At 73.7% G+C, this 55,803-nt stretch carries 52 protein-coding genes and 1 pseudogene (1 of these 53 only partly in view); 33 read left to right on the forward strand and 20 right to left on the reverse strand.

Translation table 11 applies throughout. The annotated features are described in order from the left end of the window. On the forward strand, nucleotides 1-412 hold a 412-nt coding region (locus IEZ07_RS36025; protein ID WP_301549361.1), incomplete at its 5' end, for an ATP-binding protein. A 20-nt stretch (nucleotides 413-432) separates the two neighbouring features. Then, nucleotides 433-564: pseudogene (locus tag IEZ07_RS29720) on the forward strand (hypothetical protein); the annotation flags it as partial. A gap of 135 nt (nucleotides 565-699) precedes the next feature. Here IEZ07_RS29720 and IEZ07_RS29725 read toward each other — a convergent pair. Further along, nucleotides 700-1,680, reverse strand: coding sequence for an aldo/keto reductase (locus tag IEZ07_RS29725; RefSeq protein WP_191897815.1), 981 nt, complete (start codon nucleotides 1,678-1,680; stop codon nucleotides 700-702). 62 nt (nucleotides 1,681-1,742) lie between these two features. Between IEZ07_RS29725 and IEZ07_RS29730 the strand changes: the two genes are divergently transcribed. The 3 genes from IEZ07_RS29730 (at nucleotide 1,743) to IEZ07_RS29740 (ending at nucleotide 4,762) form a co-directional block, all read left to right on the forward strand. Next, entirely contained in the window at nucleotides 1,743-2,252 is a 510-nt protein-coding gene (locus IEZ07_RS29730) for a LysR family transcriptional regulator (protein ID WP_191897816.1), read from the forward strand. A 147-nt stretch (nucleotides 2,253-2,399) separates the two neighbouring features. Then, nucleotides 2,400-3,230: an NmrA family NAD(P)-binding protein gene (locus tag IEZ07_RS29735; RefSeq protein ID WP_191897817.1), complete on the forward strand. Its 831-nt coding sequence runs from the start codon at nucleotides 2,400-2,402 to the stop codon at nucleotides 3,228-3,230. A gap of 161 nt (nucleotides 3,231-3,391) precedes the next feature. Beyond that, nucleotides 3,392-4,762, forward strand: coding sequence for an MFS transporter (locus IEZ07_RS29740; protein ID WP_191897818.1), 1,371 nt, complete (start codon nucleotides 3,392-3,394; stop codon nucleotides 4,760-4,762). Here IEZ07_RS29740 and IEZ07_RS29745 read toward each other — a convergent pair. Further along, complete coding sequence (locus IEZ07_RS29745; protein WP_191897819.1) at nucleotides 4,731-5,660, reverse strand: 3-oxoacyl-ACP reductase; 930 nt, start codon at nucleotides 5,658-5,660, stop codon at nucleotides 4,731-4,733. The two genes, IEZ07_RS29740 and IEZ07_RS29745, sit on opposite strands and share 32 nt — an antisense overlap. Before the next feature lie 227 nt (nucleotides 5,661-5,887). On the opposite strand from IEZ07_RS29745, the gene IEZ07_RS29750 reads away from it, so the two are divergent. After that, nucleotides 5,888-7,048, forward strand: coding sequence for a steroid 3-ketoacyl-CoA thiolase (locus tag IEZ07_RS29750; protein WP_191897820.1), 1,161 nt, complete (start codon nucleotides 5,888-5,890; stop codon nucleotides 7,046-7,048). Here the strand turns inward: IEZ07_RS29750 and casG are convergent. Beyond that, a complete protein-coding gene (gene casG / locus IEZ07_RS29755) occupies nucleotides 7,032-8,834 on the reverse strand; it encodes a steroid-24-oyl-CoA synthetase (RefSeq protein WP_191897821.1) in 1,803 nt (600 codons plus the stop codon). The genes IEZ07_RS29750 and casG overlap by 17 nt on opposite strands. 226 nt (nucleotides 8,835-9,060) lie before the next feature. Between casG and IEZ07_RS29760 the strand changes: the two genes are divergently transcribed. From IEZ07_RS29760 to IEZ07_RS29790, 7 genes are all read left to right on the forward strand, one after another. Next, the gene (locus IEZ07_RS29760; RefSeq protein ID WP_301549362.1) at nucleotides 9,061-9,906 is read left to right on the forward strand and encodes an SDR family NAD(P)-dependent oxidoreductase; all 846 of its coding nucleotides are present in this window, start codon (nucleotides 9,061-9,063) and stop codon (nucleotides 9,904-9,906) included. A gap of 126 nt (nucleotides 9,907-10,032) precedes the next feature. Next, a complete protein-coding gene (locus IEZ07_RS29765) occupies nucleotides 10,033-11,280 on the forward strand; it encodes an NADH:flavin oxidoreductase (protein ID WP_191897822.1) in 1,248 nt (415 codons plus the stop codon). A 38-nt stretch (nucleotides 11,281-11,318) separates the two neighbouring features. Beyond that, nucleotides 11,319-12,485, forward strand: coding sequence for an acyl-CoA dehydrogenase family protein (locus tag IEZ07_RS29770; protein WP_191897823.1), 1,167 nt, complete (start codon nucleotides 11,319-11,321; stop codon nucleotides 12,483-12,485). Next, nucleotides 12,482-13,618 carry a bifunctional MaoC family dehydratase N-terminal/OB-fold nucleic acid binding domain-containing protein gene (locus IEZ07_RS29775; RefSeq protein ID WP_191897824.1) on the forward strand — a complete coding sequence of 379 codons (1,137 nt, stop codon included), beginning with the start codon at nucleotides 12,482-12,484 and terminating at the stop codon, nucleotides 13,616-13,618. Before IEZ07_RS29770 ends, IEZ07_RS29775 begins: the two co-directional genes overlap by 4 nt. Next, entirely contained in the window at nucleotides 13,618-14,982 is a 1,365-nt protein-coding gene (locus IEZ07_RS29780) for an acyl-CoA dehydrogenase family protein (protein WP_301549363.1), read from the forward strand. Before IEZ07_RS29775 ends, IEZ07_RS29780 begins: the two co-directional genes overlap by 1 nt. Further along, entirely contained in the window at nucleotides 14,979-15,536 is a 558-nt protein-coding gene (locus IEZ07_RS29785; protein ID WP_239320937.1) for a MaoC family dehydratase, read from the forward strand. Before IEZ07_RS29780 ends, IEZ07_RS29785 begins: the two co-directional genes overlap by 4 nt. Next, nucleotides 15,533-16,726, forward strand: coding sequence for a lipid-transfer protein (locus IEZ07_RS29790; protein WP_191897826.1), 1,194 nt, complete (start codon nucleotides 15,533-15,535; stop codon nucleotides 16,724-16,726). Before IEZ07_RS29785 ends, IEZ07_RS29790 begins: the two co-directional genes overlap by 4 nt. Before the next feature lie 66 nt (nucleotides 16,727-16,792). Here IEZ07_RS29790 and IEZ07_RS29795 read toward each other — a convergent pair whose 3' ends face one another. Beyond that, entirely contained in the window at nucleotides 16,793-17,233 is a 441-nt protein-coding gene (locus tag IEZ07_RS29795; RefSeq protein ID WP_191897827.1) for a MarR family winged helix-turn-helix transcriptional regulator, read from the reverse strand. A gap of 262 nt (nucleotides 17,234-17,495) precedes the next feature. Between IEZ07_RS29795 and IEZ07_RS29800 the strand changes: the two genes are divergently transcribed. Next, on the forward strand, nucleotides 17,496-18,584 hold the full coding sequence (locus IEZ07_RS29800; protein ID WP_191897828.1) for an epoxide hydrolase family protein: 1,089 nt from the start codon (nucleotides 17,496-17,498) through the stop codon (nucleotides 18,582-18,584). Nucleotides 18,585-18,626: 42 nt separating this feature from the next. Here the strand turns inward: IEZ07_RS29800 and IEZ07_RS29805 are convergent, their stop codons facing one another. Together IEZ07_RS29805 and IEZ07_RS29810 are read right to left on the reverse strand one after the other, a co-directional pair. Next, on the reverse strand, nucleotides 18,627-19,292 hold the full coding sequence (locus tag IEZ07_RS29805; protein ID WP_191897829.1) for a M15 family metallopeptidase: 666 nt from the start codon (nucleotides 19,290-19,292) through the stop codon (nucleotides 18,627-18,629). A 71-nt stretch (nucleotides 19,293-19,363) separates the two neighbouring features. Next, a complete protein-coding gene (locus IEZ07_RS29810) occupies nucleotides 19,364-22,414 on the reverse strand; it encodes an AfsR/SARP family transcriptional regulator (protein ID WP_191897830.1) in 3,051 nt (1,016 codons plus the stop codon). A 142-nt stretch (nucleotides 22,415-22,556) separates the two neighbouring features. On the opposite strand from IEZ07_RS29810, the gene IEZ07_RS29815 reads away from it, so the two are divergent. The 4 genes from IEZ07_RS29815 to IEZ07_RS29830 all read left to right on the forward strand — a co-directional run bounded on the left by IEZ07_RS29815 (nucleotide 22,557) and on the right by IEZ07_RS29830 (nucleotide 27,996). Next, nucleotides 22,557-23,975, forward strand: a complete 1,419-nt coding sequence (locus IEZ07_RS29815) for a C40 family peptidase (RefSeq protein ID WP_191897831.1) — start codon at nucleotides 22,557-22,559, stop codon at nucleotides 23,973-23,975. A gap of 38 nt (nucleotides 23,976-24,013) precedes the next feature. Next, nucleotides 24,014-25,489 carry an FG-GAP repeat domain-containing protein gene (locus tag IEZ07_RS29820; RefSeq protein ID WP_191897832.1) on the forward strand — a complete coding sequence of 492 codons (1,476 nt, stop codon included), beginning with the start codon at nucleotides 24,014-24,016 and terminating at the stop codon, nucleotides 25,487-25,489. A gap of 409 nt (nucleotides 25,490-25,898) precedes the next feature. Beyond that, the gene (locus tag IEZ07_RS36230) at nucleotides 25,899-27,131 is read left to right on the forward strand and encodes a pectate lyase (RefSeq protein WP_204054696.1); all 1,233 of its coding nucleotides are present in this window, start codon (nucleotides 25,899-25,901) and stop codon (nucleotides 27,129-27,131) included. Between the two features lie 214 nt (nucleotides 27,132-27,345). Further along, nucleotides 27,346-27,996: a TetR/AcrR family transcriptional regulator gene (locus tag IEZ07_RS29830; RefSeq protein WP_191897833.1), complete on the forward strand. Its 651-nt coding sequence runs from the start codon at nucleotides 27,346-27,348 to the stop codon at nucleotides 27,994-27,996. 90 nt (nucleotides 27,997-28,086) lie between these two features. Here the strand turns inward: IEZ07_RS29830 and IEZ07_RS29835 are convergent, their stop codons facing one another. Beyond that, the gene (locus tag IEZ07_RS29835) at nucleotides 28,087-28,620 is read right to left on the reverse strand and encodes a calcium-binding protein (protein WP_191897834.1); all 534 of its coding nucleotides are present in this window, start codon (nucleotides 28,618-28,620) and stop codon (nucleotides 28,087-28,089) included. Nucleotides 28,621-28,981: 361 nt separating this feature from the next. On the opposite strand from IEZ07_RS29835, the gene IEZ07_RS29840 reads away from it, so the two are divergent. Further along, a complete protein-coding gene (locus IEZ07_RS29840) occupies nucleotides 28,982-29,713 on the forward strand; it encodes a class I SAM-dependent methyltransferase (protein ID WP_191897835.1) in 732 nt (243 codons plus the stop codon). Between the two features lie 37 nt (nucleotides 29,714-29,750). On the opposite strand, the gene IEZ07_RS29845 is transcribed toward IEZ07_RS29840, so the two are convergent. Continuing rightward, entirely contained in the window at nucleotides 29,751-30,569 is an 819-nt protein-coding gene (locus IEZ07_RS29845) for an SDR family oxidoreductase (RefSeq protein ID WP_239320940.1), read from the reverse strand. A 258-nt stretch (nucleotides 30,570-30,827) separates the two neighbouring features. Between IEZ07_RS29845 and IEZ07_RS29850 the strand changes: the two genes are divergently transcribed. The 3 genes from IEZ07_RS29850 to IEZ07_RS29860 all read left to right on the forward strand — a co-directional run bounded on the left by IEZ07_RS29850 (nucleotide 30,828) and on the right by IEZ07_RS29860 (nucleotide 33,942). Beyond that, entirely contained in the window at nucleotides 30,828-32,528 is a 1,701-nt protein-coding gene (locus IEZ07_RS29850) for an AMP-binding protein (RefSeq protein WP_191897836.1), read from the forward strand. A gap of 137 nt (nucleotides 32,529-32,665) precedes the next feature. Then, entirely contained in the window at nucleotides 32,666-33,103 is a 438-nt protein-coding gene (locus IEZ07_RS29855) for a MarR family winged helix-turn-helix transcriptional regulator (protein ID WP_191897837.1), read from the forward strand. Continuing rightward, the gene (locus tag IEZ07_RS29860; RefSeq protein WP_191897838.1) at nucleotides 33,100-33,942 is read left to right on the forward strand and encodes an alpha/beta fold hydrolase; all 843 of its coding nucleotides are present in this window, start codon (nucleotides 33,100-33,102) and stop codon (nucleotides 33,940-33,942) included. The genes IEZ07_RS29855 and IEZ07_RS29860 overlap by 4 nt, the downstream gene beginning before the upstream one ends. Nucleotides 33,943-34,329: 387 nt before the next feature. Here IEZ07_RS29860 and IEZ07_RS29865 read toward each other — a convergent pair whose 3' ends face one another. Further along, nucleotides 34,330-35,232: an SDR family oxidoreductase gene (locus tag IEZ07_RS29865; RefSeq protein ID WP_191897839.1), complete on the reverse strand. Its 903-nt coding sequence runs from the start codon at nucleotides 35,230-35,232 to the stop codon at nucleotides 34,330-34,332. 139 nt (nucleotides 35,233-35,371) lie between these two features. Between IEZ07_RS29865 and IEZ07_RS29870 the strand changes: the two genes are divergently transcribed. From IEZ07_RS29870 to IEZ07_RS29885, 4 genes are all read left to right on the forward strand, one after another. Continuing rightward, nucleotides 35,372-36,124: an enoyl-CoA hydratase family protein gene (locus IEZ07_RS29870; RefSeq protein ID WP_191897840.1), complete on the forward strand. Its 753-nt coding sequence runs from the start codon at nucleotides 35,372-35,374 to the stop codon at nucleotides 36,122-36,124. Between the two features lie 106 nt (nucleotides 36,125-36,230). Continuing rightward, entirely contained in the window at nucleotides 36,231-37,190 is a 960-nt protein-coding gene (locus IEZ07_RS29875; protein WP_191897867.1) for a CoA transferase subunit A, read from the forward strand. Beyond that, a complete protein-coding gene (locus IEZ07_RS29880) occupies nucleotides 37,187-37,939 on the forward strand; it encodes a CoA-transferase subunit beta (protein WP_191897841.1) in 753 nt (250 codons plus the stop codon). Before IEZ07_RS29875 ends, IEZ07_RS29880 begins: the two co-directional genes overlap by 4 nt. Beyond that, complete coding sequence (locus tag IEZ07_RS29885; protein WP_239320955.1) at nucleotides 37,939-39,012, forward strand: NAD(P)H-dependent flavin oxidoreductase; 1,074 nt, start codon at nucleotides 37,939-37,941, stop codon at nucleotides 39,010-39,012. Before IEZ07_RS29880 ends, IEZ07_RS29885 begins: the two co-directional genes overlap by 1 nt. A 61-nt stretch (nucleotides 39,013-39,073) precedes the next feature. Here the strand turns inward: IEZ07_RS29885 and IEZ07_RS29890 are convergent, their stop codons facing one another. From IEZ07_RS29890 to IEZ07_RS29910, 5 genes are all read right to left on the reverse strand, one after another. After that, the gene (locus tag IEZ07_RS29890) at nucleotides 39,074-39,517 is read right to left on the reverse strand and encodes a hypothetical protein (protein ID WP_191897842.1); all 444 of its coding nucleotides are present in this window, start codon (nucleotides 39,515-39,517) and stop codon (nucleotides 39,074-39,076) included. A gap of 184 nt (nucleotides 39,518-39,701) precedes the next feature. Then, nucleotides 39,702-40,130: an SSI family serine proteinase inhibitor gene (locus IEZ07_RS29895; RefSeq protein ID WP_191897843.1), complete on the reverse strand. Its 429-nt coding sequence runs from the start codon at nucleotides 40,128-40,130 to the stop codon at nucleotides 39,702-39,704. 396 nt (nucleotides 40,131-40,526) lie between these two features. Next, complete coding sequence (locus tag IEZ07_RS29900) at nucleotides 40,527-41,654, reverse strand: acyl-CoA dehydrogenase family protein (protein ID WP_191897844.1); 1,128 nt, start codon at nucleotides 41,652-41,654, stop codon at nucleotides 40,527-40,529. After that, a complete protein-coding gene (locus IEZ07_RS29905) occupies nucleotides 41,651-42,778 on the reverse strand; it encodes an acyl-CoA dehydrogenase family protein (protein ID WP_191897845.1) in 1,128 nt (375 codons plus the stop codon). The genes IEZ07_RS29900 and IEZ07_RS29905 overlap by 4 nt, the downstream gene beginning before the upstream one ends. After that, nucleotides 42,768-43,733, reverse strand: a complete 966-nt coding sequence (locus IEZ07_RS29910) for an enoyl-CoA hydratase (RefSeq protein WP_191897846.1) — start codon at nucleotides 43,731-43,733, stop codon at nucleotides 42,768-42,770. The genes IEZ07_RS29905 and IEZ07_RS29910 overlap by 11 nt, the downstream gene beginning before the upstream one ends. 82 nt (nucleotides 43,734-43,815) lie before the next feature. Here IEZ07_RS29910 and IEZ07_RS29915 point away from each other — a divergent pair, with 82 nt between their 5' ends. From IEZ07_RS29915 to IEZ07_RS29930, 4 genes are all read left to right on the forward strand, one after another. Beyond that, the gene (locus IEZ07_RS29915) at nucleotides 43,816-44,652 is read left to right on the forward strand and encodes an SDR family oxidoreductase (RefSeq protein WP_191897847.1); all 837 of its coding nucleotides are present in this window, start codon (nucleotides 43,816-43,818) and stop codon (nucleotides 44,650-44,652) included. A 14-nt stretch (nucleotides 44,653-44,666) separates the two neighbouring features. Continuing rightward, nucleotides 44,667-45,284: a TetR/AcrR family transcriptional regulator gene (locus tag IEZ07_RS29920; protein ID WP_191897848.1), complete on the forward strand. Its 618-nt coding sequence runs from the start codon at nucleotides 44,667-44,669 to the stop codon at nucleotides 45,282-45,284. A 10-nt stretch (nucleotides 45,285-45,294) separates the two neighbouring features. Next, nucleotides 45,295-46,494 carry an acetyl-CoA C-acetyltransferase gene (locus IEZ07_RS29925; protein WP_191897849.1) on the forward strand — a complete coding sequence of 400 codons (1,200 nt, stop codon included), beginning with the start codon at nucleotides 45,295-45,297 and terminating at the stop codon, nucleotides 46,492-46,494. A 352-nt stretch (nucleotides 46,495-46,846) separates the two neighbouring features. Further along, nucleotides 46,847-48,538, forward strand: a complete 1,692-nt coding sequence (locus IEZ07_RS29930; protein ID WP_191897850.1) for a penicillin-binding transpeptidase domain-containing protein — start codon at nucleotides 46,847-46,849, stop codon at nucleotides 48,536-48,538. A 35-nt stretch (nucleotides 48,539-48,573) separates the two neighbouring features. Here IEZ07_RS29930 and IEZ07_RS29935 read toward each other — a convergent pair whose 3' ends face one another. The 4 genes from IEZ07_RS29935 to IEZ07_RS29950 form a co-directional block, all read right to left on the reverse strand. After that, entirely contained in the window at nucleotides 48,574-49,566 is a 993-nt protein-coding gene (locus tag IEZ07_RS29935; protein ID WP_191897851.1) for an adenylate/guanylate cyclase domain-containing protein, read from the reverse strand. Between the two features lie 107 nt (nucleotides 49,567-49,673). Continuing rightward, nucleotides 49,674-50,153: a VOC family protein gene (locus IEZ07_RS29940; protein ID WP_239320943.1), complete on the reverse strand. Its 480-nt coding sequence runs from the start codon at nucleotides 50,151-50,153 to the stop codon at nucleotides 49,674-49,676. Further along, nucleotides 50,150-50,659, reverse strand: a complete 510-nt coding sequence (locus tag IEZ07_RS29945) for an SRPBCC family protein (protein ID WP_239320946.1) — start codon at nucleotides 50,657-50,659, stop codon at nucleotides 50,150-50,152. The genes IEZ07_RS29940 and IEZ07_RS29945 overlap by 4 nt, the downstream gene beginning before the upstream one ends. Further along, the gene (locus IEZ07_RS29950) at nucleotides 50,656-51,012 is read right to left on the reverse strand and encodes an ArsR/SmtB family transcription factor (protein ID WP_191897852.1); all 357 of its coding nucleotides are present in this window, start codon (nucleotides 51,010-51,012) and stop codon (nucleotides 50,656-50,658) included. The genes IEZ07_RS29945 and IEZ07_RS29950 overlap by 4 nt, the downstream gene beginning before the upstream one ends. Before the next feature lie 222 nt (nucleotides 51,013-51,234). Between IEZ07_RS29950 and IEZ07_RS29955 the strand changes: the two genes are divergently transcribed. Then, entirely contained in the window at nucleotides 51,235-51,837 is a 603-nt protein-coding gene (locus IEZ07_RS29955; protein WP_191897853.1) for a phosphoribosylanthranilate isomerase, read from the forward strand. Between the two features lie 140 nt (nucleotides 51,838-51,977). Here the strand turns inward: IEZ07_RS29955 and IEZ07_RS29960 are convergent, their stop codons facing one another. Together IEZ07_RS29960 and IEZ07_RS29965 are read right to left on the reverse strand one after the other, a co-directional pair. After that, complete coding sequence (locus tag IEZ07_RS29960; protein WP_191897854.1) at nucleotides 51,978-52,619, reverse strand: FMN reductase; 642 nt, start codon at nucleotides 52,617-52,619, stop codon at nucleotides 51,978-51,980. A gap of 76 nt (nucleotides 52,620-52,695) precedes the next feature. Continuing rightward, nucleotides 52,696-53,814 (reverse strand): LLM class flavin-dependent oxidoreductase, encoded by a 1,119-nt coding sequence (locus IEZ07_RS29965; protein ID WP_068901940.1) that lies wholly within the window; start codon nucleotides 53,812-53,814, stop codon nucleotides 52,696-52,698. A gap of 220 nt (nucleotides 53,815-54,034) precedes the next feature. Between IEZ07_RS29965 and IEZ07_RS29970 the strand changes: the two genes are divergently transcribed. Next, nucleotides 54,035-55,003 carry a CapA family protein gene (locus tag IEZ07_RS29970; protein WP_239320949.1) on the forward strand — a complete coding sequence of 323 codons (969 nt, stop codon included), beginning with the start codon at nucleotides 54,035-54,037 and terminating at the stop codon, nucleotides 55,001-55,003. A gap of 328 nt (nucleotides 55,004-55,331) precedes the next feature. Next, nucleotides 55,332-55,803, forward strand: partial view of a hypothetical protein gene (locus IEZ07_RS29975; RefSeq protein WP_191897856.1) — the 5' portion only. Its footprint extends 287 nt past the window's final position; only the first 472 of its 759 coding nucleotides appear in the window; it begins with the start codon at nucleotides 55,332-55,334; its stop codon lies beyond the right edge, outside the window.

Raw genomic sequence — 55,803 nt, forward strand, 5'->3', positions numbered from 1 at the left:
GGTCAAGTACACGCCCGGCGGCGGCACGGTCACCGTCACCGCCGGCCACGACACCGGCACCAGCACCGGCACCGGCACCGGCCACGACACCGGCACCAGCACCGGCACCGGCACCGGCGCAGGGGAGGACGGGCAGGACGGGCAGGACGGGCAGGAGCGGGCCGCAGCGGTCGTGGTGACGGTGGCCGACACCGGCATCGGCATCCCGGCCGAGCAGTACGACCAGCTGTTCACCCGGTTCTTCCGCGCCTCCACCGCGCGGGCGGCCGGGATCAAGGGCACCGGGCTGGGCCTGGCCATCACCAGGGCCATCGTCGAGGCGCACGCCGGCGCCATCACCGCGGCCCCGCGCGAGGGCGGCGGCACCGTCTTCACCGTCCGGCTGCCGGCAGACCCGCTGGCCCCACAGTGAACCAGGCCGACGCCGAGGCGATGGTGAAGCTGATCGATGCTGAGAGCGCCGTCGCCAGCTGGCCGGTGCTGCAGTGCTGGTACGGCGTGCTGCAGTTCAGCCTCAACGGGTGGGCCTCCATCACCGACACCGAGAGCGACATCCGGCTCGCCTGCCGGCTCCTGCCGGCCCCGCGCTCGAACGCCCCGCAGGACTGGGGCGGGGCCGCCGGCGCGGCGCGCCCGATTCTCGCGGCCGGGTCCGGATCCCGGTCACCGCCGCGGCGCCGCGGCGGCGACCGGAGTCCGTCACAGCAGCGTCCCCCCGGTGACCTCGAAGCCGGCCAGGGCCTCGTCGATCCGGGAGAGGGTGTCGGCGTGCAGGGTGAACCCGGCCGCCGCGACGTTCTCCTCGATGTGGGCGGGGGTGCGGCTGCCGGGGATCGCCACGACGTGCTCGTCCTGGTGGAGCAGCCAGGCCAGCGCGAGCTGGGCCGGAGTGACGCCCAGGTCGACCGCCAGATCGCGGACCGGGGCGTACCGGTCGTTGTTGGCCGCGAGGTTCTCGGCGGAGAAGCGCGGCGCGTGGCGCCGGAAGTCGTCCTCGCCCAGGGCCCGCACGGAACCGGTGAGGAACCCGTTGCCCAGCGGGCTCCAGGCGACGATCCCGACGCCCAGCTCACGTGCGGCGGCGAGCAGTCCGGCGTCGATCGGCCGCCACATCGACCACTCGCTCTGCACCGCCGCGATCGGGTGCACCGCGTGTGCCCTTCTGAGCTGCTCGGCGGTCACATTGGACAGCCCGAGGTGCCTGACCAGGCCGTCGCGGACCAGTTCGCCCATCGCTCCGGCCGTCTCCTCGATCGGCACGCCGGGGTCCGGATAGTGCGCGTAGTACAGGTCGATCGTGTCGATCCCCAGGTTCGCCAGGCTCCGTTCCGCGTAGCGGCGCACCAGCCGCGCCTCGCCGTTCACCCTCAGCTCGCCGAAGGAGTAGCCCACGGGGAAGGCCCGGGCGCTCTCGCCCTCCGGTACGGCCAGGCCGAACTTCGTCGCGACGACCACCTCCTCGCGCCGCCCCCTGAGGGCCCGGCCGACGAGCCGCTCGTTCTGCCCGTCCGCTCCGTAGGCGTCGCTGGTGTCCACGTGGGTCGCGCCCGCGTCGAGCGCCGCCCTGATCGCCTTGTCCGCGCGGTCGTCGTCGATGTCGCCGTAGACGCCCGGGGAGAGCACCATGGCGCCGAATCCGATCGCCGGGACCCGCAGGCCCCCGAGTTCGCGTGTCCTCATGCCGACGATCCTGCGGCCCGCCGCGGCTTGCCGTCCAAGATCTCCTGCGATAACCAGAGGGCATGGACGTGCACCTGCGCGAGCTGCGCTACTTCGTCGCCGTGGCCGAGGAACTCAACGTCACCCGCGCCTCGGGCCGGCTGTTCGTGTCGCATCCCGCGCTGTCCAAGCAGCTCAGGACGCTGGAACGGCAGCTCGGCTTCCCGCTCTTCGACCGGGTGCACGGCGGGATGGCGCTCACCCGGCAGGGCCGGGCCCTGCTGCCCTTCGCCCGCGAGCTGCTCGGGCGGTGGAACGCGGGGGTCGAGGCCGCGCGGGCGGCCGCGCCCAGCGGCACCCTGGTCGTCGGCATGCAGACCGCCGTGGGCCGGGGGATCCAGCAGGAGACCCTGCGGGGGTTCCGGGCGGCCATGCCGGGCTGGGAGCTCTCCCTGCGGCTGGTCAACTGGACCGATCCGAGCGCGGGGCTGGCCGACGGCGGCTCCGACGTGGCCTTCGTCCGGCCGGCCGTCGCCTGGCGCCGGGGCGACCACCGTCCGCAGGTCCGCGCCTTCCTCGGCGCGCTGCCATGACCGGCGGCCATGTACGCCGCCCGTGGCCCACCGCGCACCGGTGGGCCGCTTCACCGAAGAGGCCGACGCGGGTGACGCCGGGCGGGACTTGTTGACCTCAAGTCAAGTCGAGCTTCTAGGGTCGTCGGCGACGGAAGGAGTTCGACCATGACGACACTGGTGACGGGCGCCACCGGGAACACCGGCCGGCACGTGGTGGCGGAGCTGATCCGCCGGGGAGAGCGCGTCCGGGCGCTGACGCGTGATCCGGCCGCGGCCGCGGGCCGGTTCCCGGCCGGCGTCGAGGTGGTTCCCGGCACGCACACCGCGCCGGAGGAACTGGGCGCCGCCCTCGACGGCGTCGGCCGGTTGCACGTCACGGTGACGGCGGGGCTCGCCGAGGCCGGGCCCGAGCTGGTGCGGCGGGCGGTGGACGCGGGGGTGCGGCGCATCACCGTGGTGTGGGGAGGTTTCGTGGGGCCGGTCGAGCAGGCCGTGGCCGACTCGGGTGTGGAGTGGACGCGCCTGGAACCGCAGGAGTTCATGTCCAACACGCTGACCTGGACCGAATCGATCCGCACGGAGGGGGTCGTGCGCGAGCCGTACGACCATCCCAGCGCGCTCGTCCACGAGGCCGACATAGGGGCGGTGGCGGCGGTCGCGCTGCTCGACGGCGGCCACGCGGGGCGGGCCTACAACCTCACCGGGCCCGAATCCCTGACCCCCCGGGAAAGGATCGCGATCCTTTCCCGGGCGATCGGCCGGGACATCGCCTTCGTGCCGATCACGCACGAGCAGGCCGTCGACAGGCTGACGGCCACCGGTGTGTCCCGGGCGGACGCCGAATACGTCATCGGCTGGTACGCCGCCGCCGGTGCCGACTCCAGGACCGTCGTCGACACCGTCGAACGGGTGACCGGCCGCCCGGCGCGCACGTTCGCGCAGTGGGCGGCCGAGCACGCGGAGCGCTTCCGGGCGCCCCGGGTCACGGCGGGCTGAGCCGGTGGCTCCGGCTGGAGGATTCGCCGGGCAGGTTCTAGAATCACGGGCGTGACATGGCGACATTAACCCACCGCTAGAGGTCGACGCGGGGCGCGCTGCCGCGGACCTCCGGGAGCACCGGCTTCCGGACGTCCGAATCGCCCCCAGGGAAAGACCTCATGATCATTTCTTCTTCCCGTGCGCCCGGAACGCGCGCGGGCCGCTTGGCAGCCGCGGTCTACGTCTACACGTTCCTCGACGACTTCATCCTGCTGTACCCGGTGTACGCCCTGCTGTTCGCCGACACCGGGCTGTCCGTCGCCGAGATCTCCTCGCTGTTCGTCATCTGGTCGGTGACCGGCATCGTGCTGGAGGTCCCCTCCGGCGTGTGGGCCGACGCGGTCTCGCGCCGGCTGCTGCTGGTCCTGGCCCCGCTCCCGGCGGCCGCCGGTTACGCCCTCTGGGTCGCCGCCCCCTCCTACTGGGCGTTCGCCCTCGGCTTCGTGCTGTGGGGGATCCGGGGGGCGATGGCCTCGGGAGCCTTCGAGGCGCTCGTGTACGAGGAGCTCGACCGCCTCGGCGAGGCCGGCCGGTACGCCCGGGTCGTCGGCCGCGCCGAGGTGGCCGGCATGTGCGGGGTCGCCGCGGCCACCGCGGCCGCGGGCCCGGTGCTCGCCGTCGGCGGCCACGGGGCGCTGGGTGCGGCGAGCGTGCTCGCCTGCCTGCTCTGCGCGGCCGCGGGGCTGGCGTTCCCCGAGCACCGCGCGCGGTGTTCCCCGGTCCGGGCCGGGGATCCGAACGTCCAGGGCGCTCCGGGCGTCCAGGGCGCTCCGGCAGGCCGGACCGATCCGGCCTGTCCGGGTGATTCGGTCGATTCGCCGGAACCGACCGGTCCGACCGGTCCGGATGAGGAGGACGGCCCGGATGAGGACGGCCCGGACGGCCTCCGCCGGTACGCCGCGGTCCTGCGCGCGGGCCTGGCCGAGGTGCGGGGCGACCGCTCCGTACGGCGGGCGCTGCTGCTCGTCCCCGCGACGGCGGCCGTCTGGGGCGCGCTGGAGGAGTACGTCGCCCTGCTCGCGCAGGAGACCGGCGTCCCCGAGCCCGCCGTACCGCTCTGGGTGCTGCTGGTCTGGTCGGGCGTGACGGCCGGCGCCCTGCTCGCCGGGGCCGGGCAACGGCTGGGCGCCCGGGGGTTCGCGGCGCTGCTCGGGTTCGGCGCGCTCGCCCTGGCCGGCGGCGCGCTGAGCGGGCGCCCCGGAGGGCTCGCCGCGGTCGCCGTGGCCTTCTGCGTCTTCCAGCTGGCGAGCGTGACGGCCGACGCGCGGCTGCAGGACGGGATCACCGGACCGAGCCGCGCGACGGTGACCTCCCTGGCGAGCCTGGGCACGGGACTGGCGACGGTCCTCGTCTACGGGCTCTACGCCGCCGCCTCCGCGTTCGCCGGGCACGGCGTCGTCTTCGCGCTGTTCGCCGTGCCGTACGGGCTCCTCGCGCTCGTGCCGGTACGGGGCGCGCTCAGGAGGAGGGGGCGCTCCCCGCTCCCGTAGCGTCGAGCAGCGCCACATCGTGGGCGGCGAAGGTCTCCTGCGGCCCGCGTCCGCCGAAGTAGGGCGTGAGCAGCCCGTCGAGCTCCTCGACCGAGAACGCGCCGCCGGCGGCGGTGAACCTCCGCTCCACCGTCGGCGGCGCCAGGAGGGCGACCATGTCGCCGTAGACGACGAACACCTGGCCGTTGATCCCGTCCGCCGCGGGGGAGGCCAGGTAGCTCACGAAGGTCCCCACCCGGTCCGGGTCCAGGGGGTCGGGCCCGCCGGCGGGCGCGCTCTCACCGAACACGCCCGCCGTCATGGCGGTGCGGGCCCGGGGGCAGATCGCGTTGGCGCGCACGCCGTACCGGGCCAGGCCCTGGGCGGTCGCGAGGGTCAGCGCGGTGATGCCGGCCTTGGCGGCGGCGTAGTTCGGCTGGCCCGGGGAGCCGAAGAGGAACGCCTCGGAGGAGGTGTTGACGACGCGCCCGTAGACCGGCCCGCCGGCGGCCTTGCTCGCCGCGCGCCAGTGCGCGGCCGCCGCGCGCGACACCGCGGCGTGGCCCTTGAGGTGGACGCGGACGACCTCGTCCCAGTCGGACTCGGTGAGGTTGAACAACATCCGGTCGCGGAGCACGCCCGCGTTGTTCACCACGATGTCCAGGCCGCCGAAGGCCTCCACGGCGGTCCGCACGAGAAGCCCGCCGGTGGACCACTCGCCGACGTCGCCGGTCACCGCGACGGCCCTGCGGCCGAGCACCTCGATCTCGGCGGCGACGTCGCCGGCGCCCGGCCCGACGTCGTTGACGACGACGTTCGCGCCGCGCCGGGCCAGCGCCAGCGCCTCGCTGCGGCCGAGTCCGGCGCCCGCGCCGGTGACGACGGCGGTCCTGCCCTCCAGGGTGACGTCCACGCTCATGTCCTCGGCTCCCGTCGTGCGCGGTCACGGTGGAGGGAAAACTAGTACGCGTTCCCGTCCGATCGGCGGTACCGCACCACTCAGTGGGACCCGGGTCGTGTGGAAAGGGAATCCGTTCTAGCCTCGCGCCGTGGAGCCGGGCCCGGCGGGCCGGTCCGCGGGCCGGTCCCGGCCTCCTGCCCGCCCGTGCGTCCCTCCGGCGGGACCGACCGAAACGAGGAGAAGCCATGGCCGAAGCCGTCATCGTCGACGTCGCGCGCACGCCGGTCGGCCGCCGCAGGGGCGCGCTGTCCGGGCTGCACCCGGCCGAGCTGCTCGGGCTCGTCCAGAAGGGCCTGCTGGAGCGCGCCGGAGTGGATCCGGCCGGGATCGGTCAGGTCGTCGGCGGCTGCGTCACCCAGGCGGGGGAGCAGTCGAACAACGTCACCCGCCAGGCCTGGCTGCACGCCGGCCTGCCGTACGGCACGGCCTGCACGACGATCGACTGCGCGTGCGGCTCCTCCCAGCAGGCCGTCCACCTCGTCGCCGGGCTGATCGCGTCCGGTGCCATCGACGCCGGGATCGGCTGCGGGGTCGAGTCCATGAGCCGCGTCTTCCTCGGACAGGCGATCACCCCCGAGACCGGCAGCCCCCGCCCGGAGGGCTGGTCGGTGGACATGCCCGACCAGTTCACCGCCGCCGAGCGCATCGCGAAGAGACGGGGGATCACCCGCGCCGACACCGACGCCCTCGGCCTGGCCTCGCAGCGCCGCGCCGCCGCCGCGTGGGCCGAAGGGCGGTTCGACGGCCAGATCGTCCCGGTCGAGGCGCCCGTCGTGGGCCCGGAGGGGCCGACGGGTGAGACCGCCGTCGTCACCCGCGACCAGGGGCTGCGCGAGACGAGCGCCGAGGCCCTGGCGAAGCTGAAGCCCGTCCTGCCCGGCGGCGTGCACACGGCCGGCACCACCTCGCAGATCAGCGACGGTGCGGCGGCCGTGCTCCTGACGAGCGCGGACAGGGCCCGCGCCCTCGGACTCCGGCCCCGGGCCCGCATCGTGGCCTCGGGCATGGTCGGCTCCGACCCCTATTACCACCTGGACGGGCCGGTGCAGGCCACCGAGCACGTGCTCCGCGCGGCCGGGATGACGCTGTCCGACATCGACCTGGTGGAGATCAACGAGGCGTTCGCCTCGGTGGTGCTCTCCTGGGCCCGGGTCCACAAGGCCGACCTGGACCGGGTCAACGTGAACGGCGGCGCGATCGCCCTCGGGCACGCGGTCGGCGCCACCGGCGCCCGGCTGGTCACCCAGGCCCTGCACGAGCTGGAGCGGTCGGACCGGTCGACCGCCCTGGTCACCATGTGCGCCGGCGGCGCCCACGCCACGGCCACCGTCATCGAGCGGATCTGACGGCCCCACCGGCTCCCGCGATCCGGCCTCCCGGGCTTCCCGGGCCTCCGGCGTCTCCTGGATCTCCGGCGCTCCCGGTGCTCCCGGCCGTTCCGGCGGCGGAGCGCTCGACCTCGGGGCGGACCACCTTGCCGGTCGCGTTGCGGGGGAGGGGGGCGGCGGTGATCCGCCACCTGGCCGGGACCTTGAAGTAGGCCAGCCGCTCCGCGGCGTACGCCCGCAGCTCGTCCTCGCCGATCGGCCGCCCGCCACCGGTGACGACCACCGCCACGACCTCTTGGCCCAGGTCCGGATGGGGCACGCCGACGACGGCGCACTCGCGGACGCCGGGGTGCTCCGCCAGGACGCCCTCCACCTCGGCGGGGTAGACGTTCTCCCCGCCGCGGATGATCAGGTCGGAGCGCCTGCCGGTGAGGCGGAGCCGTCCCCCCTCGACCGTGCCGATGTCACCGGTGTGCAGCCACCGGTCCTCGCGGAGCGCGCTCCGGGTGGCCTCCGGGTCCCGCCAGTAGCCGAGCATGTTGAACGGACTGCGCACGCAGACCTCGCCCTCCTCGCCCTCGGGCAGCGCTCCGCCGTCCGGGCCGCGGATCTCCAGCTGCACGGTCGCGACGGGACGGCCCAGCGTGCCGGGCGCCTCCGCGAGGTCCGCGGGCGTGGCCACCGAGACGGCGGTCGAGGACTCGGTCAGCCCGTAGCTGTCGACCAGGGCGTGCCGCGCGACCGGCAGGGCCGCCCTCAGCCGCTCCTTGAACGCGGGCGAGGACGGCGCGGAGGCCAGGGCGAAGGCGGTCAGCGACGAAAGGTCGTACCCCGACAGGTCACCGTGCTCGACCAGCCGGTGCGCCATGGTGGGCACCGCGCCCCAGTTGGTGACCCGCTCCCGCTCGATCAGCCGCAGCACCCGCTCCACGTCGAAGGCGCCCAGGTGCATGACGACGGCGCTGCCGGTCGCCAGGCGCGGCACGGCCAGGTTGTGCAGGCCGGCGATGTGGAACAGCGGCAGCGCCAGCAGGTGACGTTTGTCGGCCGGATCGGCCGGGTCGCCGAACGCGCGGGCCACGGCGTCGTTGAGCCGGTGGTACTCGATGACCGAGGTGAGGTTCCGGTGCGAGTGCACCGCCCCCTTCGGCCGCCCGGACGTCCCGCTGGTGTACAGGATGACCGCCGGATCGTCCTCGGCGGCGCCGCACTCCGGCGGGACCGCGTCCGGGAACAGGGCGGCCAGGCGGGGGACGTCCTCCTCGATGCTCAGGACGGCCGGACCGCCCCGGGCGCCGTTGCCGCCGCCCCCGACGATGTCCCGCAGGCCGTCCCCGACCGCCGCCGCCCGCCCGGCGTCCGCGACGACCACCTTCGGCCCGGCGTGCTCCAGCGCGTACGCGATCTCGCGCCGCGTCCACCAGGCGTTGCAGCCCACGGCGACGGCGCCCAGCGCGACCGTGGCCCAGAACGCGACGATCCAGGCGGGGGAGTTGGCCGCGACGATCGCGACGCGGTCGCCCGCGCGCACGCCGTACTCCTGGCGGAGCGCCCGCGCCAGCGACGCGGCCCGTACGGCGTGCGCGGCGAAGCTCAGCCGCTCGTGCTCGGTCACCACGTAGTCGCGGTCGCCGAACCGGGCCGACGCGGCGAGCACCTCGCCGAGGTTCCCGTGCCGGTGGGCGAACACCCGCATCCGCGAGCCGAGCACCTCCTCCTCGACCAGCTCGAACTCGCCGCCGGGGCCGGTCAGCCGCGCCATGATCTCCACCGCGGCGGCTCTCGGGTCCGCAGGTACGGTCACCGTCTCCCCTTCCTCCCGCCGGACCGGGAAGGCCCCGCCCGGAACTCGGTCATGGGCGCCGACCGGTACGGGGTCGTGTCCGTGGCCCGGTACGGGGTCGTGCGCGCGGCCCGGTACGCGCTTCCGGCCGCCCATTGTGACCGCCGGCGGCGGTGCGGGACGAGGAGTCCCGGTCACCGGGACCGCCGCGCGGCGCCGTCCGCCGTGCGCCGGGAGGGGGCTCCCGGTGAGCGGGACCTCCCACCACCGGGGGAGTGCCGCCGCCCCACCATTGCGGGTCGGCGGCGGCTGCAGCGAGATGGGAGACCGGGTGGGAAGCCTCGACGGGAAGACCGCGATCGTGACCGGAGCCGGGCAGGGGGTGGGGCGGGGCATCGCGCTCGCCCTCGCCTCGGAGGGCGCGTCCGTCGCGGTGCTCGGCCGGACCCCGGCCAAGCTGGAGAAGACCTGCGGGCTGATCCGCGAACGCGGGGCGGAGGCGGAGCCGTTCCCGTGCGACGTGAGCGACACCGATGCCGTCCCGGACGTCGTGGCGCGGGTGGCGGCGCGGTTCGGCGGGATCGACATCCTGGTCAACAACGCCTACTCGGGTGCGTTCGGCCCGCTGCTCGCGATGGGCGACGACGACTTCCAGCGGGGCTTCCGCAGCGGTCCCTTCGCCGCCTTCGCCTTCATGCGGGCCTGCCACCCGCACCTGAAACGGCGGGGCGGCGGCAGCATCGTCAACCTGGTCAGCTCGGCCATGGTCCGCTGGGACCCGAGCACCTACGGCGCCTACGCCGCCGCCAAGCAGGCCATCCGGTCGCTGACCCGGACGGCCGCGGCGGAGTGGGGCGCCGACGGCATCCGCGCCAACTCCATCGCCCCGCACGCGCTCTCCCCGGGACTGCGGTGGTGGATGGAGGCCAACCCCGCGGAGGCGGAGGAGTTCCGCAGGACGATCCCGCTCGGCTACGTCGGGGACTGCGAGGAGGACATCGGGCGGGCGGTGGTGGCGCTCGTCGGCCCCGGCATGCGCTACCTCACCGGCGCCACCGTCCCGCTCGACGGTGGGCAGGCCAACTTCGGCTGACGACCGTCTCCGGCGGATCCCTGTACCGGCGGCGCTCCCGGTCAGCGGGACCGGTCCGGGAGCCGGGCGGTCCTGCCGGTTAACGTCGACGGCGCCGCCCGACCGGGTGCGCGGACGGAGGACCCCTTGACCGGCACAGCACCCCCCGGCGGTGACGTCCCGGACGTGCTCGCCCCGGCGAGGCTCGGGCCGGTGGCCCTGCGCAACCGCGTCATCAAGGCGGCCACCTACGAAGGGCTCACCAGGAAGGGCCTGGTCACCGACGAGCTCATCGCGTTCCACGTCCGGCACGCGGCCGGCGGCGTCGGGATGACCACGGTCGCCTACTGCGCGGTCGCTCCCGAGGGCCGGACGGACCGGCGGCAGATCGTGTGGCGCCCCGAGGCGCTGCCCGGCCTGCGCAGGCTGACCGAGGCCGTGCACGCCGAGGGGGCGGCGGTATCCGCGCAGATCGGCCACGCCGGACCGGTCGCCGACCCCCGCTCCAACCGCGCGCCCGCCCTCGCGCCGAGCAGGCGCTTCCACGCCGCCACCGCGACCTTCACCAGGGCGGCGACCCGCGACGACCTCACCCGGATCGTGCGCGCCCACGCCGGTGCGGCGGCGATGGCCGCCGAGGCGGGATTCGACGCCGTCGAGATCCACCTCGGGCACAACTACCTGGCCAGTTCCTTCCTGAGCCCGCGGCTCAACCGCCGCACCGACTCCTACGGCGGCGACCTGGCGGGCCGGGCCCGCCTCTGCCTGGAGACCGCCCGCGCGGTCCGCGACGCGACCGGCGGCCGGATGGCGGTCCTGGCGAAGCTGAACATGGACGACGGGGTGCGCGGCGGCCTCCGGATCGACGAGGCGGCCGAGGTCGCCCGCCTGCTGGAGCGGGACGGCTCCCTGGACGCCCTCGAACTCACCGCCGGCAGCTCGCTGCTCAACCCCATGTACGTGTTCCGGGGCGAGGCGCCGCTGAAGGAGTTCGCCGCGGCCATGCGCCCGCCGCTGCGGCTCGGCGTCCGGCTGTTCGGCGGGCTGCTCCTGCGCGACTACCCCTACCGGGACGCCTACCTGCTCGAGGACGCGCGGCGGATCCGCGCGGCGGTGGACCTGCCGCTGGTCCTGGTCGGCGGGATCACGAACCGGCGGACCATGGACCGGGCGATGCGGGAGGGGTTCCAGTTCGTCGCCATGGCCCGGGCGCTGCTGCGCGAACCGGACCTGGTCGAGCGGATCCGGGCCGACGCGGGAACCGAATCCTCGTGCGTGCACTGCAACAAGTGCATGGCGGCGATCTACGGCGGCACCCGCTGCGTGCTCGACGATCCACCGGCCCCGCGCGGCCCCGCCGCGGGCGGCGCGGGCACGCGGGCCACCGCCCCCTGAAAACGGCGGCGGGCGACTTCTCGGGAAGGAGAGCGGACATGGACCTGCGGGAGACCGCCGCGCAACGGCGGCTCCGCACGGAGCTGCGGAGCTACTTCGCGGACCTGCTGCCGGAGGACGAGCGCCGCCGCGCGGGCGAGGAGGGCGTGGGCGGGGACCGCTTCCGCGAGGTGGTCCGCCGGCTCGGCGCCGACGGCTGGCTCGGCCTCGGCTGGCCGGTCGAGTACGGCGGGCAGGGCCGGTCGGCCGAGGACCAGTACGTCTTCTTCGACGAGGTCCAGCGGGCCGGGATCCCGTTCCCGTTCGTCACCGTCAACACGGTCGGCCCCACGCTGATGCGCCACGGCTCCGAGGAGCAGCGCCGGCGCTTCCTGCCCGGCATCCTCTCCGGCGACGTCGTCTTCGCCATCGGCTACACCGAGCCCGGCGCCGGAACCGACCTGGCGTCGCTGACGACCCGCGCGGTCCGCGACGGCGACGAGTTCGTCGTCGACGGGGCCAAGGTCTTCACCAGCGGCGCGAACACCGCCGACCACATCTGGCTGGCCTGCCGTACCGACCCCGGCGCCCCGAAGCACCGGGGCATCTCGATCCTGATCGTTCCCACCAGCGCTCCCGGCTTCTCCTGGAGCCCCATCCGGACGGTCGGCGGGATGACCGTGACCGCCACCTACTACAGCGGCGTGCGGGTGCCCGCGAGCGCGGTCGTCGGCGAGGTCGACGGCGGCTGGGGCCTGATCACCACCCAGCTCAACCACGAGCGGATCGGTCTGGCGGCGCTCGGCGGGCGGATGATCCGGCTCTGGGAGGACGTCCTCGCCTGGGCGGGGGAGAACGGTGCGCTCGACCTGCCCTGGGTACGGCGCGACCTCGCCCGCGCCCACGCCCGGCTGGAGGCGATGCGCCTGCTGAACTGGAAGATGGCCGGAGCGGTCGAGCGGGGCGTGCTCTCCGGCGCGGACGCGGGCGCGGCCAAGGTCTACGGCACCGAGACCCACATCGACGTGCAGCGGACGCTGACCGGGATCCTCGGCGCGGCCGGCCGGATCCGCCCGGAGTCGCCCGGCGCGGTGCTCGCCGGGCAGATCGAGCAGCTGTCCAGGCAGGGCATCGTCAACACCTTCGGCGGCGGTGTCAACGAGGTCCTCAGGGACATGGTCGCGACCCAGGGGCTGGGCCTGCCCCGGCGGGGACGCGCCGCATGAGCGGGCGGATCGGCGGTCCGGCGGCGTCCGCGGGACCGGGCCCCGAGACGCCGGGGGGCCGCGCGGACGGCCACGCGTCGCCGGGGGGCCGCGCGGACGACTACAAGGAGCGGCTGCAGGCGTTCACCGGACGGGAGCTGTCCCCGCTCCGGCTCGGTCCGGACCCGGTCAACCTGCCGATGATCCGGCACTGGGTCGAGGCGATGGAGGACGGCAACCCGGTCCACCTCGACGAGGCGGCGGCCCGCGCCGCGGGCAGGCCCGGCGTCGTCGCCCCCGCCTCCATGGTCCAGGCCTGGACGATGCCGGGGTACGCCGCCAGGAGGTCGCAGCGGACAGGCGCCTACGGTGAGCTGCTCACCCTGCTGGAGGAGGGCGGATACACCTCGGTGGTGGCGACCGACTCGGAGTTCGAGTTCCACCGGGAGCTCGTCCCCGGGGACCGCGTCGGCGTCGAGGAGGTCGTCGAGTCGATCTCCCCGGAGAAGACCACCGCCCTGGGTGCGGGGCGCTTCGTGACCACGCTGAAGACCTACCGCGACGGCGGCGGCGAGGTCGTGGCCGTCCAGCGCTGGCGCATCCTGTGGTTCGACCCCGCGAGGAGACCCGGCGGAGGCCCGGACGGGGAAGGGCCCCGGGAACAGCCCGGGCAGGGCGGGAAGGAACCCGCCGAGGCTTCCGCGGGGGAACCCGGAGCCGAGGCCCGCCGGGACGGGGGACCCGGAGCGCTGCGGCCCCGGCCCGCGCTCAACCGGGACAACGCGTTCTGGTTCGAGGCCGCCCGCGGGCACCGGCTGGTGATCCAGCGCTGTACCGGGTGCAAGGCCCTCCGGCACCCGCCCGGCCCCTGCTGCCCGCGGTGCGGCTCCTTCGACTGGGACACCGCCGAGGCCTCCGGCCGCGGACACGTGTACAGCTACGTGGTCAACCACCACCCGCGCCACCCCGCCTTCGAGTTCCCGCTGGTCGTCGCCCTCGTCGAACTCGCCGAAGGCATCCGGCTCGTCACCGGCCTGACCGGCCTCGCCCCCGAGGCCGTCGAGATCGGCATGCCCGTCGTCCTCGACTGGATCGACCCCGACCCCGATCTGTCGCTCCCGGTGTTCCGGCCGGCCGGACAGGAGGAGCACTGATGGACTTCACCCTCGGCGAGGAACTGGAGGCGGTCCGCGACCTGGCGCGGGAGGTCTTCACCGACCGCGCCGCCACCGAACGGGTCCGCGCCGTCGAGGGCTCCCCGGACCGGATCGACGAGGACCTCTGGACCGAGCTGGCCAAGACCGGCCTGCTCGGCGTCGCCCTGCCCGAGGAGTACGGCGGCGCCGGGCTGGGACCGGCCGCGCTCTGCGTCCTGCTGGAGGAGCAGGGCCGCCGGGTGGCCCCCGTACCGGTCTGGCCGGCGCTCGTCGGTGCGCTCGCGGTCGCCGCGCACGGTACGGCGGAGCAGCGCCGCGACCTGCTGCCGGGGATCGCGGACGGGTCGGCGCGGCTCACCGTGGCGCTGGAGGAGTTCGGCCCGCACGACCCGCGCGCGCCGGAGTGCACGGCCCGGCCGGACGGGAGCGCGGACGGCGGCTGGCGGCTGACGGGTGTGAAGGCGGTCGTGCCCTCGCCCTCCGGGGCCGCCCACGTGCTCGTCTCCGCGACCGCCGAGACCGGGACCGGCCTGTTCCTGGTCGCCACCGGAACCGACCGGACCGGCCACGCCGACCGGACCGGCCACGCCGGCCACGCCGACCGGACCGGCCACGCCGACCGCGCCGACCGCGCCGACCGCGCCGACCGCGCCGACCGCGCCGACCGCGCCGACCGCGCCGACCGCGCCGACCGCGCCGACCGCGCCGCCGAAGGCCCCGAAGCCGACCGGGCCGACCGGGCCGACCGGGCCGACCGGGCGGACGGTGCCGACCGTACCGGCGGGTCCGGCAGGGCCGATGGCGTCGCCTGGGAGCGGGTCGAGACCACGAGCCGGGACCTCGCCGGCAACCTGGTGCTGACCGGGGCGGCCGCGCAGGCGGTCGGCCTCCCCGGTGCGGGGGCCGTCGAGCGCACCGTCGAGCTCGCTTCGGTCGCCCTGGCCGCCCTCCAGCTGGGCGTCGCCGAGGGCGCGTTGCGGCTGGCCGCCGGCCACCTCGCCGCGCGGGAGCAGTTCGGCCGCCCGCTGGCCACGTTCCAGGCGGTCCAGCACCAGCTCGCCGACTGCTACATCGAGCTCGACGCCATGCGGGTCTGCCTCTGGCGGGCCGTCTGCGCGATCGGGGAGGAGCCCGAGGCGGCGGCCGTGCCGGTCGCGGTCGCGGAGTGGTGGGCCGCGGAGGCCGGGCTGAACGTGGTCCACCGGGTCCAGCACGTGCACGGTGGGATCGGCGTCGACGTCGACTACCCGGTGCACCGCCACTTCCTGTGGGGACGACAGATAGCCGGCACCCTGGGCGGGGCGAGCGCCGTACTGGCCCGGCTCGGCGATGCGCTGGCGGACGGGAGGGCGGCGTCGTGACCCCGCCGCGCTCCAGGACGTACGACGAGGTCGCGGTGGGCGACACGCTGGAGGAGCTGGTGATCCCGCTGACCAGGACCATGATCGTCGCGACCGCGATCGCCACCCGCGACTACCAGGACGTGCACCACGATCCCGAGCTGGCGGTCGCCCGGGGCTCGAAGGACGTCTTCATGAACATCCTGACCACCAACGGCCTGGTCGAACGGTTCGTCACCGCGTGGGCGGGGCCCGCCGCCGTCGTCACGGCCATCAGGATCCGGCTCGGCGCGCCCAACCACCCGGGCGACACCATGGTGCTGACCGGCGCCGTCACGGCCAAGGACGACGGGGACGGCCGGGTCGAGGTGGCCGTCCGCGGCGCCAACGGCCTGGGCGCCCACGTGACGGGCACCGTCGTCGTACGGCTCCCGCGCGGCGGCCGCTCCGGAGCCGGTCCCGCCGGCCGGGAGGGCGGTCCTCCGGAGAACACAGGTCCTCCGGGGGACGCCGGTCGCCCGGAGGGCGGGCTGTACGGCGGGGGACGTCGACCGGGGAAGGACGGCGCCGCATGACCCGGCGCGACCGTCCCGGACCGCTCTCCGGCGCCGCCGCGATCGCCGGCATCGGCGCCACCGAGTTCTCCAAGGACTCCGGGCGCAGCGAGCTCCGGCTGGCCTGCGAGGCGGTGCTGGCCGCCGTCGCCGACGCCGGGCTGGAACCGTCCGACGTCGACGGGCTGGTGACGTTCACCGCCGACACCAACTCCGAGATCCACGTCGCCCGCAGCACCGGCATCGGCGAGCTGCGGTTCTTCTCCCGGGTCGGTTACGGCGGCGGGGCCGCCTGCGGCACCGTCCAGCAGGCCGCGCTGGCCGTCGCCGCCGGTGTCGCCGACGTCGTCGTCTGCTACCGCGCCTTCAACGAGCGCTCCGGCGTGCGCTACGGCCTCGGCCAGGCGGACCGGCCGGCGGACACCGGCGCCGACGGCGCGGCCTACTCCTGGATCACCCCCTTCGGCCTGTCCACGCCCGCCCAGTGGGTCGCGATGTTCGCCCGCCGCTACATGCACGAGTACGGCGCCACCAGCGAGGACTTCGGCCGGGTCGCCGTGGTGGACAGGAAGCACGCGGCGGTCAACCCGGCCGCCTGGTTCCACGGGCGGCCGATCACCCTCGCCGACCACCAGGCCTCCCGCTGGATCGCCGAGCCGCTGCGCCTGCTGGACTGCTGCCAGGAGAGCGACGGCGGCCAGGCCCTGGTCGTCGTCTCGGCCGAGCGGGCCCGCGACCTGCCGCACCCGCCCGCGGTCGTCCGCGCGGCGGCGCAGGGCTCCGGCGTGGACCAGCACATGATGACCAGCTACTACCGGCCGTCGATCACCGGCATCCCGGAGCTGGGACTGGTCGGCCGGGAGCTGTACGCGCAGAGCGGCCTGGGCCCGGACGACGTCGGCGCGGCGGTCCTGTACGACCACTTCACCCCGCTGGTGCTCCCGCAGCTGGAGGAGCTCGGCTTCTGCGCCAGGGGAGAGGCCAGGCACTTCATCGCCGACGGGCATCTGGAGCTCGGCGGGCGGCTGCCCTGCAACACCCACGGCGGCCAGCTCGGCGAAGCCTACCTGCACGGCATGAACGGCATCGCCGAGGCCGTGCGCCTGGTCCGCGGCACCTCGGTCAACCAGCCCGCCGCGCCCGGCGACGTGATCGTCACCGCGGGCACGGGCGTGCCCACCAGCGGGCTCATCCTGGGCCCGGACAGGTGAGCGCGGGCGCTCGCGGAGGCGTCACGGAGGCCGGGCGGACGCACGCGCGCCGCCGGCGGCCGGTGCTCATCCCCGCCGGTGGTGCGCGAGCAGCCGGGTGAGCAGGTCGGCCAAGGTCCGCCTCTCCTCGGCGGGAAGCGGCTCGAGCAGGTCCTCCTGCACCTTGTCGAGCGCCCGGTCCATGCGCCGCAGCTGTCCCTCACCCGCCGGGGTGAGGGTCACCAGGTTGCGCCTCCGGTCGTCCGGGTCCGGCGTCCGTTCGACGAAACCCCGCCCGGCCAGTTCGTTGACCGCCGCCACCACGTCGCTGCGGTCCATGTTGCACCGGCGGCCGAGCTCGGCCTGACTCGCCACCCCGAACTCGGCCAGCGCGGCCAGGATCCGGTAGTGGTATCCGCGCGCGCCCACCTCGCCGAAGCCGTCCGAAGCCAGCCGGTGGGCGTGCACCGCGAGCTGGGTGAGCAGCCAGCTCGGTCTGCCGGCCAGGCGTGCGGGTGTCTCCTCCACGCCAGCCACCCTACATCGTTGGCTGGGCCAACGAATGCATATACAATTGGTGTAGCCAACGTTGGACATGCCAACGAAAAGGGAGGGGCATGTCCACGGACGCCCTGATCGCCGACCGCACCGGAATCACCGGTCCGTCCGCCCGCTCGGCGTGCCTGCGCGGCGAGCGGGCGGACGGGCGACGCCGCCACCGACCTCGTCGACCCCGACGCCGACCCGCCCGGACATGCGGGCGCCGAACGAATCCCCCGGAGTAAACACCATGATCAAGCCGTTCCGCATCGACGTCCCCCAGGCCGACCTCGACGACCTGGCCGACCGGCTCTCCCGCACCCGCTGGCCCGACGAGGTCGCCGGTGCCGGGTGGGACTACGGCTTCCCGCTGGCACGGCTCAGGGAACTGGCCGAACACTGGCGCACCCGCTACGACTGGCGTGCGCAGGAGGCCGAGCTCAACGGGCTTCCGCACTTCACCACCGAGATCGACGGCCAGAACATCCACTTCGTCCACGTCCGGTCCTCGAAACCGGACGCGCTCGCGCTGATCCTCACCCACGGCTGGCCCGGTTCGTTCCTGGAGTTCCTCGACGTGATCGAGCCGTTGTCGCGTGTCTTCCACCTGGTGATCCCGTCCATCCCGGGCTTCGGCTTCTCCGGGTCGACCCGCGAGCGCGGCTGGGACGTCGTCCGGGTCGCGAGGGCCTGGGCCGAGCTGATGCGCCGCCTCGGATACGAGCGCTACGGCGCGCAGGGCGGCGATTTCGGTTCGGGCATCTCGTTGGCGCTCGGCGCGGCGGCGCCCGAGCGGGTCGTCGGGGTGCACGTCAACTACCTGCCGACCCGGCCGGTCCCGGACGCCGGCATCGAACTGTCCGAAACGGACCGGGCCCGGCTGGACAAGATCCGGCAGCTGATGGCGAACCGCCCACCGTACCAGGCACTGCAGGCCACGACCCCGCAGACCATCGGCTACGCGCTGACCGACTCTCCGGTCGGCCAGCTGGCCTGGATCGCCGAGCGCTTCGCGCAGTGGACGGACCCGCGTTCACCGATCAGCGACGAGCGGATGCTCACCGGCATCTCGCTGTACTGGCTGACCGGCACCGCGGCCTCCTCGGCGCGGCTGTCCCGAGAGACCTCGCGGGGGGCGGCGCCTTGCCCGGTGCCGATCGGCGTGGCGGTGTTCGCGCACGACATCACGCAGTCGGTACGGCCGCTGGCCGAGCGGCTGTACGACATCAGGCACTGGTCGGAGTTCGACCGCGGCGGCCACTTCGCCGCGATGGAGGTGCCGGAACTGCTCGCCGAGGACGTCCGGGACTTCTTTCTCAACCACATCGAGCACGACTAGTGGTTCGGTCTCCACGCTACGAGGGGAAGCTCAAACGAGCAGTCAGGTCGGCCGGCGGGCGAGGCGGGCCGGGCCGTAGTGGGCCGCGGGTGCGCGGCGAGCGAAGGCCCAGTAGCGGTCGCCGTACGACCAGTGCCACCACTCCGTGGGATAGTTGACCAGGTCCACGGCGGTGAGCGCGCTGGCCAGAATGGCCCGGTCCCGCGCGGGCTCCGAGCCGATGGCGGGAGAGCCGGTGTAGCAGGCGTCGTCGCACTCCTCCGGGTCCGCGTTGATCTCCGTGCCCATGGGCAGTTCCGTGCCCGAGTCGGTCATCAGGGTCAGGTCCACCGCGGCGCCGGCCACGTGCGGGGCCGTCTCGGGTGGGGCGATGTAGCGGCTGGCCTGCCGCCGCAGCCGATCCTCCGCCCAGCCGGGATGGGCCGTCCGCATCGTCTCCAGGTACTCCTCGAAATAGCGGCGCTGCACCTCCAGCGGGCGGTAGCCCTCGACGATCAGCAGCCGCAGTCCTCGGGGCAGCAGGCTCTGGGCCGCCACGAGCCGGTCGACGACGCTGCGCCGCAGGTGCGCGTAGGCGCCCTCGGCGTCCGCGAGCCGCTCGTCCAGCTGCAGGACCTTCAGGGCGCGCAGGTCCACCAGGGGCTCGCCGCACTCCCGCACGGGCACCCCGGTGATGCGCGGATCCGACATGAGGATGATCTCTGACATGTTCCAGCTTTCGTGAATCCCATCGCGTCGCCATGCCGCACCTGACGGGCGGCACAGCTTCTCGACAGCATTCAGGGCGCCGCTTCAGGATCGCTGCGACCCGGCTGAAATGCCAGCTCGTCGTACTCGCGCGCGCCATGGGTGCGGAAGGTCTCCACGGCTTCGGCGAGCACGGCCCGGGCCCGCTCCTCCTCGTGGAGCGCCTCCAGGACCAGCGCCTCGTCCTTGCCGACCCGGGCCTGCCACAGGGGCAGGCCCAGCGCCCCGAACAACTCCCGCGCCTCCGCCAGCCGCTTCCGTGCGTCGTGCAGCCGTCCCTCCGTCAGATCGAGCTGCCCCACCGTGCGCACGGCGACGGCGATGCCGAAGCGGTCGTCCAGCTCCTGGCAGATGGCCAGGCTCTCCTGCAACTGCGGCCGCGCTTCGGCGGGCCGGCCCTCGCGCATCGATGTCTTGCCGCGCGTACGCAGGGCGTACGCCTCCATCAGCCGGTCACCGTGCTCGCGGAAGATCGCCAGGGCCTGGTCGCAGGCGCTGCCGGCGTTGTCCAGCTCACCCCTGGCCTGGTGGTAGAGCGCGATGGTCCGCTGCGTCATCCCCTCGCCCCGCCGGCTGCCGACCTTCCGGTACAGCCAGAGCGCGTCGGTGAGCTCTTGCCAGCTCGCGCGGTAGTCGCCCTTTTCCAGGTGCACCGAGCCCGCCACCCGTTTGACGTGCGCCAGCGTCCCCTCGTCGCCGAGCCGCCGCCAGAGCTCCTGCGCCGCGCCGAGGAAGTGCAGCGCCTCGGGCAGATAGCCCTGCTCGCGGCAGGCCAGCCCGAGCCCGGCCAGCGCCGCCGCCTCGCCGCGCTCGTGCCGGGCGATGCGGAACATCGACAACGCCTGCGCGAAGTACGCGCGCGCCTCGGCGAAGCGGTCCTGCTCGTAGCGGAGCTGGCCCAGCTCGGTCAGCAGCGTCGCCGCGCCGTGGGCGTTCCCCTTGCGCTGGTTGACGTCGAGCGCGGCGGTGTGCGTACGGGTCCACACGTCGAAGACGTTGGCCGAGATGAAGATCGAGGCGTAGAGCGCGGAGGCGAGCTGGAGCGCGATCTCGTCCAGGTCCATCGAGGAGGCCAGCTCCACGCCCTGCACGAGCGACTGCTGCTCCAGGTCGAACCACTCCTGGGGTGCGGCCAGCACCGCCCGTGCGACGTCCGGGTCGGCCGGGCGGGCCAGGGAGTGGCCGGCGTCCAGCGCGACGGCGCCCGGATGGGCCAGGGAGCCGATCTCGCGCAGCAGCCACAGCCACCGGCCGAGGACCGCGATCACTGCGGCCGCGCGTGCCTCGGGGGTCTCCTCGATCTCGGCGCGCTCCCTGGCGAACAGGCGGATCAGGTCGTGCAGGCGGTAGCGGATGCCGGCGGCACCATCGACCGCCTGCACCTCGACGAGCTGGGCGTCCACCAGCCGTTCCAGGACCAGCTCGCCTTCCTCGCCACCCACGTCCAGCAGCGCCGCCGCCACCCAGGCGGGGAACGACGGCAGGCCCAGCAGCCCGAGCAGGCGCAGCGCCCGCTTGCCCGGGGCGTCCAGCAGCCGGTAGCTCAGCTCGATGCTGGCGCGGACCGCGCGGTCGCCCACTGCCAGCTCGTCCAGTCTGCGGCGCTCGTCGCGCAGGCGTTCGGCCAGCAGGGCGACCGACCAGGTGCGCCTGGTCGCCAGCCGGGCGCCGGCGATGCGCAGGGCCAGCGGCAGTTGTCCGCAGTGCCGGACGATCCCCGCTGCCGACCGCGGGTCGGCCTTGATCCGGTCCTCGCCCACGATCCGGCCGAGCAGCCGCAGCGACTCGTCGGCCGTGAGGACGTCCAGTTCGACCAGCGCCATCCCCTCCAGGCCCGGCAGCCGGCTGCGGGAGGTGACGATGACGCCGCAGCCGGTGCTGCCCGGCAGCAGCGGGCGGACCTGCTGCTCGGCCTGGGCGTCGTCCAGCAGGATCAGCATCCGGCGCCCTGACAGGAGACTGCGGTACTGCGTCGTGCGGGCCTCCAGGGTGTCGGGGGGCACGGCTCCCAGCTGGCGCAGGACCCGCCCCAGCACCTCCATGGGGGTGACCGGGGCCTCGGAGGTGCCGGTCAGCTCGGCGTAGACCTGCCCGTCGGGGTAGCCTCCGCCCAGCACCCTGGCGAGATGCGTGGCCAGCGCGGATTTCCCGCTGCCTCCCGGTCCCGAGATCACGCACAGCGACCCGGCCGCCAGCACGTCGCTCACCGCCGCGATCTCCTGCTCGCGGCCGGTGAAGTCGGATGGCGCGGCCGGCAACTGCGCGGGCGGGATTCGTTCCCCGGCCGGCTCCACCGCGTGCGGACCCTGGGCGGGACGCGACGGCTCCCACGTCCTGCCCAGGCTCTCGTCGTCCGCCTCCAGGATGAGCTGGTGGACCGCCTGTAACTCGGCGCCCGGCTCGATGCCCAGCTCGGCGATCAGCACGTCCCTGCCCTCGCGGTAGACCCGCAGCGCGTCGGCCTGGCGGCCCAGCCGGTAGAGCACGACCATGAGGTCCCGCCGGAAGCGCTCGCGCGTGGGATGACGGGCCGCCAGCGCGGTCAGCTCCGCGACCAGGCGCTCGTGCCGGCCCAGCGCCAGCTCCGAGGCGATGCGCCGCTCGGTGACGGCGATGCGCAGCTCGTCGAGCCGGGCCGCCTCCGAACGCAGCAGGGAGTCGCCTAGCCCGCCGAGCGCCGGCCCCCGCCACAGTTCGAGTGCCTGCCGGTAGGCCTTCACCGCGTCGTGGTGCCGTCCGTCCACCGCCGCGGCGTCACCCTCCGCGGCGAGCCGCTCGAAGCCGTCGCGGTCGAGCGCGCCCTCGGGAATCCGGATCAGATAACCGGGGGGACGCGAGACGATGAGGTCTTCCTGCACGTGCCGGGTGGCCCGGCGTAAGCCCGACACGTACGTTTGAATGATCGATTTAGCGCTATCTGGGGGGCTTTCCGCCCAAATGGCATCGATCAACCGCTCCAGTGGCACCACACGGTTCGGATCGACCAGCAGCGCCGCGAGAAGGGTGCGGGGTTTCCCTCCGCCGAGCGGCACCTGTCTGCCTTCGGCCCACAGCTCGAGCGGCCCCAGCAACCTGAATTCCATATGCTCCCCTGTCACGGCATCGGAGGTCCCTTGACCGCGCGGTCAGCTCAATCGTCGCGCCCACTGCGCCATAAGGCCACTGAAAACCTGATCCCAGTCGCGCTGAAGAGAAACTGAAGCGTCCTCGCCAAAGCTTCTCGCCATGAGCAACCACATTTCGCGGAACACCGAGTCCCCCACTTCGCGCCGTAAGCCGGCCCGCATCGCCGCCTTCGGGCTGGCGGCCTTCTTCGCCCTGGCCTCCGCCCCCGCGCTGCCCGCCGCGTCGGCGACCGCCGTCGTCGGCCTCGCGTCCGGCTGCGGCCAGTACGGTGCCGACCAGCCGATGACGCGCAACCAGGTCCTGATACGCGCCCAGAGCTGGCTCGATGTCGGCATCCCATACAGCCAGACGGCCTGCCACGAGAACCGGTACGGCGACTACCGCACCGACTGTTCCGGCTACGTCTCCATGGCATGGGGGCTGAGCCGCTCGTACACGACCCGCGACATCCACCTGGTCTCGAACGAGATCCCCCGCTCGGACCTGCGGCCGGGCGACATCCTGAACCGCTACGACGACCACATGGCGATCTTCGTCCGGTGGTCGGACGCCGCCCGCACCAAGCCGCTCGTCCGTGAGCAGGCGGGCTCCGTGGGCACCGTCGAGCGAACCTGGCCGGCCGCGACCGCTGGCCTCTACACCCCCAGGCGCTATCACAACATCCGTGAGGACGTCGCGCCGGACCGCGTCAACCAGGTCAACGACGACGGCTACGCCGACCTCGTGGGCGTGGACGCGGGCGGCAAGCTGTTCGGCTACAACAACGGCAGCCTGATCAACCCCGGCGGCCAGCCGTACTCGGCCGAGACCTGGCGGCTGCAGGAGAGCGACTGGACGCAGTCGAAGCACATCGCGACCGGCGACATCAACGGTGACGGTTATTCCGACCTGGTGACCGCGAACAACGACGGCTCGCTCGTCATTTACAACAACGGATCCCTCGTCCATCCCCATGGCGAGCCCTATCTGGGGGCGACATGGAGTTATAAGGGCTCCTGGCAGGAAGCCCGGCACCTCGCCGTGGGAGACGTGACCGGTGACGGTTTCGCCGACATCGTCTTCGTCGGCAAGAACGGCACCCTGAGCGTTTACGTAAACGGCCAGAACGTCAATCCCGGCGGCACGCCGTTCGCCGGCGCCACCTGGACGCTGGGCGACTGGGGCGGGGTCAAGAACCTGGCGCTCACGGACGTCAACCGCGACGGCTACGCCGACATCGTCGCCGTGGACGGCAATGGCGAGCTGTTCGGCTACAACAACGGCACGCTGGTCAACGACGGCCGCGTCCCGTTCGCCTCCGAGACCTGGCGCATCGGCGGCAGCGACTGGTCGCAGGTCCGGCACTTCACCGCCGGCGACGTCAACCGTGACGGCTACGGCGACCTGATCGCCGTCGAGGCCGACGGCAGCCTGGCCGGCTACCAGAACGGCAGCCTGGTCAACCCCGGCGGCCAGCCCTTCAAGGACCGCGGCTGGCGTGTCGAGGGCGACTGGGCCGGCCTCCGTCTCCTCGCCTGATCCCCTCCACCCGGCTTCGCTCAGAAGGAATGCCCGCCATGCCCACCCATGCCCTGAAGATCCTGACCGCGACGATCACCACCGCCTGCGCCCTGTCCGGGGGCCTGGCTCCCGCCTCCGCCGCCGCAGCGCCGCCCCTGGACCCCCACGAGGTCCAGCCGTGGCGGGTCGGCGTCCAGTGGACCGCGTTGCCGTGTCAAAAGGGCGGCCCGTCAGCTCAGGACGGCACGCTGGCCGCCACGCTGAACCCGCAGCTGACCGACAAGATGCGGGGCCACCTGAACGCCTACAACACCTCCTGCGCCCGGGCGGTCATCGACGCGGTCAAAGGGCGCGGCTTCAATCAGCGCGCCGGCGCGATCGCCATCGCCACCGTCATCGTGGAGAGCAGCATCTCCAACCTCGACGGCGGCGACGCCGACTCCGTCGGGCTCTACCAGCAGCGCACCAGCTGGGGCTCGTTCGCCCAGCGCACCGACCCGCTCACCGCAACGAACATGTTCCTCGACAGGATGCAGCGCTTCTATCCGGGCGGCTCCTGGAACACCGCCCCCATCGGGGACGTCGCCGCGAACGTGCAGCAACCGGCCGCGCAGTACCGCTACCGTTACGGCGTGGAGGCCGACGACGCCGTCAAGATCGCCAATACCCTGTGGGGCGCCACCGGCCCCGCACCGGACCGCGTCAACCAGGTCAACGACGACGGCTACGCCGACCTCGTGGGCGTGGACACGGGCGGCAAGCTGTTCGGCTACAACAACGGCAGCCTGGTCAATCCGGGCGGGCAGCCGTACTCGGCCGAGACCTGGCGGCTGCAGGAGAGCGACTGGAAGGGCGCCGAGCACCTGTCGGCCGGCGACGTCAGCGGCGACGGCTACGCCGATCTGGTGGCCGCGAACAACGACGGCTCGCTGGTCGTCTACGGCAACGGCTCGCTGGTGAATCCGCCAGGCCAGCCCTATCTCACACCGACCTGGACGTACCGGGGCTCGTGGCAGCAGGCCCGCCTGCTCGCCGTGGGCGACGTGACCGGCGACAGGTACGCCGACATCGTGTCCGTGGACGCCGACGGCACCCTCTACGTGTACGCCAACGGCAAGAACGTCAACCCGGACAGCACGCCGTTCGCCGGCGTGACGTGGAAGCTGGGCGACTGGGGCGGTGTCCGGCAGCTCGCGCTGACCGACGTCAACCGCGACGGCTACGCCGACATCGTCGCCGTGGACGGCAATGGCGAGCTGTTCGGCTACAACAACGGCACGCTGGTCAACGACGGCCGCGTCCCGTTCGCCTCCGAGACCTGGCGCATCGGCGGCAGCGACTGGTCGCAGGTCCGGCACTTCACCGCCGGCGACGTCAACCGTGACGGCTACGGCGACCTGATCGCGGTTGAGGTCGACGGCAGTCTCTCGGTCTACTCCAACGGCAGCCTGGTCAATCCGGAGGGCCGGCCGTTCAAGGACCGCACCTGGAACATTGAGGGCGACTGGTCGGCGGTCCGCCTGCTCGCCTGACCCCCCGAGCAGGCTCCCGCCCGGCGCATCCGCGCCCGGGCGGGAGTCTGCTCGTGCAGAGCGCTGCCGCGTATCCGGCGACCGCCGTACGGGTCCGGGAAGGGGCGGCTGCAACCGCGCCGACATTCCACGAGGCGTTCCTCACGCTCGGCTGTGCACTGACCTGCTGGCGTCGTCTCGGCTCGTTGCGTTAGGAGCTCTAAGCCGCACACCTAAACGATCTTTGTTGACCGCTTCGCCCTATTGACTCGAGCGGACAGAAGGTAATAAGTTCCCGCCAGGAAAGCGTTTTCCAAGCCCCTCCTCGAGGAAAAGCGTGTTCCGAGTCCCTCTCCAGGAGAGTGCACCCCCACACCAACCCCGCCGTCGATACGCCCGGCGGAAGCATGGAGGAACAGTGGAAACATCCATGACCCACATGAAACGGCGTCGGCAACGGACCCGCCTGACCGTTGCCATCGCGGCAGCCGCGACCCTGGTCGGCGGTTTCGTGGCCACCATGACGCTCCCCGCGTCGGCTGCCGCAATCGACACCAACCTGAGCCTGAGCGGCGGCGCCGACGGCTCCAGCAAGGCCAGTGGCACCAGCTACGGCAACGTCAAGGACGGCAACACCAGCACCTACTGGTCGCCCAGCGGCTCGACCGGCTACGTCTCGGTCAAGTGGGGCAGCGCCACCACGGTGAGCAGCGCCGTCATCAAGCAGGCCTCCGGCGGCGGCTCCATCGGCTCCTGGCGCCTGCTCAACGCCGACAAGGGCTCCGTCCTGGCCAGCGGCAGCGGCGACCCGGGCACCGTCTCCTTCGCCTCGACCTCGCTGAAGAAGCTCACCCTCGACATCACCAGCGCCTCCGGCACACCGCGGATCGCCGAGTTCGAGACCTACGCCGGCAGCGGCTCGAACCCGACCCCCACCGCCACTCCGACCGTCACTCCGACCGTCACCCCCACGGGCAACCCCGGTACGGGCACGCCGACCGGTCAGTGGCCGTCCTCGGCGGGTTCGGTGAAGATCTCCGGCACCGTGTCGGTGTCGGGCACCTTCGACGGCGGGATGAAGACCTACTGCTGCATCGGTGACGGCGGTCAGAGCGAGTCGCAGGACCCGATGTTCAAGATCGCCAACGGTGGCACGCTGCAGAACGTCATCATCGGCTCCCCGGCCGGTGACGGCGTGCACTGCGAGGGCACCTGCACGCTGAGGAACGTGTGGTGGAACGACATCGGTGAGGACGCGGCCACCTTCAAGGGCACCGGCGGCGGCACCTCCTACGTCATCGGCGGCGGCGCCCGCTCCGGTTCCGACAAGACGTTCCAGCACAACGGCAACGGCACGGTGAGCATCTCCGGGTTCTACCTCAAGGGTTCGGGCAAGCTGTACCGGGCGTGCGGCAACTGCTCCAGCTCGCACCAGCGGCACGTGAGGATCGACAACGTGCTGGTCTCCGACGTCGACATGGTCGCCGGCATCAACAGCAACTGGGGCGACACCGCCACCATCACCCGCCTCGTCGTCGACGGCGGTGCCACCGTCTGCGGCAAGTACAAGGGCGTCAGCAAGGGCAGCGAGCCCAGCTACATCGGTGAGGGCTGGAACGACGCCAACTGCAAGGTCACCAAGAGCGACGTCACCTACAGGTAGGCCGTAGGCGCGTCCTCGACAGGAGGGGCGCCCACCGCACGGTGGGCACCCCTCCTCTTGCGTGCCGCACGGGCGCGGCCCCGGCCGGGCGACGTGCCGACCGGATGGACGCCGACCGCGGCCGGCGTGCCGCCCGTCCCGGCCGTCGTAGATGCGCACGCGATAGGAGCTATTGAGCAAACTGTTTGTCGGATGAATATGCCATGATGGGCGCATGGCACCCCGGAAGTATCAGCAGGTGCTCCGCGCTGAGGCCGCGGAGGAGACGAGGCGTCGGATCCTGGACGCGGTCGGTCAGTGCCTGCGCGAGGCGCCGACCGAGCAGCCCGGTCTGGGGCGGGTGGCTGAGCTGGCCAAGGTGTCGAGGTCGACGATCTACGCCGACTTCGGCTCGCGGTCGGGCCTGTTCGACGCGTTCGTGGTCGATCTGTGGGAGCGCACCGGTCTGGGCGAGCTCGGCAGGGCGGTGGGCGCCACCGACGCGCGCGACCACCTGCGTGAGGGCATCCGGGCGGCCAGCCGGATGAAGGGCGGCGAGCTGGCGGTCTACCGCGTGCTCCATGCCATGGACCGGCTGGACCCCGAGTCCGCCGGCGGCGCCGTACGTCACATGGAGACCGACCGGCGGGCCGGCATGCAAAGCCTGGCCGAGCACCTCGAGCGGGAGGGCGAGCTGCGCGAGGGGCTCACTGTCGACGAGGCGGTCGACGCGCTGTGGGTGCTGACGAGCTTCGAGAGCCTCGACCTGCTGGTGACCGGTCGCAGCCGCACGGTCGACGAGGCGATCGACATCCTGGTGGACATGGCCGAGCGAGCCGTGTGCCGGACGCCGGGCGCCCCGGCTGCAAGCAGCCGGGGCGCCTGACGCCGAGTCGGACCGGGGCCGGGGACCACCACGAGGCTGACCTGATCCGAAGAAGAAGGGCCACCCTGATCATCAGAGTGGCGCTTCCGGTCAGGAGTCCTCGCAGGAGTTCAGCGTCTCGGTGTCGCAGAAGTCGTTGTCCGCGCCGCCGAAGCCCTGGTCGAACCCGGCATTGCCGACCAGGATGTCGTTGCCGCCCCTGCCGTGCAGTATGTCGTCGTTGTCGTTGCCTGAAACGAAGTCCTTGCCCGGGCCGCCGAAGAAGGTGTCCACTCCGGGCCCCATGAAGACCCTCGAGGGCAGGGCGGTGTTGTTGCTCAGGATGTCGTTGCCGCCCTGCAGGTTGGCGACGATGTTGGTGACACCCCCGCTGGGGCACCGCACCGTGTTGGTGCCGACCTGCTGGCAGACGCCCGCGGTGATCAGCGTGTCTCTGTTGTTCCTCACCACGAGGAAGCCGCTCTCGACGCTGATGGAGATGTCGTCGCTGACATTCGCCGAGTTGACGGAGAGCTGGCCGCCGCTCGACGTCACGTTGGTGAGGGCGTGCGCCGGCGCCGACATGGCCAGCAGCGGCGCCGCCACCAGTGCTCCGAGGGCGAGGGTGCGTAGTGCGTTTCTCATCATGCTCCTTGTGTGTGTTCTGAACCCCGCGAGATTGTGGTCGTGCGATCGGGCGGTGCGGTGAGTCATGTCGGGGAACTCTTTCGTAGGACACTGTGTACGGTCGAATTGAGCATGAAGGTTGGCCGGACATGCTGTCAAGCCAATATGGAGCGGGCTGCGCCCGCCGAGCGCGCTGGACGACGGGACGCCCCGCACGAGGGCAGGCTGCAACGCGCCGGGCACGCTTGCGACGCACTGCCGCAGGGTCGTCGAGGAGACCGTCTCCACCCGCCGGGAGCGGCCGAAGCCACGGGCGACGGTGCGGCGGGCGGGCGGAAATCCGGTTGCCGGCCGCCCGCCGTACGCGGAGACTGCTGCGGTGCTCTCCGACGCCGGCGCCGCCGAACTCTACGACCTGCTGAACCCCTGGGACGCCGGGCTGTATCCCGCCGACGCGTTCTACGACGGCCTGGTGATGACCGCGGGCGCCGTGCTGGACGTGGGGTGCGGGACGGGCGGCATGCTGCACCACGCGCGTGAACGCGGTCATCCCGGACGGCTCGTCGGGATGGACCCCGACCGGGCGGCGCTCGCGCGGGCCCGGCGGCGCACCGACATCGAGTGGGTCGAGGGCGTCGCCGCCGAAGCGGCCTGGGACCGGGAGTTCGACCTGGTGACGATGGTCAGCCACGCGTTCCAGTGCCTCGTGGGCGACGACGAGCTGCGCGCCTCCCTCACCGCCATCCGGGCGGCGCTCCGAGACGGAGGGCTGTTCGCCTTCGAGACGCGTCACCCTCAGGTCCGGGTGTGGGAGGACTGGAATCCGGCGAACGCCTCCGAGGTCGTGGACGCGTCCGGCCGCACGCTCCGGATAGCGCACCGGGTCGAGTCGGTCCGCGGCGACGTCGTGACGTTCACGGAGACGACCAGCGGCCCGGACGGCGCCGTCCTGCGGGTCGACCGCTCGACCCTGCGCTTCCTGGACGTGCCGGCGCTGGGGACGTTCCTGGCCGAGGCCGGTCTCGCGGTCGAGGCGCAGTACGGCGACTGGCGGCGTGGTCCTGTCACCGGTGACAGCCGCGAGATCGTCACCCTCGCGCGCCGCGCCTGAGATCCGCCTGGAAGGCCGTCCAGGTCGTTCAGGTCGTTCAGGTCGTCCGGGCGCGGGTCACGACGTATCGGGCGGGGACCTCGCCGCCGCCGTGCACCGCGATGTCCGCACCGGTGACGTAGGAGGACAGGGCGCTCGCCAGGTAGAGGCAGGCGCCCGCGACGTCGGCGGGCACCGCCATCCGCCCCATCGGGATCACCCCCGCGACGGCCGCGCCGCCGTCCTCGCCGTACGCCTGCGCCGCGGCCTCGGTCCGGACGAGACCGGTGGTGATGTGGTTGACCCGGACCTTCGGCGACCACTCGAGGGCCAGCGCCCGGGTGAGCGCCAGCAGTCCCGCCTTGGCGGCGGAGTAGGCGGCGATGCCCGGCTGCGGGTCGTGGGCGGCGACACTGCCGATGTTGACGATCGAGCCGCCGCCCTCCTGTCCCTGCATCACCCGGTTGGCCGGTTGCGCCACGTGGAACGGCGCCAGCAGGTTCAGATCCACGACCCTGGCGACGAAGCGCGGCGAGACCGTCGCCGCGTCCGCCGACGGTGAGCCCCCGGCGTTGTTGACGAGGACGTCGAGCCGGCCCAGGAGGCCCGCCGTACGCTCCACCAGTTCCGCGGCCGCCGCGGCGTCCCGGACGTCCGCGGCGACGAAGCGGGCGGTCCGCCCGCCCGCGCCGGGCAGGGCCGCCGGTTCGGTGCGCCCGCAGACGACCACCTCGGCCCCGGCCGCGAGGAACGCCTCCGCGATCGCGAACCCGATGCCCCTGGTCCCGCCGGTGACCAGCACCGCCCGGCCGGTGAAGTCCATCGCCGTACCCGTCGCCGTACCCGTCGCCGTGCCCGTCGAGGTGTCCGTCCCCATGCCGTCGCGTCCCTCCCGAGAGCGGCCCTTCGGTCCCGGGGAGGGTACGGCGGCGCGGTGGGGAGCCGGGCGCTGCGTACCGGTCACCGGGACGCCGCACCGGGGAGCGGGTTCGTGTACCGGTCACCGGGACGGTCACCCGCGCGACCGGAGGCCGGACGGCACCATGGACACCCCGGTGAACGGCCTCCGGGGACTCGGGCGGTCTTCGGCGGGCTCGGACGGACTCCGGCGGATTCAGACGGAACAGGGGAGGCCATGAGCGAGAACGACGCACTGACGATCCCGGGCGTCCTGGACCGCGCCGCGCGCGACCACCCGGAGACCGAGGCCGTGGTGGACGGTCCGGTCCGGGTGACGTACCGGGAGTTGCGCGACCGGGTCCGCGGAGCGGTCCGGGCCTTCGCCGCGTCCGGCGCCGGGCGGGGGGACCGGATCGCGGTCTGGGCGCCGAACGGCCTGGAGTGGATCGTGGCCGCGCTGGGCGCGGTGAGTGCCGGGGCGGTGCTGGTCCCGGTCAACACCCGCTACAAGGGCGAGGAGGCGCGGTGGGTGCTGGCAAGGAGCCGGGCGCGGACGCTCTTCGTCGCGGACGGCTTCCTCGGCAACGACTACCTGGCCATGCTCGGTGCGGGTGCGGGTGCGGGTGCGGGTGCGGGTGCGGGCACGAGCACGAGCACGGGCGGGAACAGGGGCGGGAACGGAGCCGGGGGCGGACCGCCGGTCCCGGGGCTGCCGGATCTCGCCGCCGTGGTCGCGTTCGACCGCGAGGCGCGACCCGGGACGACGAGCTGGGAGGCGTTCCTCGCCGGGGGCGCATCCGTCCCCGAGGAGACGGTGAGGGCCCGGTCGGCGTCGGTGACCGCCGGGGACGTCGCGGACGTGCTCTTCACCTCCGGCACGACGGGCAGGCCCAAGGGGGTCATGTGCACCCACGGCCAGAACGTCCGGACCTACGAGGCCTGGTGCGGCCGGACCGGCCTGTCGCCGGGGGACCGCTATCTCATCGTCAACCCGTTCTTCCACTGCTTCGGCTACAAGGCGGGCGTGCTCGCCTGCCTGCTGCGCGGGGCCACGATGGTGCTCCAGCCGGTGTTCGAGCCCGGCGAGACGATGCGGTTGATCGAGGCCGAGCGGATCACCGTCCTGCCCGGTCCGCCGACGATCTACACGACGATGCTGGACGCGCCGGAACGCCCCCGGTACGACCTGTCGTCGCTCCGGCTCGCCGTGACCGGCGCCGCGACGGTCCCGGTCGCGCTGGTCGCACGCCTCCGGGCCGAGCTCTTCCCACAGGTCGTCACGGCGTACGGGCTCACCGAGTCGTGCGGCACGGTGACCTCCTGCTCGCTCGACGACGACGACGCGACCGTGGCCGGCACCTCCGGCCGCCCCATCGAGGGCGTGCAGGTCGCGGTGGCCGGCGGTGCGGGCCGGTCGGTCCCCGCGGGAGAGGACGGCGAGATCCTCGTCCGCGGGCACAACGTGATGCTCGGCTACCTCGACGATCCCGAGGCGACCGCGGAGGCGGTCCGGGACGGCTGGCTGGTGACCGGAGACCGGGGCCGCCTCGACGGGCGCGGCAACCTGACGATCACCGGCCGCTCGAAGGACATGTTCACGGTCGGCGGGTTCAACGTCTACCCGGCCGAGGTCGAGCAGGTCCTCGCCCGCCACGCGGCGGTCTCCGAGGCCGCCGTGGTCGGCGTCCCCGACGCGCGGCTGGGCGAGGTCGGCCGCGCCTACGTCGTGCTCCGGCCCGGCGCCGCCGTCACCCCCGGGGCGCTCGTCGCGCACTGCCGGGCGGTGCTGGCGAACTTCAAGGTGCCCCGGGAGGTGCTCGTCGTCGACGGCCTGCCGCGCAACGCGGCGGGGAAGGTGCACAAGGCCGCGCTCCTCGGCGGTCCGGCGGCGGGGCCGCGGGCCGCCGACCCGGACGAACGACGGGCGGCCCGGTGAGCCGCCCTGCGAGGCGACCGCCGGATCCCACCCGGAACGGACTCTCCGCCGGTGCTCGGCGGGCGGACTGCCCCCTTCCGGGTGAACCGGCCGGAATTGCGACTTGCAATGCTAACTTGCAATGCTAAGTTATTGATGTGGAACGCAACCTGAGCCTCGACCTGCATGTGCTCACCGCCCGCCTGGACCGGGCGGCCGACCGGATCCTGCGCGCCGAGTACGGCGTGTCCTACAGTCGCTTCCTGGCGCTGACCCTGGTGGGGGAGCTGGGTGCCTCGACGCAACGGGTCCTTGCGGACTACCTGGGGGTGACCGAGCCGTCGGTGAGCCGCATGACCGCCGTCCTCGCCGCCGACGGATTCCTCGACGTGCGGCCCGACCCCGCCGGAGGCCGCCGCCGGAGGCTGAGCCTCACGGACAAGGGAGAGCGGCTGGTGGCCTCGGCCCGGCAGGGATTCGAAGAGCGGCTGGCCTTGCTCGTCGAGCACAGCGGCGTGCCGTACGACGAGTACGCAGGTCACACCGCGCAACTGCTGGAGACGTTCGCCCAATGGGAGAAGGAGGCGGCCAAGTGAACCGGAGCACCCGGACCCCGCCGGCATGCCGGTGCACGGTCCTGTCGGCCGACGGCACGCCGATCGGCTACCGGACGATGGGCGACGGCCCGGGCCTCATCGTGGTCGGCGGCGCCCTGCGGACGGCGGAGGACTACCTGCCGCTGGCCTCCGCGCTGGCCCGCTCCTTCACGGTGCACCTCGTCGAGCGGCGCGGGCGGGGCGCCAGCGGCCCGCTGGGTCCCCGGTACGCCCTGGGAAAGGAGGTGGACGATCTCCTCGCCGTCCAGGCGGAGACCGGAGCGCGCTCGGTGTTCGGGCACAGCTACGGCGGACTCGTCGTCCTCGAGACCGCGCGCTCGTCCCGGGTGTTCGACCGCATCGCGGTCTATGAGCCCGGAGTGCCCTGCCTCCCCGTCCCCACCGCCTGGATGGACCCTTACCGGGAACGGCTGGCCGCGGGCGATCCGCACGGCGCGTTCGTTCACTTCATCCGGGGCTCGGGCGGCGCACCGGCCTTCGTGAGCAGGATGCCGTACTGGTATCTGCGCCTGGCCCTGCGTGTCGCGTTCCGGGGGCCGAGCTGGCAGCGGATGCTCCCCCTGCTCGATGCCAATCTGGCCGAACACGGGCAGTTGGCGGCCCAGTACGGTCGCCTCGCCGAATTCGCCGCCGTCACCGCTCCGGTGCTGATCCTCTGCGGAGGCCGTACCGCGCGCGCGAGCAGGGCGGAGTTCGACGCTCTGCGCGACACCCTTCCCGAGGCCGCCCTCGAGACGTTGGGCGGCCTCGACCATTTCGGGCCGGAAGGGAAGAACGCCTCGGTCGTGGCAGAGCGGGTTCTGGCGTTTCTCCGCTGACGGCCGACGACGCGAGGGCAGCCGGACGCCGACCCGGAGGGCGTCTCGCACCCGGCGTCCGCCCCTGGGCGCTTCCTGCGCCCGGGTGCCTCTCCCCAGGGCCCGGGCGCAGGAGGCGCGGCCTGCGGAGCAGCTGAACCGCAGGAGGAAACGGTGCCGGCGTTCGTGATCGGCGCCGCCGGATGATTGTGCCGGGTCGGCCCGGAGGGGCGCGTCCGGCGCTGGGTTGAAAGTCGGCCTGCGACTTCCGCGGTACACGGCTACCGCGGAAGTCGCAGACACACCGGCCGGCCAGGGACTGCAACCGGGCGTCCACCCCGGCCACCAGCGGCTCCGCAGGTAGCGCTCCGGGCTCAGAGCGCTCCGGGCCCAGGTAGCGTCCCGGGCTCAGGTCCCGTAGACGGGCTCGGGGGCGGCGGTGTCGGCCAGCAGGCCGGTGATCACCGGGCCGAGGTCGGCGGCCTCCCAGCGGGCGCCGTTGTCGGAGGCCGGACCGTGCCGGAAGCCCTCCATCACGCAGATCCGGCCGCCCTCGACCTCGAAGACGCGCCCCGTCACCTCCCGCGACCCGGCCGAGGCGAGCCAGGCCACCAGGGGGGAGACGTTCTCCGGGGCCATCGCGTCGAAGGAGCCGTCCCGTGGGGCCGCCATCGTCGCGGCGAAGACCCGCTCGGTCATCCGGGTCCGGGCGGCCGGGGCGATCGCGTTGACGGTCACGCCGTACCGGGCCAGCTCGGCGGCGGCCACCAGGGTGAGCGCCGCGATGCCCGCCTTGGCCGCGGCGTAGTTGCCCTGCCCCACGCTGCCGAGCAGGCCCGCCCCGGACGAGGTGTTGACCACCCTGGCATCCACCGGCCGGCCCGCCTTGGACTCGGCCCGCCAGTGCAACCCGGCGTGCTTGAGCGGCAGGAAGTGGCCCTTGAGGTGGACGCGCACCACCGCGTCCCACTCGTCCTCCGACAGGTTCACCAGCATGCGGTCGCGGAGGAAGCCCGCGTTGTTGACCAGCACGTCCAGCCGGCCGTACGCCTCCAGAGCGGTCTCCACCAGGCGCCGGGCCCCGCCGCCGTCGGCGACGTCGGAGCAGTCGGCCACCGCCTCGCCGCCCAGCGAGCGGATCTCCTCGGCCACCCGCCGGGCGGGGCTCTCCGACCCGCCCTCCCCGGCGGCGCTCACGCCGAGGTCGTTGACCACGACCTTGGCGCCCTGCCGGGCGAGCTCCAGGGCGTGCGCGCGGCCGAGACCGCGCCCGGCCCCGGTGACGACGGCGACGCGGTCCTTGCAGATCATCGTCGGCTCTCCTCGGCGGTGACGGCGGTGACGGCGGTGCGGAAGGGCCGGCCCGCCCTCCCCGCTCACTCGGGGGAGGCGGTCGCGCCGTTCCTTTGCTACCTTAATTTCTAACAAATGTTTGGTGGAAAGGCAGCCTATGGGAATCTCCACCAGGAAGCACGGCGACGGCGTCCGCGAGATCGTCGTGGACGTCCCCCCGGTCAACGCCCTGCCGGTGCAGGCCTGGTTCGAGCTGGCGGAGGCCGTGCGGGAGGCCGGGAGCGACGCCGGGAGCCGTGTCGTGGTGCTCCGCGCGGAGGGCCGGGGGTTCAACGCCGGGGTGGACATCAAGGAGATGCAGGCCGCCTCCGGGTTCGAGGCGCTGGTGGGCGCCAACCGCGGCTGCCATGCGGCGTTCGCGGCCGTCTACGGGTGCGAGGTGCCGGTCATCGCGGCCGTGCACGGGTTCTGCCTGGGCGGAGGCGTCGGCCTGGCGGGCAACGCCGACATCGTGGTCGCCGCCGAGGACGCCTACTTCGGTCTACCCGAGGTGGAGCGGGGCGCGCTCGGAGCCGCCACCCACCTGGCCCGCCTCGTCCCCCAGCACCTGATGCGCGCGATGGTCTACACCTGCCGGAACGTCACGGCGGCCGAGCTGCACGCGTTCGGCTCGGTGCTGGCGGTCGCGCCCGCCGACCGGCTCCGCGAGACCGCCTTCAAGGTCGCCGCGCAGATCGCCGCCAAGGATCCCTACGTGATCCGGCGGGCCAAGGAGTCGCTGAACGGCATCGACCCGGTCGACGTCAACCGCAGCTACCGCTTCGAGCAGGGCTTCACCTTCGAGCTCAACCTGATGGGCGCCGGCGACCGGCACCGCGACGCCTTCGTCGCCGAGAGGGCGCGGGGATGACGAGCCGCCGGGAGTGGGCCCGGTGCGGCGGGCGGGACGGCCGACGGGGGGACGGGGCCGTCCACGCGGCGGGGGAGGAGCGGTGAGCGGGCCGGTGAGCAAGGTGATGACGGCCGAGGAGGTCGTCGCCTCGCTGGAGAGCGGCATGACGGTCGGCATCGGCGGCTGGGGCTCGCGGCGCAAGCCGATGGCCCTGGTCCGCGCGGTCTGCGGGTCCGCCCTGAAGGATCTGACGATCGTGTCGTGCGGCGGGCCCGACGTGGGCCTGCTGTGCGCGGCGGGGAAGGTCCGCCGGGTGGTCGCCCCCTTCGTGACGCTCGACTCGATCCCCCTGGAACCGCACTTCCGGGCCGCCCGGCAGAGCGGGGCGGTCGGGCTCACCGAGTACGACGAGGGCATGTTCATGTTCGGCCTGCTCGCCGCGGCGCACCGGCTGCCGTTCCTGCCGATCCGCGCCGGGCTCGGCTCGGACGTCATGCGGGTCAACCCGGGGCTGCGCACGGTCCGCTCGCCGTACGACGCCGCGGGGAGGCCGTACGGCGGCGCCGGACGGGGCGCGGGGAAGGACGCGGGAGAGGACGCGGAGGAGAACACAGAGGAGAACACAGAGGGGAGCGCAGAAGGGAGCGCTGAGGAGGAGGGAGAGGAACTGGTCGCGGTGCCGGCGCTGACGCTGGACGCGGCGCTGATCCACCTCGAGCGGGCCGACACCCGCGGCAACGGCCGGTACCTCGGCCCCGACCCCTACCTGGACGACCTGTTCGCCAAGGCCGCCGCCCGCACCTATCTGAGCTGCGAGCGGCTGGTGGACCCGGGCGGGCTGGCCGGCCCGCCGCAGACGCTGCTGGTCAGCCGGATGCACGTGGCCGGCGTGGTCGAGGCCCCGGCCGGCGCCCACTTCACCGAGTGCGGGGACCACGACCGCGACGAGGCCTTCCAGCGGCACTACGCGGCCTCGGCCGCGGACCCGGAGGCATGGGCGGCCTTCGCCGACCGGTTCCTGTCCGGGGACGAGACCGCCTACCGCGACGCGGTGCGGCGCTGGCACGAGGAGCGGGCCGGATGAGCGCGAGCCGTGCGGAGGTCTGCGTGACGGCCTGCGCCGAGGCCTGGCGTGGCGACGGCGAGATCCTGGCGGCGGCGATGGGCACCTGCTCGGTCCTGGGGGCCCGGCTGGCCCGGCTCACCTTCGAACCCGGTCTGCTGACCACCGACGGCGGCGCGCTGCTCACCGCCGAGCCGGTGCCGGTCGGTGCGCCCGCGGGCCCCGCGGAGGGCTGGCTGCCGTTCCGCGACCACCTGTGGCTGGTGCAGAACGGACGGCGGCACGTGATGATGGGCGCCTCCCAGATCGACCGGTACGGCAACACCAACATCTCGGCGATCGGCGACTGGACCCGGCCGGTCTCGCAGCTGCTCGGCGTGCGCGGCGCCCCCGGCAACACGCTCTGCAACCCGGTCAGTTACTGGATCCCCCGCCACTCCACCCGGGTGTTCGTGCCGAAGGCGGACGTGGTCAGCGGGGTCGGCTCCGACCGCGCGGCGGAGCTGGGCGCGCGCGCCTCCCGTTTCCACGACCTGCGCCGGGTCGTGACCGACCTGGGCGTGTTCGACTTCGGCACGCCGGACGGGGCGATGCGGCTGGCCTCGGTCCACCCCGGAGTGGAGGTCGGGCAGGTCGTCGCGGCCACCGGCTTCGACCTGGTGATCGACGGCGAGGTGCCGCAGACCCGGTGGCCGGTGGAAGAGGAGCTGCGGCTGATCCGCGAGGTGCTCGACCCCCGGGGACTGCGGGACCGGGAGGTCCGGGCGTGATCGACCAGGTGCTGGACACGCCGCTCACCCGCCTGACCGGCGTCCGTCACCCGGTCGTGCAGACCGGCATGGGCTGGGTGGCGGGACCGAGGCTGGTCTCGGCGACGGCGAACGCCGGCGGGCTCGGCATCCTCGCTTCGGCCACCATGACGCTCGACCGGCTCGCCGCCGCCGTCGAGGAGGTCCGCTCGCGCACCGACGCGCCCTTCGGGGTGAACCTGCGCGCCGACGCCTCCGACGCGGGCGACCGCGTCGATCTGCTGATCAGGCACGGGGTGAGGGTCGCCTCCTTCGCGCTGGCCCCCCGCCCGGAGCTGATCGCCCGGCTGAAGGACGCGGGCGTCGTGGTGATCCCGTCCGTCGGGGCGCGCCGCCACGCGGAGAAGGTCGTCGCGTGGGGCGCCGACGCGGTGCTCGTCCAGGGCGGCGAGGGCGGCGGCCACACCGGGCCGGTCGCCACCACGCTGCTGCTGCCCCAGATCGTCGACGCCGTCGGCATCCCGGTGATCGCCGCCGGGGGCTTCTTCGACGGCCGGGGCCTGGCCGCCGCCCTGGCGTACGGCGCGGCGGGCGTGGCCATGGGCACCCGGTTCCTGCTCACCTCCGACAGCCCGGTCCCGGACGCGGTCAAACGGCTCTACCTGGCCGCGTCGGAGACCGTGGTCACCCGCCAGGTGGACGGGGTGCCGCACCGGGTGCTGCGCACGCCGCTGGTGGACGGACTGGAGGGCGCGGGTCGGCTGACCGGCCTGGCCCGCGCGGTGCGCAACGCCGCCCGCTTCCGGAAGCTCTCCGGCATGTCCTGGCCGGAGATGATCCGCGACGGCCTGGCCATGAAGCACGGCAGGGATCTGACCTGGTCCCAGGTGCTGATGGCGGCCAACACGCCCATGCTGCTCAGGGCGGCCATGGTCGACGGCCGCCCCGACCTCGGGGTGATGGCCTCCGGCCAGGTGGTGGCCCTCCTCGACGACCTGCCCTCCTGTGAGGAGCTGATCGACGCCGTCGTCACCCGCGCCGCCGGCGTCCTGCGGGACCCGCCGGGACTGCGTCCACCGCCCCCGAGTTCGTGACCGGTCCGGCCGCGCGGCCGGTGAGCCCCGGACGGGTCCGGCCGCGCGCTTGGCGGCCGCCTCAGCCGCGCGGCGCCGCCCGGTCCGCGAGGGCGCGGTCGATCAGGCCCTCCAGGCGGACGACCGCGGGCCGCCAGTCGGCGGGCACCTCGTGGCAGCGGGTGGCCTGCCGGCCGCGGTGGCTCAGCGTGTAGGTGAAGTGGTCGGCGATGTCGCAGCCCGCCGAGGAGGAGCGCCACGTCGAGACCGCGTCGAGCTCGCGGCGCAGGGAGCGGAACTCACCGTCGGTCAACCGGAACTCCGCGATCCTCGCGGCGCCGCGGACCCGGGCCGCACCGTCCCGGGTGATCGTGATCGCCTGGTCGATCCCGGCGAACCCGCCCGACTTCTGGAAGGCGATCCGCGCGGAGCCGGTCGCGGACGGCGCCGGGGCCTCGGCCCAGACCGTCGTGGAACCGGCCGTCGCCATTGCCAGCACCGCCGCGAAGAACATTTTCCTCATCATGAAGGCTTCCTTCCGAATATCGCGTCTATTTTACCGCTGACATTTATCGATCTATGTCGAGAATGGCAGCGGAAGGCGTGCGCCGTCCGCGCGCGGGCATGAGCCCGAGCGCGGACGTCGTGAACTCCGGCGGGCGCCGCCGTTCTCCTCGGGCGGCGGTGGCCGGAAGGCGGATAACCGCGGCTCAGAAGGCGAAGAGGGATCCGCCGGTGGCGCGCACTGCCGTGCAGTGGTTCGAATAGGTCTGCGCGAAGTGCCGGTGCCGGCCGTTCCAGGTGCCGGTGGCGGTGACGCGGACGGGGGCGTGCTCCCGCGTGCACATGCCGGGGTCCTCGGGGATGCGCTCCACCCGGCCGGCGGCGCGGCGGAGCTGGTCGCAGGCCGTCGCGGCGTAGGCGTGCGTGCCGCCGTCGGGGCCGCACGTCAGCGTCACCGCTCTGACCGGGGATGATCCGAGCTCGGGCTGCACGGTCAGGATGTACGACCCGCCCGGAGCGCTCGGCCCGGAGGGGGCGGCGCCGGCGGGTGGCGTCCACAGCAGCGGTGCCAGGGCCGCGGCGGCGGCCAGCGCGAGCCGCGCCGCACGACCGCCGGTGAACCGGCTGGTGCTCATCGATGCCTCCATCTGGTTGTACCGCGGTTGCGGTTTCCGGTACGGCGGGCGGCGAAGGGGTTAATCACCGCCCATCCTTCGGAGGGAAGGATTGGAAATCCGCTGCCGGTAGGCAGGGGATCCTTTCGTGATGAGATGTTAGGACGGGAATATCTACGGGGCAAACCAACTCGTGTCCTCATCCGGACAGCTGATTGATATTTCAATCAGAAAGCGCTTCCTCGGCGGTCGGCGTAACCGGTCGCCGGGCACGGTGGTCGCGCGCGGCCATGCCCGTCCACGGCGCCGCGGCCCAGGTCGCGCTTCCATGTGAATGTGGTAATCCGAAGCGACTGATTTCTGCGGTGGACTTTCTTTGATGCGTTTTTCCACGAAAGTGATATGGGTCACATTCCGTCAGCGCGGTGACGGCATGGGCGGCACCGGGGACCGAGATCCCGTCAGCGCGGCGACGACACGGGCGCGGTGGAGGGCGGGGGAGCCCCAGGCGGTGTGCAGGGCGCGGGCCCGGCGGATCCAGAGGCCGAGGTCGTACTCGTCGGTGTAGCCGATCGCGCCGTGCACCTGCAGGGCGGTCCGGGCCGCCGCGTAGGCGGCCTCCGAAGCCGCCGCCTTCGCGGCCGACACGTCGCGCGGGAAGTCCGGCGAGCCGTAGGCCAGCGCCGCGCCGTACACCAGCGGGCGGGCGTACTCCAGGCCCACCAAGGTGTCGGCCAGGCGGTGCTTGACCGCCTGGAAGGCCCCGATCGGCTGCCCGAACTGGTGCCGGGCCAGGGCGTACTCCACGGTGGCCTCCAGCAGGCGGCGGCCCAGCCCGACCAGCTGGGCCGTGCAGGCCAACGTGCCCAGGTCGCAGGCGGCCTCCGCCGCCGCGCGCACAGCCGGACCGGAGGCCAGCACGGTGCCCGCTGCGACAGGGGAGAGCCGCCGGGCGGGGTCCAGTGAGGACCGCGCCGCCCCCGGGACGGCCTCGCAGAGCCGGTCGCCGTCCACCACCCAGACCGCGTCGGCGAGGTCGGCGTCCAGCGCGTACGGCACGGCCGGCGGCAGGACGAGCGAGACGGCGGCCGTGCCCTCCGCGATGCGCGGCAGCCACTCCGCCGTGAGCCCGTCACCGCCGGGCCCGCCACCGGGCTCGTCACCGGGCCCGCCGGTCGAGGGGCCGCCGTCCGGGGAGCGACCGGTGGGAGGCCCTCCACCGGGTCCGTCGCCGGAGGAGCCGCCGAGCCGTACCAGGAGTTCGGCGGCGGCGGCGGTCTCGGCCAGCGGCCCGGGTGCGGCGTGCCGCCCCAGCTCGTGGAAGGCGGTCACCAGTTCCACCGGGAGCGGCCCCGCCCCGCCCGCCGCCTCGGGCACCGCCGGTGCCAGGACCCCGGCCTCGGCGAGCGAGCGCCACAGGGCCCGGCAGGGTTCCGGGTCCCCGCAGGCGCGGGCGCGGATCACGGCCGGGGTGTCCGCCCCGGCCAGCAGCCTGTGCAGGGTCTCGCCGAACAACCGCTGTCCGGCGTCGAGGACGAACTTCACCGCGGCCCCCTGGGCAGGCCGAGCACACGCTCGGCGATGACGTTGCGCTGGATCTCGTTGGTCCCGGCGTAGATCGGACCGGCCAGGGAGAAGACGTAGCCCTCCAGCCACTCGCCCGCCAGCTCGCCGTCGGGGCCCAGCAGGTCGAGCGCGGTCTCGTGCAGCGCCAGGTCCAGCTCCGACCAGAAGACCTTGTTGACGCTCGACTCGGCCCCGGCGCCGTCGGTGCGGGAGACGGTCTCGAAACCCTTCAACCGGTAGGCGCGGGCCCGGATCCAGGCGTCGGCCACCCGGTCGAGCAGCGCGCCGTCGGCGGGGTCGGCGCGCTCGCGCCAGAGCGCGACCAGCCGGTCGGCGGCGGCCGTGAACCGGCCGGGACTGCGCAGGGTGAGCCCGCGCTCGTCGCCGGTGGTGGACATCGCCACCCGCCAGCCGTCGCCCGGTGCGCCGACCACGTCGGCGTCCGGTACGAACACGTCGTCGAAGAAGAGCTCGGCGAAGGCGGGCCTGCCGTCCAGGCGGCCGATCGGGCGGCGGGTGAGGCCCTCGGCGTCCAGGGAGAACATCAGGTAGGTCAGGCCCCGGTGCCGCTCGGCCTGCGAATCGGAGCGGAACGGGCCGAAACCCCGGTCGGCGAAGGCCGCGCGCGAGCTCCACGTCTTCTGGCCGTTCAGCCGCCATCCGCCGTCCACCCGGGTCGCGGTGGCGCGCAACGAGGCCAGGTCGCTGCCCGCCTCCGGCTCGGACCAGGCCTGGGCCCAGACGACCTCGCCGGAGGCCATCGGCGGCAGGATCCGCTCCAGCTGCTCGGGGGTGCCGTGCGCGAAGAGCGTCGGGGCGAGCAGGCTGACGCCGTTCTGGCCGACCCGGCCGGGCGCCCCCGCGGCGTGGTACTCCTCCTCGAAGACCAGCCACTCCAGCGGGCTCGCGTCCCGCCCGCCGTACCGGGCGGGCCAGGAGACGACCGACAGGCGCGCGTCGTACAGCTCGCGCTCCCAGGCGCGGTGCGCTGCGAAGCCCTCCGCGGTCTCCAGCGAGGGCAGGGGTACGGCGGGCACGTGGGTGCGGAGCCAGTCGCGCGCCTCGGCGCGGAACGGCTCGGCGGACGACAGGTCAAGGTCCATCGGGAGCCGCCTCCGCGCGTGCGGGGCCGGCCTCACCGGCGGCCGGTTGAGCGGTCGCGGACCCGCCGGCGGCCGGATCCGCGCCACCGGAACCGGAGCCGGAGCCGCCGGAGCCGGAGCCGCCGGAGGCGGCGGCCTTCATGCTTGCGGGATCCATGCCGGCCAGGGCGTCGGCCGAGGTCTCGGCGTTGTGCGCGTGGGCGAGGTGGTGCAGGCCGAAGACCGAGTCCATCCCGGCGTGCATGCCCTGCAGGTCCTCGGCCTGGTTGACGGCCTTCTTGGCCAGAGCCAGGCCCAGACGCGGCATGGCCGCGATCCGCCCGGCCAGCGCGAAGACCTCCTCCGCCAGCCGCTCGCGGGGCACGACCCGGTTGACCATGCCCACCTCGTAGGCCCGCCCGGCCGTCATGCGGTCTCCGGTGTAGAGGAGCTCCCTGGCGACGCGCGGCGGCATCGCCCAGGGATGGGCGAAGTACTCCACGCCGGGGATGCCCATGCGCACCACCGGGTCGGCGAAGAACGCGTCGTCGGAGGCGACGATCAGATCGCAGACCCAGGCGAGCATGAGCCCGCCCGCGACGCACGCGCCCTGCACCATCGCGATCATCGGCTTGGGGAGCTCCCGCCAGCGGCGGCACATGCCGAGGTAGACCTCGGACTCCCGGGCGAAGCGGCTCTCGGCGCCCTCCTTGCCGACGTGGTCCCACCACAGGCCGGCCCTGCGCCCGAAGGAGACGTGCGCGTCGCGGCCGGGGCTGCCGATGTCGTGCCCGGCGGAGAAGTGGGGGCCCTCCCCGGCCAGCACGACCACCCTGACCTCGTCGTCGGCGGCGGCCCGGTAGAAGGCCTCGTCGAGGGCGTAGGTCATCGCGGAGTTCTGCGCGTTGCGGTACTCCGGGCGGTTCATGGTGACCACCGCCACGGGTCCGCGCCGCTCGTAGCGGACCACGGTCATCGGGGGTACCCTCTCATTCTTTCTAACAACTGTTTGGTAGAGTAAATCACGTGAAGCCCGACGAGGAGAGGGGGCCGCGGCAGTGAAGCCGTCACCGACACCGCCGGGACGCCCGGCCTCCCCGGAGCCCCCGAAGTCTCCCGGGGCGCCGCCGTACGTCCCGGGGCACGGCCTGCTGCGCGGCCGGGTCGCGGTGGTGACCGCCGCCGCGGGCACCGGCATCGGCGGCGCCTGCGCCCGCCGCCTGCTGGAGGAGGGCGCCCGGGTGGCGGTGAGCGACGCCCACGAGCGGCGGCTGGCCGCGACCCTGGCCGCGCTGGAGGAGGAGTTCGGGGCCGGGGCGGTGACCGCCGTGCCGTGTGACGTGACCTCCGAGACGCAGGTGCGCGCCCTGTTCGCGGCCGCCGAGGAGCGCCTGGGTCCGGTGGACGTGCTGGTCAACAACGCCGGGCTCGGCGGCACGGCCAGGCTCGTCGAGATGACCGACGAGCAGTGGAGCCGGGTGCTCGACGTGACGCTGACCGGGACCATGCGCTGCACCCGGGCCGCGCTGGCGCTGATGCAGCCGCGGGGCCGCGGCGTGGTCGTGAACAACGCCTCGGTGGCCGGCTGGCGGGCGCAGGAGGGTCAGGCCCACTACGCGGCGGCCAAGGCCGGGGTCATGGCGCTGACCAGGTGCGCGGCCGTCGAGGCCGCGCCGTACGGCGTGCGGGTCAACGCGGTGGCGCCCTCGCTGGCCATGCACGCGAACCTGGTCAAGGTGACCACCGAGGAGCTGCTGGCCGAGCTCACCGCCAAAGAGGCGCTCGGGCGCGCGGCGGAGCCCTGGGAGGTCGCCAACGTTATCGTCTTCCTCGCGAGCGACTACTCCTCCTACCTGACCGGAGAGGTCGTCTCCGTCTCCAGCCAGCACCCCTGAGAGGTCCGTCTCCCATGAGCCCACGACGCCGAGACTCCGAGAGCACCGCCACCGCCCGCGCCGGGCGGCGGGCCGAGCTGCTCGCCACGGCCGCGGAGGTGTTCGCGTCACGGGGTTACGCCGCCACCACGGTCCGCGAGGTGGCGGACGCGGCGGGCATACTCGGCGGCAGCCTCTACTACCACTTCGACTCCAAGGAGTCGATGGTCGACGAGATCCTCTCGACGTTCCTGACCGATATGTGGGCGTCCTACGACCGCATCACCGCCGCGGGGCTCGGTGCGCGGGAGACCTTCCACCAGCTGGTCGCCGAGTCGTTCCGGATGATCGACCTGTACCGCCCGGCGGTCATGATCTACCAGAACGAGTCCAGGCACCTGGCGGCGAGCCCGCGCTTCTCCTACCTGCTCGACTCCATGCGGCGCTTCCGCGAGATGTGGCTCTCGGTGCTGGACCGGGGCGTCCTCGACGGGGAGTTCCGCGCCGACCTCGACACCGGCCTGATCTACCGCTTCATCCGCGACACCGTCTGGGTGGCCGCGAGCTGGTACCGGAGCGACGGCCCGCTGAGCGCGGACGAGATCGCCCGGCAGTACATCGTGATGGTCCTGGAAGGGATCCTGGAGACCTGAGGAGTTCACCGTGGACAGCCGGACGCCCCCCCGAACGGCACCCCGAGCGGCCTCCCGGACGGCGGAGGCCTACATCGTCGAAGCGGTCCGCACCCCGGTGGGGCGGCGCGGCGGCGGCCTGTCCGGGGTGCACCCCGCCGACCTGGGCGCGCACGTGCTGACCGCGCTGATGGAGCGCTCCGGGGTCGACCCGGCCGCGGTGGAGGACGTGGTCCTCGGGTGCGTGGACACGGTCGGCCCGCAGGCCGGGGACGTCGCCCGCACCTGCTGGCTGGCGGCCGGCCTGCCGGAGGAGGTGCCCGGCGTCACGGTCGACCGGCAGTGCGGCTCCTCGCAGCAGGCGGTGCACTTCGCCGCGCAGGCCGTGCTCTCCGGCACCGCCGACCTGGTGGTCGCCGGCGGCGTGCAGAGCATGTCGCAGATCCCCATCGGCTACGCGATGACCGCCGGGCAGGCGCTCGGCTTCGAAACGCCCTTCACCGGCTCGAAGGGCTGGCGGGCCCGGTACGGCGAGCAGGAGGTCTCCCAGTTCCGCGGCGCCGAGATGATCGCCGAGCACTGGGGCGTCTCCCGCGAGGAGATGGAGGCCTTCGCCTGCGAGTCGCACCGGCGGGCGGTCCGGGCGATCGACACGGGGCGGTTCACCCGGGAGACCGCGCCGCTGGAGGGCGTCGAGCACGACGAGGGGCCGCGCCGCGACACCTCGCCCGAGAGGATGGCCGGGCTGCGGCCCCTGGTGCAGGGCGGCCGGCTGACCGCGGCGCTGGCCTCGCAGATCTCCGACGGCGCCGCGGCCCTGCTGATCGCCTCCGAGGAGGCGGTGCGCGTCCACGGCCTGCGCCCCCGCGCCCGCGTCCACCACCTCTCCGCGCGCGGTGAGGACCCGATCCGGATGCTCTCGGCGCCGATCCCCGCCACGGCGCACGCGCTGGGGAAGGCGGGCATGGCGATCGGCGACGTCGACGTGGTGGAGATCAACGAGGCGTTCGCCCCGGTCGTGCTGGCCTGGCTGAAGGAGACGGGCGCCGACCCGGCGCGGGTCAACCCGAACGGCGGCGCGATCGCGCTCGGGCATCCGCTCGGGGCCACCGGCGCCCGGCTGATGACGACGCTCCTGCACGAGCTGGAGCGCACCGGCGGCCGGTACGGCCTGCAGACCATGTGCGAGGGCGGCGGCCAGGCCAACGTCACCGTCATCGAACGTCTGTGACCACGGATTCACCGGTCGGCGGGCCCGGTCGCGGTCTTCGGAAGGGCGGGCATCACCAGCGCCGCCGCGCCGTAGAGCACCGCGGAGGCGACAGGACGACGCCGAGCGCGTGATCGACCCGAGCGCGTAAGGCAGCATCGCCAGGCCGGTCTCCCGCGCTGCGCTCCTTGTGCACCTGCATCGGGGAAGGACTCGGGCGCGCCGTGTGAGTTCACCGGACCTGAAATGACCGCCTATCGCATATGAAAAGCGGAATAATAAGGGAAAATCATGGTCTCTGATCACCCGCCGTCCTACGATCTTCTCCTCGGCGCATGTCAACGGGGAACGGGGCACGGGGAACATGGACGCGATGCGGGACCGGCGGTTCCTCGCGTTGATCGCCGTGGCGATCGCGATCGTCCTGTTCGGGCTCTACTCGCTGGTGGCCGGAGCGGACGCCGGGGACGCCGGTGACGGCGTGGGCGCAGCCGAGCGGTCCCGCCCGGGCCCGGCCCGCACCCGGGTCATGGAGCTCTCGCCGGTCCCGGACTCCGAGCCCGCCCCGTCCGCCGTGTTCACACCCGCGCCTGCCACGCCTCCGGCACCCGCGCCCCCGACACCCGCCCCTGCGGTGTCCGCGCCCCCGACGCCCGCACCCGCGCCGCCGGACGGGCCCGGACCGGTCGCGGCGAGGTACTTCGACGCCTGGCGAGCCGGTGACCTGACCGCCATGGCGGGCCTGGTCGCCGACCCGCCCTCCGACTTCGCCGAGCGGCACCGCAGGTTCAGCGCCGAGCTGCGGGTCACGTCGGTCTCCCTGACCCCCGGCGCCCCGTCCGGCGGCGGGGACACCGCCGAGGTCCCTTTCTCCGGGGCGCGGGAGGTCGCGGGGCTGGGCCGGTGGGAGTTCTCGTCGGTCCTGCGCCTGGCGCGGCGGGACGGCTCCTGGAAGGTGCTCTGGTCGCCGGAGACCCTGCACCCCGCGCTCGCCGGCGGCGGGACCCTGCGCCGCAGGGAGACCCCGGTGCCCCGGCCCGCCACGCTCACCCGCGAGGGCCTGCCGTTCCCCCGCGACAGCAGGGCGGGCGACCACTACACCGGGCTGGACGGCACGGCGGTCGACGTGGAACTGGTGGAGGAGCCCTCGGGCCGGGTGCTGCTGGCCGCCCGCGCCCCCGAGGTGCCGGGCACGCGGACCACGATCTCCCGGGCCGTGCAGGCCGCCGCCGCCCGCGCCCTGGACGGCGTCGGGCAGCCCGCCGCGATCGTGGCCGTGGACGTGCCGACCGGCCAGGTGCGCGCGGTGGCGGACACGCTGGGCGCCAAGGGGGCGTTCGCGGGCCTCTACCCGCCGGGCTCGACGTTCAAGACGGTGACCGCCGCCGCGCTGCTGCGCACCGGCCTGACCCCGGACTCCCCGGTCCCGTGCCCGGGGGGCTACACCCTCCCCAACGGCCGGCACTTCGACAACGACGGCGGCGCCGACCACGGCACCGTGTCCCTGGCCACGGCCTTCGCGCTCTCCTGCAACACCACCTTCGCCCAGCAGGCCCACGAGCGGCTCCGCGGCGGCGGGCTCCGCGCCGAGGCCGCCGACCGGTTCGGCTTCCGGGAGAAGCCGGGCGCGAGCACCTGCCGCATCCGGGACGCCGTCACCGCGGACGACCTCGGGGCCGACGCCATCGGCCAGCACTCGGTGCTGGCCAGCCCGCTGTGCATGGCCGAGGTCGCCGCCGCGGTCGCGAGCGGCACCTGGAGGCCCGCGATCACCACCGAGCAGCCGCCCGCCGACGCTCCCGCCCCGGTGCCGCTGGACGAGGGTGTGGCGGCCGGCCTGCGGGCGATGATGGACGCCGCGGTCACCCGGGGCACGGCCGCCCGGGCGGGGCTGCCCCCGGGCACGGCGGGCAAGACGGGCACTGCGGAGGTCACCGGCGTGCCCTCCCACGCCTGGTTCATCGGCTACCGGGGCGACCTGGCCTTCGCGGTGCTCGTCCGGAACGGCGGGAGCGGCGCCGCCGTGGCGGCCCCGGTCGCCGCCCGTTTCCTCCAGGCCCTCTGAATCGCCTGGAACCCGTTCCGCGTCGGGGGAGGGGATCATCCGGCCGGGGTGCGAGAGGCGGACCGGCCCCGGGCGACGATGTACGGGACCAGCTCGCCCATCCCCCGCACGGTGAGCGGGCTCACCGGCCGCAGTTCGAAGGAGGCGTCGCCCTCCAGCTCCTCGGCCACCGCGGGCCCGGCGAGTACGGCGTCGGCGGGGGCGAGCGCGGTGAGCCTGCTGGCCAGGTTGACCGTGGTGCCGAACACGTCGCCCATGCGGCCGATCACCTGGCCGACGGCCAGCCCCACCCGCAGGGCGGGCATGCCCCTGGTCCGGGCGTGGACCTCCACGAGCCGCAGGGCGATCTCGGCCGCCGCGGCGGAGGTGTCGGCGACGAACAGCACCGAGTCGCCGAGCGTCTTCACCACCCGGCCCTCCGAGGAGGCGACCACGTCGGCCGACCGGCTCTCGAAGCGCTCGACGAGGCGGGCCAGCTCCGTCTCGGTGATCTGGCGGCTCAGCCGGGTGAACCCGACCAGGTCGGCGAAGCCCACGGCCAGCCGTACGGTGCTCGTCTCCTGGTCCACGACGCGGCCCGCCGCGGCGGCCAGCTGCCGCCGCCAGGCGTAGACCAGCAGCTGCTCCAGGTCCGGCACCACCCGGTCCGCCCGCGTCCGCCAGGCCGATGCGCGCTTGCCGAGCGGGACGCCGGCCTGGTCGAGGACCTCGGCCCCGAGTACGGCCTGCGACTCGGCCAGCCGGGCGGTGGCCCTGCCCAGCGACCGGGTCACCAGGAGCGCGTGCTCCTCGTCGTAGGTCCCGTCGCGGACCAGGCCGACCAGCGTCCGGAGCGCCTCGACGTCGGAGTCGGTGAACTCCACCGCGTCGTCCGGGACGTTGGCGAAGCCGAAGGCGCGCCAGAACCGCCGCGCGCGGTACATCGGCACGCCGGCCATCGCGGCCACCTGGTGGCTCGTGTAGCGGCGGTGCTGCCGGAGGAACGCGCCCGCCAGTTCGTCCGTCAACGGATCCTCGACCGTGGTCAACCTGCTCGTCCTGGCCCCCGAGGGGGAATCGCAACATACATCCTGCATGCTGCCAGATGCCAGGACGACCGGGACGCCCCGTCCGCCGATCCCCGTGCCGGAAGCCGTCAGACGCGCCAGGGCATGTGCTGGAGCGTCCAGGTGTTGCCGTCCGGGTCGGCGAAACGGGCGTAGTGGACGCCGCCCAGATCCTCGACCGGTTCCACGTCGGTGCCGCGCTCGATGAGCTCCATGCGGGCCTTCTCGATGTCGCTCACCACCAGGTGCAGGCCGCGCAACGTGCCGGCCGGCATGTCGAGGGACTCGATGCCCTCGGTCAGGGTGATCGAGCAGGCCGAGCCCGGCGGGGTCAGCTGGACGACGCGGACCCCGTCCGCGGGCCGCACGTCGACGTCCACCTGGAAGCCGAGGCGGTCGGCGTAGAAGGCCTTGGCCCGGTCGATGTCGGTGACGGGCACCGGGACGAGTTCGAGGAGGAACATGCCGGGGCGGACCGGCGGCGCGGCGGGGTCCGCCGGGACGTCGGCGACGTCGGCCGGGATCTCCGTCTGTGCGGGCCGGGCCGGGGTGGGCTGGATGTCTGTCATCGCGGTTCGCCTTTCATGGTCATCTCGGTGAGCACCCCCGCGAGGCGGTCGTACGCCTCGCCCGCGCCGCGTTCCATGGGGGTGCGGAGCACGCTGTCGCGGATCTCCCGCGAGGGGTAGCGCGCCGTGGTGGTCATCGCGGTCCGGCCGTCCCGCTCGTCGAAGACGGTCGTGACGAGGGCTTCGCCCTCCTCCCAGCCGTCGTGGACCTCGCTCTGGACCAGCCGGCCGGGCGCGTCGACCTCGTGGAACACCCCGCCGAGGCCCATCTCGGCGCCGTCCGGCCCGCGCGACACGAAGCGCCAGGCGCCGCCCGGACGCAGGTCGACCTCGCAGACGACGAGGTGCCAGCCGCGTGCGCCGTGCCACCGCCGGAGCAGCTCGGGCCGGGTGAAGGCGTCGAAGACGAGCCGGCGGGGTGCGGCGAAGGTCCTGGTGAGCACGAGGCCGGTGCCGGGCAGCGCCCGCACCGTCAGGCCCTCGCCCTGTTCCCGCCGCGGCGTCACGGGGTCTCCCGCTCGGCGGCGTCAGGCCCATCGTGGCCGAGCTCGCCGAGCAGGGCGTCCAGCCGCTGGTAGCTCTCCTCCCAGTAGGAGCGGTAGCCCGCCAGCCAGTCGACGGCCTCCTTGAGTGGGGCGGCCTCCAGCCGGCAGGGTCTGCGCTGCGCGTCGCGCCCCCGGGAGACCAGTCCGGCGCGCTCCAGCACCCGCAGGTGCTTGGAGATGCCCGGCTGGCTCATCGCGAACGGCGCGGCCAGCTCGGTCACCGTGGCCTCGCCCTCCATCAGCCGGGCGAGGATCGCCCGCCGGGTGGGGTCGGCCAGCGCGGCGAACGTCGCGTCGAGAACGTCGGCAGCCATTTTGATTACCTTTCGGTTTTATAACCAGATGGTTTTGTAGCGTGCCGGATCGCGGCCTGTCAAGGACCGCGGGCCCGCGACCGCCGGCACGCCGACCGGCGGATGAGATGCCGCCGGCGAGCGACGGACGGATGGGGTGCCGTCGGCGGATGACGGCCGCGATCCGGCGCCGGGGCGGTCTCATGCGTGTGGATTCACGGGACAGGCCTTAGGGTGCACAGCGTGTACGTGAAGATCTGCGGGCTGCGAGAGCCCGGGCATGTGGCCGCGGCGGTCGAGGCGGGCGCGGACGCGATCGGTTTCGTCCTCACCCGCAGTCCCCGGCGGATCACTGCGGAGCAGGCGCGTGAGCTGGCCGCGGCGGTGCCCTCGCACGTCCTGACCGTGGCGGTGTTCGCCGGAGAGACGCCGGAGGAGATGCGGGCGGCCGCGCTGGAGTCCGGGGTGCGCGCCGTCCAGTTGCACGGCGCTCATCCGCACGGGGACTTCACCGCGCTGAAGGACCTCGGCCTCACGCTGGTGCGCGCGGGCGCGGCGGGCGCGGACCTGCGCTGCGGCGCCTTCGACGAGGATCTGCTGATCGTCGACGCGCCCCGGCCGGGTTCGGGCGAGCCGTGGGACTGGTCTGCGGTGCGCGGGCGCCCGGAGGGCCGCTGGATGCTGGCCGGAGGCCTCGACCCGTCGAACGTGGCCCGCGCGATCACCGAGGCCCGCCCGTGGGGGGTCGACGTGTCGAGCGGGGTGGAGGTCGCGCCCGGCGTGAAGGACTCCGGGCTCATCCGGGAGTTCGTCGCCGTCGCCCGCGGCGGGGCGAAGCAGGCGTAGCGGCCGCCCCGGCCCGGGCGGGGCCGGGACGCGGGGCCCCCGGGCCGGTCGGCGGGAGCGCCGCGCCGGCCGCGTCGTCCCGCGCCGGCGGTGTCGTCCCGCGTCGGCGGCGGGCAGGGGCCCTGCCGCGCGGCTCCCGGTCAGGGGCGCAACGCCGCGAGCTGCTGCTCGAAGGGGACGACGGCATCGTAGGGGTCGGAGGCCCGCGGGGCGGGGCTGGATCCAGATCCGGACCGGCCCGCCACCAGGGCGGCCAGTTCCTCCGCCGCGCGGTCGATCCGGGCGGCGAGGCCGTCGGCGCCCGCGTCCCCGGCCGAACCCCAATCCTCGGACGCGGCGTAGACCGCGGTGGGGACGACGACCGCGCGCAGGTAGGCGAAGAGCGGGCGGAGCGCGTGCTCCAGGGCGAGCGAGTGGCGCGCCGTACCGCCGGTCGCCGCGATGAGCACGGGCTTGCCGGTGAGCGCGGTGTTCTCGATCACGTCGAAGAACGACTTGAAGAGCCCGCTGTAGGAGGCGGTGAAGATCGGCGTCACGGCGATGAGGCCGTCCGCCGCCGCCACCGCCTCGACCGCCTCGCGCAGCGCGGCGCCGGGGAACCCGGTCACCAGGTTGTTGGCGATGTCGACGGCCAGGTCGCGCAGCTCCACCACGCGCACCTCCACCGCCCGCTCTCCGGCCAGCTGTGCGCGGACCGCCCCGGCGAGCCGGTCGGCCAGCAGCCGCGTCGACGAGGGCCGGCCGAGACCGGCCGAGACGGCCACGATCTTCAGGGTTTCCATCGGGTTCTCCGGTGCGGTGGGTGCGGGAGGGCGGATCAGGCGGCGGGGCCGGGGGTCTCCCCGGCGGTACGGCGGATCAGGCGGCGGGACCTGTGGGGACGGGAGTCTCCCCGGCGGTCCCGGCGGTACGGCGGGCGACCAGGGCCGCGTGCGTGGGGCCGTCCGGCACGCCGGCGGGACGGCGGGCGGCGAACTCCCTGCGGAGCACCGGCACGACCTCCTCGCCGAGGATGTCGAGCTGCTCCAGCACGGTCTTCAGCGGCAGGCCGGCGTGGTCCATCAGGAACAGCTGGCGCTGGTAGTCGCCGAAGGACTCACGGAAGGTCAGCGTCCGGTCGATCACCTGCTGCGGGCTGCCCACGGTGAGCGGGGTCTCGGCCGTGAACTCCTCCAGCGACGGGCCGTGGCCGTACACCGGGGCGTTGTCGAAGTAGGGGCGGAACTCGCGTACCGCGTCCTGGGAGTTCTTCCGCATGAACACCTGGCCGCCGAGCCCGACGATCGCCTGCTCCGGGGTGCCGTGGCCGTAGTGGGCGAAGCGCTCCCGGTAGAGGCCGATCAGCCGGATGAAGTGCTCCTTCGGCCAGAAGATGTTGTTGGCGAAGAACCCGTCGCCGTAGTAGGCGGCCTGCTCGGCGATCTCCGGGCTGCGGATCGAGCCGTGCCAGACGAACGGCGGGACCCCGTCGAGCGGCCGGGGGGTCGAGGTGAAGCCCTGCAGGGCGGTGCGGAAGCGCCCCTGCCAGTCCACGACGTCCTCGCGCCAGAGCCTGTGCAGCAGCGCGTAGTTCTCGACGGCCAGCGGGATGCCCTGCCGGATGTCCTGCCCGAACCAGGGGTAGACCGGCCCGGTGTTGCCGCGGCCCATCATCAGGTCGACGCGTCCGTCGGCCAGGTGCTGCAGCATGGCGTAGTCTTCGGCGATCTTGACCGGGTCGTTGGTCGTGATCAGGGTCGTGGCGGTGGAGAGGATGAGCCGTTCGGTCCGGGCGGCGATGTAGCCGAGCATGGTCGTCGGCGACGACGGTACGAAGGGCGGGTTGTGGTGCTCGCCGGTGGCGAAGACGTCCAGGCCGACCTCCTCCGCCTTGAGGGCGATGGCCACCATCGCCTTGATCCGCTCGTGCTCGCTCGGCGTCCTGCCCGTGGTCGGGTCCGTGGTGACGTCGCCTACGGTGAAGATCCCGAACTGCATCGTGCTCACCGTCCTCCATCTCGTTGAACTTTCAACTTTCCTCAGCGCTGCAGAACGAGAGCGTATTCCCTCCGGCCGCCCTCCCGGCGGGCGCGGGGGAATCGTCCCGCTGGGAGCGGGTAGGGGCGCAGGGAGCCCTCGACCGGGAGGGACGATGACCTGCATGACCTCTGCGACGGCCTCTGCGACGGCCTCTGCGACGGCCTCTGCGACGGCCTCTGTGACCTCCGCGACCGCCACCCTCGCCCTGGCGGGGGACACCATGCTCGGGCGCGGCGTCGGCGAGCTGCTGGCCGGGCCCGCGGACCACCTGTCCGGCGAGGTCCGCGCGCACCTCGCCGGGGCCGACCTCGTCGTGCTCAACCTGGAGTGCTGCGTCTCCGCCCGGGGCGAGCCCTGGGACGCGCCGGGCAAGCCGTTCCACTTCCGGGCCCCGCCGCGGGCCGCGGGGCTGCTCGCCGAGCTCGGCGTCGGATGCGTCACGCTGGCCAACAACCATGCGCTGGACTACGGGCGCACCGCGCTGCTGGACACCCTCGGCCACCTGGACCGGGCCGGGATCCGTACGGTGGGGGCCGGGGCGACGGAGGAGGAGGCCAGGGCGGGCGCGGTCCTGGCGGCGGGCGGTCTGCGGATCGGCGTACTCGGCGTCACCGACCACCCGGACGACTTCGCCGCGGGCCCGGACACCCCCGGGGTCGCCTACGCCGGCCTGCCGTACGGCGTCCCGTCCTGGCTGACCGACCGGATCGGCGCGCTGCGGGAGAAGGCCGACCTCGTGCTGGTCACCCCGCACTGGGGACCCAACATGACCACGGAGCCCCTGCCGTACGTGCGCTCCGCCGCCGGGACGCTGGTCGCCGCGGGGGCGGACCTGGTCGCGGGCCACTCGGCGCACCTGTTCCACGGCGTCGCCCCGCCCGTCCTGTACGACCTCGGCGACTTCGTCGACGACTACTACGCCGACCCGGACCTCCGCAACGACCTGGGCCTGCTCTTCCTGGTCACCCTGGACGGGCGGGGACCGGTACGGCTGCGCGCGGTGCCGCTCAGACTGGAGTACGGCCGCACCGGTCCGGCCCGCGGCGGGGACCGGGAGTGGATCAGGGACCGGTTCACCGCCGCCTGCGCGGCCCTGGGCTCCGAGGCGCGGGAGGAGGAGGGCCTGCTCGTCCTGGACCTCCGCTGAGCGGCCCCGCGCCGGGGCGCCGTATCCGGAGCGCCGCGGCGGCCGCCCTCGGCCGGTGGTCCCCGCGCGCCGTCCAGCGGTCCGTCGCCGGAGTCGTGGCCGCCGACCAGCCGTTCGGCCAGGCCGCCACGTGCGGGTACGGCATCGAGGTGAAGCCGCGCAGCGTCCCCGATCGCTTCCGCTCGCCGGCGCGGTAGGTGATCGACCGCTCCGGGCCGGTCAGCGGGTCGACCCCGGCGAAGTGGTCCCAGTGAGGACTTTTACATGGTCACGGACAAGAGCCGGTGCCTAACGTTCTGCTCGGGCGACTCCAACCGCAAGGAGTGACATGAAACTGATCGCAGCGATCGCCGCCACGATGGTGCTCACCTCCTCCCCGGCCGCGGCCGAACCCGAGGAGAGCGACAGGGAGATCCCCCTGGCGCACATCGAGTACACGACCGGTCTCACCGTGAGCTTCTCCGACAGCCGGCCTTCCAACGAAGTGGGGATGTCCCAGCTCGGGATCATCGGCGGCGCGCCGCTCATCGACTGGGAGCGGAGCAACAGTTACCTGCAGACCTACCTGGAGATCACCCCGTCCGACGTGCCGGTGCCCCGGCGCCTCGTCGAGGACCACGGCACCGACCTCCCCGCCGAGCTGCAGGGGCGGCGGATCACCAGCGAGCCGGTCACCGTACGCGGCCTGACCGCTCCGGCCAGCGCCGTGCTCTCCGCGTCGTGCACCGCCGAACACTGGGGCTGGCACCTCTGGCACGACAACGCCCAGGCCGGCTTGGCTCCCAAGTCGTACACCACCC

Origin of the sequence: Planomonospora parontospora, assembly GCA_014647935.1 — a bacterium.
In the GTDB taxonomy this organism is placed as follows: Bacteria; Actinomycetota; Actinomycetes; order Streptosporangiales; family Streptosporangiaceae; genus Planomonospora; species Planomonospora parontospora.

Bases quoted from the DNA above. Each gene is read 5' to 3' on its own strand.
- IEZ07_RS29725 (WP_191897815.1), bottom strand. From the start codon at position 1,680: ATGAGGACACGCGAACTCGGGGGCCTGCGGGTCCCGGCGATCGGATTC.
- IEZ07_RS29730 (WP_191897816.1), top strand. From the start codon at position 1,743: ATGGACGTGCACCTGCGCGAGCTGCGCTACTTCGTCGCCGTGGCCGAG.
- IEZ07_RS29735 (WP_191897817.1), top strand. From the start codon at position 2,400: ATGACGACACTGGTGACGGGCGCCACCGGGAACACCGGCCGGCACGTG.
- IEZ07_RS29740 (WP_191897818.1), top strand. From the start codon at position 3,392: ATGATCATTTCTTCTTCCCGTGCGCCCGGAACGCGCGCGGGCCGCTTG.
- IEZ07_RS29745 (WP_191897819.1), bottom strand. From the start codon at position 5,660: ATGAGCGTGGACGTCACCCTGGAGGGCAGGACCGCCGTCGTCACCGGC.
- IEZ07_RS29750 (WP_191897820.1), top strand. From the start codon at position 5,888: ATGGCCGAAGCCGTCATCGTCGACGTCGCGCGCACGCCGGTCGGCCGC.
- IEZ07_RS29770 (WP_191897823.1), top strand. From the start codon at position 11,319: ATGGACCTGCGGGAGACCGCCGCGCAACGGCGGCTCCGCACGGAGCTG.
- IEZ07_RS29775 (WP_191897824.1), top strand. From the start codon at position 12,482: ATGAGCGGGCGGATCGGCGGTCCGGCGGCGTCCGCGGGACCGGGCCCC.
- IEZ07_RS29780 (WP_301549363.1), top strand. From the start codon at position 13,618: ATGGACTTCACCCTCGGCGAGGAACTGGAGGCGGTCCGCGACCTGGCG.
- IEZ07_RS29790 (WP_191897826.1), top strand. From the start codon at position 15,533: ATGACCCGGCGCGACCGTCCCGGACCGCTCTCCGGCGCCGCCGCGATC.
- IEZ07_RS29800 (WP_191897828.1), top strand. From the start codon at position 17,496: ATGATCAAGCCGTTCCGCATCGACGTCCCCCAGGCCGACCTCGACGAC.
- IEZ07_RS29805 (WP_191897829.1), bottom strand. From the start codon at position 19,292: ATGTCAGAGATCATCCTCATGTCGGATCCGCGCATCACCGGGGTGCCC.
- IEZ07_RS29810 (WP_191897830.1), bottom strand. From the start codon at position 22,414: ATGGAATTCAGGTTGCTGGGGCCGCTCGAGCTGTGGGCCGAAGGCAGA.
- IEZ07_RS29815 (WP_191897831.1), top strand. From the start codon at position 22,557: ATGAGCAACCACATTTCGCGGAACACCGAGTCCCCCACTTCGCGCCGT.
- IEZ07_RS29820 (WP_191897832.1), top strand. From the start codon at position 24,014: ATGCCCACCCATGCCCTGAAGATCCTGACCGCGACGATCACCACCGCC.
- IEZ07_RS36230 (WP_204054696.1), top strand. From the start codon at position 25,899: ATGACCCACATGAAACGGCGTCGGCAACGGACCCGCCTGACCGTTGCC.
- IEZ07_RS29830 (WP_191897833.1), top strand. From the start codon at position 27,346: ATGGCACCCCGGAAGTATCAGCAGGTGCTCCGCGCTGAGGCCGCGGAG.
- IEZ07_RS29835 (WP_191897834.1), bottom strand. From the start codon at position 28,620: ATGAGAAACGCACTACGCACCCTCGCCCTCGGAGCACTGGTGGCGGCG.
- IEZ07_RS29845 (WP_239320940.1), bottom strand. From the start codon at position 30,569: ATGGGGACGGACACCTCGACGGGCACGGCGACGGGTACGGCGACGGGT.
- IEZ07_RS29850 (WP_191897836.1), top strand. From the start codon at position 30,828: ATGAGCGAGAACGACGCACTGACGATCCCGGGCGTCCTGGACCGCGCC.
- IEZ07_RS29865 (WP_191897839.1), bottom strand. From the start codon at position 35,232: ATGATCTGCAAGGACCGCGTCGCCGTCGTCACCGGGGCCGGGCGCGGT.
- IEZ07_RS29870 (WP_191897840.1), top strand. From the start codon at position 35,372: ATGGGAATCTCCACCAGGAAGCACGGCGACGGCGTCCGCGAGATCGTC.
- IEZ07_RS29875 (WP_191897867.1), top strand. From the start codon at position 36,231: ATGACGGCCGAGGAGGTCGTCGCCTCGCTGGAGAGCGGCATGACGGTC.
- IEZ07_RS29880 (WP_191897841.1), top strand. From the start codon at position 37,187: ATGAGCGCGAGCCGTGCGGAGGTCTGCGTGACGGCCTGCGCCGAGGCC.
- IEZ07_RS29890 (WP_191897842.1), bottom strand. From the start codon at position 39,517: ATGATGAGGAAAATGTTCTTCGCGGCGGTGCTGGCAATGGCGACGGCC.
- IEZ07_RS29895 (WP_191897843.1), bottom strand. From the start codon at position 40,130: ATGAGCACCAGCCGGTTCACCGGCGGTCGTGCGGCGCGGCTCGCGCTG.
- IEZ07_RS29905 (WP_191897845.1), bottom strand. From the start codon at position 42,778: ATGGACCTTGACCTGTCGTCCGCCGAGCCGTTCCGCGCCGAGGCGCGC.
- IEZ07_RS29910 (WP_191897846.1), bottom strand. From the start codon at position 43,733: ATGACCGTGGTCCGCTACGAGCGGCGCGGACCCGTGGCGGTGGTCACC.
- IEZ07_RS29920 (WP_191897848.1), top strand. From the start codon at position 44,667: ATGAGCCCACGACGCCGAGACTCCGAGAGCACCGCCACCGCCCGCGCC.
- IEZ07_RS29930 (WP_191897850.1), top strand. From the start codon at position 46,847: ATGCGGGACCGGCGGTTCCTCGCGTTGATCGCCGTGGCGATCGCGATC.
- IEZ07_RS29940 (WP_239320943.1), bottom strand. From the start codon at position 50,153: ATGACAGACATCCAGCCCACCCCGGCCCGGCCCGCACAGACGGAGATC.
- IEZ07_RS29950 (WP_191897852.1), bottom strand. From the start codon at position 51,012: ATGGCTGCCGACGTTCTCGACGCGACGTTCGCCGCGCTGGCCGACCCC.
- IEZ07_RS29960 (WP_191897854.1), bottom strand. From the start codon at position 52,619: ATGGAAACCCTGAAGATCGTGGCCGTCTCGGCCGGTCTCGGCCGGCCC.
- IEZ07_RS29965 (WP_068901940.1), bottom strand. From the start codon at position 53,814: ATGCAGTTCGGGATCTTCACCGTAGGCGACGTCACCACGGACCCGACC.